This window comes from Actinomadura sp. DC4, assembly GCF_030406325.1.
In the GTDB taxonomy this organism is placed as follows: Bacteria; Actinomycetota; Actinomycetes; order Streptosporangiales; family Streptosporangiaceae; genus Actinoallomurus.
Window position 1 is genome coordinate 57672 of sequence record NZ_JAUEQY010000015.1, and the last position, 56992, is coordinate 114663.

General features: G+C 72.8%; 53 protein-coding genes and 1 pseudogene (2 of these 54 only partly in view). 33 read left to right on the plus strand and 21 right to left on the minus strand.

The window, feature by feature from the left end:
• Positions 1 to 2740: the end of a type I polyketide synthase gene (locus tag QWU11_RS24175; RefSeq protein WP_290116673.1), read on the plus strand. 8486 nt of this gene lie to the left of the window's left edge; the window shows 2740 of its 11226 coding nt (coding positions 8487-11226); its start codon lies off the left edge, out of view; its stop codon occupies positions 2738 to 2740.
• A gap of 73 nt (positions 2741 to 2813) precedes the next feature.
• Here the strand turns inward: QWU11_RS24175 and QWU11_RS24180 are convergent, their stop codons facing one another.
• The 3 genes and pseudogenes from QWU11_RS24180 to QWU11_RS24190 all read right to left on the minus strand — a co-directional run.
• Complete coding sequence (locus QWU11_RS24180; protein ID WP_290116674.1) at positions 2814 to 4241, minus strand: FAD-dependent monooxygenase; 1428 nt, start codon at positions 4239 to 4241, stop codon at positions 2814 to 2816.
• A gap of 123 nt (positions 4242 to 4364) precedes the next feature.
• Positions 4365 to 4943 (minus strand): SAM-dependent methyltransferase, encoded by a 579-nt coding sequence (locus tag QWU11_RS24185; RefSeq protein ID WP_290116837.1) that lies wholly within the window; start codon positions 4941 to 4943, stop codon positions 4365 to 4367.
• Positions 4944 to 4956: 13 nt separating this feature from the next.
• Positions 4957 to 5298: pseudogene (locus tag QWU11_RS24190) on the minus strand (SAM-dependent methyltransferase); the annotation flags it as partial.
• Positions 5299 to 5305: 7 nt separating this feature from the next.
• Here QWU11_RS24190 and QWU11_RS24195 point away from each other — a divergent pair.
• Positions 5306 to 5779, plus strand: coding sequence for a hypothetical protein (locus tag QWU11_RS24195; RefSeq protein WP_290116675.1), 474 nt, complete (start codon positions 5306 to 5308; stop codon positions 5777 to 5779).
• On the opposite strand, the gene QWU11_RS24200 is transcribed toward QWU11_RS24195, so the two are convergent.
• From QWU11_RS24200 to QWU11_RS24230, 7 genes are all read right to left on the minus strand, one after another.
• Complete coding sequence (locus QWU11_RS24200; protein WP_290116676.1) at positions 5764 to 6660, minus strand: MerR family transcriptional regulator; 897 nt, start codon at positions 6658 to 6660, stop codon at positions 5764 to 5766. The two genes, QWU11_RS24195 and QWU11_RS24200, sit on opposite strands and share 16 nt — an antisense overlap.
• A 90-nt stretch (positions 6661 to 6750) precedes the next feature.
• Complete coding sequence (locus QWU11_RS24205) at positions 6751 to 8304, minus strand: D-aminoacylase (RefSeq protein WP_290116677.1); 1554 nt, start codon at positions 8302 to 8304, stop codon at positions 6751 to 6753.
• A 25-nt stretch (positions 8305 to 8329) separates the two neighbouring features.
• Entirely contained in the window at positions 8330 to 9205 is an 876-nt protein-coding gene (locus QWU11_RS24210; RefSeq protein ID WP_290116678.1) for a LysR family transcriptional regulator, read from the minus strand.
• A 307-nt stretch (positions 9206 to 9512) separates the two neighbouring features.
• Positions 9513 to 12020 (minus strand): aminopeptidase N, encoded by a 2508-nt coding sequence (gene pepN / locus QWU11_RS24215; protein WP_290116679.1) that lies wholly within the window; start codon positions 12018 to 12020, stop codon positions 9513 to 9515.
• A gap of 50 nt (positions 12021 to 12070) precedes the next feature.
• Complete coding sequence (locus QWU11_RS24220; protein ID WP_290116680.1) at positions 12071 to 13504, minus strand: aldehyde dehydrogenase family protein; 1434 nt, start codon at positions 13502 to 13504, stop codon at positions 12071 to 12073.
• A 28-nt stretch (positions 13505 to 13532) separates the two neighbouring features.
• Positions 13533 to 14879 carry a 4-aminobutyrate--2-oxoglutarate transaminase gene (gene gabT, locus QWU11_RS24225; RefSeq protein ID WP_290116681.1) on the minus strand — a complete coding sequence of 449 codons (1347 nt, stop codon included), beginning with the start codon at positions 14877 to 14879 and terminating at the stop codon, positions 13533 to 13535.
• 113 nt (positions 14880 to 14992) lie between these two features.
• Positions 14993 to 15673 (minus strand): cyclase family protein, encoded by a 681-nt coding sequence (locus tag QWU11_RS24230; protein WP_290116682.1) that lies wholly within the window; start codon positions 15671 to 15673, stop codon positions 14993 to 14995.
• 543 nt (positions 15674 to 16216) lie between these two features.
• On the opposite strand from QWU11_RS24230, the gene QWU11_RS24235 reads away from it, so the two are divergent.
• Positions 16217 to 18166 carry a S9 family peptidase gene (locus tag QWU11_RS24235; protein ID WP_290116683.1) on the plus strand — a complete coding sequence of 650 codons (1950 nt, stop codon included), beginning with the start codon at positions 16217 to 16219 and terminating at the stop codon, positions 18164 to 18166.
• Between the two features lies 1 nt (position 18167).
• On the opposite strand, the gene QWU11_RS24240 is transcribed toward QWU11_RS24235, so the two are convergent.
• The gene (locus tag QWU11_RS24240) at positions 18168 to 18620 is read right to left on the minus strand and encodes a MarR family winged helix-turn-helix transcriptional regulator (protein WP_290116684.1); all 453 of its coding nucleotides are present in this window, start codon (positions 18618 to 18620) and stop codon (positions 18168 to 18170) included.
• Between the two features lie 67 nt (positions 18621 to 18687).
• Here QWU11_RS24240 and QWU11_RS24245 point away from each other — a divergent pair, with 67 nt between their 5' ends.
• Both QWU11_RS24245 and QWU11_RS24250 read left to right on the plus strand, forming a co-directional pair.
• A complete protein-coding gene (locus tag QWU11_RS24245) occupies positions 18688 to 19491 on the plus strand; it encodes a nitroreductase/quinone reductase family protein (RefSeq protein ID WP_290116685.1) in 804 nt (267 codons plus the stop codon).
• A 103-nt stretch (positions 19492 to 19594) separates the two neighbouring features.
• Positions 19595 to 21181 carry a phosphodiester glycosidase family protein gene (locus QWU11_RS24250; RefSeq protein ID WP_290116686.1) on the plus strand — a complete coding sequence of 529 codons (1587 nt, stop codon included), beginning with the start codon at positions 19595 to 19597 and terminating at the stop codon, positions 21179 to 21181.
• Between the two features lie 75 nt (positions 21182 to 21256).
• On the opposite strand, the gene QWU11_RS24255 is transcribed toward QWU11_RS24250, so the two are convergent.
• Positions 21257 to 21616 (minus strand): hypothetical protein, encoded by a 360-nt coding sequence (locus tag QWU11_RS24255; protein ID WP_290116687.1) that lies wholly within the window; start codon positions 21614 to 21616, stop codon positions 21257 to 21259.
• Between the two features lie 508 nt (positions 21617 to 22124).
• On the opposite strand from QWU11_RS24255, the gene QWU11_RS24260 reads away from it, so the two are divergent.
• Together QWU11_RS24260 and QWU11_RS24265 are read left to right on the plus strand one after the other, a co-directional pair.
• Positions 22125 to 22868, plus strand: a complete 744-nt coding sequence (locus tag QWU11_RS24260; RefSeq protein WP_290116688.1) for a hypothetical protein — start codon at positions 22125 to 22127, stop codon at positions 22866 to 22868.
• Positions 22869 to 22945: 77 nt separating this feature from the next.
• Positions 22946 to 24103, plus strand: coding sequence for a winged helix DNA-binding domain-containing protein (locus QWU11_RS24265; RefSeq protein WP_290116689.1), 1158 nt, complete (start codon positions 22946 to 22948; stop codon positions 24101 to 24103).
• A 211-nt stretch (positions 24104 to 24314) separates the two neighbouring features.
• Here the strand turns inward: QWU11_RS24265 and QWU11_RS24270 are convergent, their stop codons facing one another.
• The 3 genes from QWU11_RS24270 to QWU11_RS24280 are packed head-to-tail and all read right to left on the minus strand — an operon-like array spanning position 24315 to position 27323.
• Positions 24315 to 25352, minus strand: a complete 1038-nt coding sequence (locus QWU11_RS24270; RefSeq protein ID WP_290116690.1) for a LacI family DNA-binding transcriptional regulator — start codon at positions 25350 to 25352, stop codon at positions 24315 to 24317.
• 28 nt (positions 25353 to 25380) lie between these two features.
• Positions 25381 to 25734, minus strand: a complete 354-nt coding sequence (locus tag QWU11_RS24275; RefSeq protein ID WP_290116691.1) for a hypothetical protein — start codon at positions 25732 to 25734, stop codon at positions 25381 to 25383.
• The gene (locus QWU11_RS24280; protein ID WP_290116692.1) at positions 25731 to 27323 is read right to left on the minus strand and encodes a GMC family oxidoreductase; all 1593 of its coding nucleotides are present in this window, start codon (positions 27321 to 27323) and stop codon (positions 25731 to 25733) included. Before QWU11_RS24280 ends, QWU11_RS24275 begins: the two co-directional genes overlap by 4 nt.
• Before the next feature lie 151 nt (positions 27324 to 27474).
• Here QWU11_RS24280 and QWU11_RS24285 point away from each other — a divergent pair, with 151 nt between their 5' ends.
• From QWU11_RS24285 to QWU11_RS24305, 5 genes are all read left to right on the plus strand, one after another.
• Entirely contained in the window at positions 27475 to 28182 is a 708-nt protein-coding gene (locus QWU11_RS24285; protein WP_290116693.1) for an MBL fold metallo-hydrolase, read from the plus strand.
• A 112-nt stretch (positions 28183 to 28294) separates the two neighbouring features.
• Positions 28295 to 29155 carry a metallophosphoesterase gene (locus QWU11_RS24290; protein WP_290116694.1) on the plus strand — a complete coding sequence of 287 codons (861 nt, stop codon included), beginning with the start codon at positions 28295 to 28297 and terminating at the stop codon, positions 29153 to 29155.
• Entirely contained in the window at positions 29152 to 29814 is a 663-nt protein-coding gene (locus QWU11_RS24295; RefSeq protein WP_290116695.1) for a 4'-phosphopantetheinyl transferase superfamily protein, read from the plus strand. Before QWU11_RS24290 ends, QWU11_RS24295 begins: the two co-directional genes overlap by 4 nt.
• A gap of 45 nt (positions 29815 to 29859) precedes the next feature.
• Positions 29860 to 30561: an LppX_LprAFG lipoprotein gene (locus QWU11_RS24300; RefSeq protein WP_290116696.1), complete on the plus strand. Its 702-nt coding sequence runs from the start codon at positions 29860 to 29862 to the stop codon at positions 30559 to 30561.
• Positions 30558 to 32102 (plus strand): MFS transporter, encoded by a 1545-nt coding sequence (locus tag QWU11_RS24305; protein WP_290116697.1) that lies wholly within the window; start codon positions 30558 to 30560, stop codon positions 32100 to 32102. The genes QWU11_RS24300 and QWU11_RS24305 overlap by 4 nt, the downstream gene beginning before the upstream one ends.
• Here QWU11_RS24305 and QWU11_RS24310 read toward each other — a convergent pair.
• Positions 32095 to 32712, minus strand: a complete 618-nt coding sequence (locus QWU11_RS24310; protein WP_290116698.1) for an isochorismatase family cysteine hydrolase — start codon at positions 32710 to 32712, stop codon at positions 32095 to 32097. The genes QWU11_RS24305 and QWU11_RS24310 overlap by 8 nt on opposite strands.
• Before the next feature lie 106 nt (positions 32713 to 32818).
• Here QWU11_RS24310 and QWU11_RS24315 point away from each other — a divergent pair, with 106 nt between their 5' ends.
• Positions 32819 to 33769, plus strand: coding sequence for a helix-turn-helix domain-containing protein (locus QWU11_RS24315; RefSeq protein WP_290116699.1), 951 nt, complete (start codon positions 32819 to 32821; stop codon positions 33767 to 33769).
• A gap of 109 nt (positions 33770 to 33878) precedes the next feature.
• Positions 33879 to 37412 (plus strand): FG-GAP-like repeat-containing protein, encoded by a 3534-nt coding sequence (locus tag QWU11_RS24320; protein WP_290116700.1) that lies wholly within the window; start codon positions 33879 to 33881, stop codon positions 37410 to 37412.
• 295 nt (positions 37413 to 37707) lie between these two features.
• Here QWU11_RS24320 and QWU11_RS24325 read toward each other — a convergent pair whose 3' ends face one another.
• Positions 37708 to 37929, minus strand: coding sequence for a hypothetical protein (locus QWU11_RS24325; protein WP_290116701.1), 222 nt, complete (start codon positions 37927 to 37929; stop codon positions 37708 to 37710).
• The gene (locus QWU11_RS24330) at positions 37916 to 38146 is read right to left on the minus strand and encodes a DUF6400 family protein (RefSeq protein WP_290116702.1); all 231 of its coding nucleotides are present in this window, start codon (positions 38144 to 38146) and stop codon (positions 37916 to 37918) included. Before QWU11_RS24330 ends, QWU11_RS24325 begins: the two co-directional genes overlap by 14 nt.
• Before the next feature lie 199 nt (positions 38147 to 38345).
• Here QWU11_RS24330 and QWU11_RS24335 point away from each other — a divergent pair, with 199 nt between their 5' ends.
• From QWU11_RS24335 to hypE, 17 genes are all read left to right on the plus strand, one after another.
• On the plus strand, positions 38346 to 38492 hold the full coding sequence (locus tag QWU11_RS24335) for a hypothetical protein (RefSeq protein ID WP_290116703.1): 147 nt from the start codon (positions 38346 to 38348) through the stop codon (positions 38490 to 38492).
• A gap of 124 nt (positions 38493 to 38616) precedes the next feature.
• Positions 38617 to 39216, plus strand: coding sequence for an ECF RNA polymerase sigma factor SigK (gene sigK, locus QWU11_RS24340; RefSeq protein WP_290116704.1), 600 nt, complete (start codon positions 38617 to 38619; stop codon positions 39214 to 39216).
• A gap of 37 nt (positions 39217 to 39253) precedes the next feature.
• Positions 39254 to 39967: an anti-sigma factor gene (locus QWU11_RS24345; protein WP_290116705.1), complete on the plus strand. Its 714-nt coding sequence runs from the start codon at positions 39254 to 39256 to the stop codon at positions 39965 to 39967.
• A 321-nt stretch (positions 39968 to 40288) separates the two neighbouring features.
• Positions 40289 to 40894, plus strand: coding sequence for an SIS domain-containing protein (locus QWU11_RS24350; RefSeq protein WP_290116706.1), 606 nt, complete (start codon positions 40289 to 40291; stop codon positions 40892 to 40894).
• The gene (locus QWU11_RS24355; RefSeq protein ID WP_290116707.1) at positions 40891 to 41094 is read left to right on the plus strand and encodes a HypC/HybG/HupF family hydrogenase formation chaperone; all 204 of its coding nucleotides are present in this window, start codon (positions 40891 to 40893) and stop codon (positions 41092 to 41094) included. The genes QWU11_RS24350 and QWU11_RS24355 overlap by 4 nt, the downstream gene beginning before the upstream one ends.
• 55 nt (positions 41095 to 41149) lie before the next feature.
• The gene (locus QWU11_RS24360) at positions 41150 to 41788 is read left to right on the plus strand and encodes an SIS domain-containing protein (RefSeq protein ID WP_290116708.1); all 639 of its coding nucleotides are present in this window, start codon (positions 41150 to 41152) and stop codon (positions 41786 to 41788) included.
• A gap of 80 nt (positions 41789 to 41868) precedes the next feature.
• Positions 41869 to 42927, plus strand: a complete 1059-nt coding sequence (locus QWU11_RS24365; RefSeq protein ID WP_290116709.1) for a hydrogenase expression protein HypE — start codon at positions 41869 to 41871, stop codon at positions 42925 to 42927.
• Positions 42928 to 42959: 32 nt separating this feature from the next.
• A complete protein-coding gene (locus QWU11_RS24370; RefSeq protein ID WP_290116710.1) occupies positions 42960 to 44735 on the plus strand; it encodes a nickel-dependent hydrogenase large subunit in 1776 nt (591 codons plus the stop codon).
• A gap of 81 nt (positions 44736 to 44816) precedes the next feature.
• Positions 44817 to 45356 (plus strand): NifU family protein, encoded by a 540-nt coding sequence (locus QWU11_RS24375; protein WP_290116711.1) that lies wholly within the window; start codon positions 44817 to 44819, stop codon positions 45354 to 45356.
• 16 nt (positions 45357 to 45372) lie between these two features.
• A complete protein-coding gene (locus QWU11_RS24380; RefSeq protein WP_290116712.1) occupies positions 45373 to 46050 on the plus strand; it encodes a DUF5947 family protein in 678 nt (225 codons plus the stop codon).
• Positions 46043 to 46684, plus strand: a complete 642-nt coding sequence (locus tag QWU11_RS24385; protein WP_290116713.1) for a DUF6084 family protein — start codon at positions 46043 to 46045, stop codon at positions 46682 to 46684. The genes QWU11_RS24380 and QWU11_RS24385 overlap by 8 nt, the downstream gene beginning before the upstream one ends.
• Complete coding sequence (locus QWU11_RS24390) at positions 46681 to 47925, plus strand: hypothetical protein (protein WP_290116714.1); 1245 nt, start codon at positions 46681 to 46683, stop codon at positions 47923 to 47925. The genes QWU11_RS24385 and QWU11_RS24390 overlap by 4 nt, the downstream gene beginning before the upstream one ends.
• Entirely contained in the window at positions 47922 to 48416 is a 495-nt protein-coding gene (locus QWU11_RS24395) for a hydrogenase maturation protease (protein WP_290116715.1), read from the plus strand. Before QWU11_RS24390 ends, QWU11_RS24395 begins: the two co-directional genes overlap by 4 nt.
• Positions 48417 to 48418: 2 nt before the next feature.
• Positions 48419 to 48811: a hydrogenase maturation nickel metallochaperone HypA gene (locus QWU11_RS24400; protein ID WP_290116716.1), complete on the plus strand. Its 393-nt coding sequence runs from the start codon at positions 48419 to 48421 to the stop codon at positions 48809 to 48811.
• Complete coding sequence (locus QWU11_RS24405) at positions 48786 to 49031, plus strand: HypC/HybG/HupF family hydrogenase formation chaperone (protein ID WP_290116717.1); 246 nt, start codon at positions 48786 to 48788, stop codon at positions 49029 to 49031. The genes QWU11_RS24400 and QWU11_RS24405 overlap by 26 nt, the downstream gene beginning before the upstream one ends.
• On the plus strand, positions 49031 to 50158 hold the full coding sequence (gene hypD / locus QWU11_RS24410; protein ID WP_290116718.1) for a hydrogenase formation protein HypD: 1128 nt from the start codon (positions 49031 to 49033) through the stop codon (positions 50156 to 50158). The genes QWU11_RS24405 and hypD overlap by 1 nt, the downstream gene beginning before the upstream one ends.
• A complete protein-coding gene (gene hypE, locus QWU11_RS24415) occupies positions 50151 to 51278 on the plus strand; it encodes a hydrogenase expression/formation protein HypE (RefSeq protein WP_290116719.1) in 1128 nt (375 codons plus the stop codon). Before hypD ends, hypE begins: the two co-directional genes overlap by 8 nt.
• Positions 51279 to 51342: 64 nt before the next feature.
• Here the strand turns inward: hypE and hypF are convergent, their stop codons facing one another.
• A complete protein-coding gene (gene hypF, locus QWU11_RS24420; protein ID WP_290116720.1) occupies positions 51343 to 53592 on the minus strand; it encodes a carbamoyltransferase HypF in 2250 nt (749 codons plus the stop codon).
• A gap of 135 nt (positions 53593 to 53727) precedes the next feature.
• On the opposite strand from hypF, the gene QWU11_RS24425 reads away from it, so the two are divergent.
• Positions 53728 to 55287, plus strand: a complete 1560-nt coding sequence (locus QWU11_RS24425; RefSeq protein ID WP_290116838.1) for an FAD-binding oxidoreductase — start codon at positions 53728 to 53730, stop codon at positions 55285 to 55287.
• Between the two features lie 20 nt (positions 55288 to 55307).
• Here QWU11_RS24425 and QWU11_RS24430 read toward each other — a convergent pair whose 3' ends face one another.
• Positions 55308 to 55928: a hypothetical protein gene (locus tag QWU11_RS24430; protein ID WP_290116721.1), complete on the minus strand. Its 621-nt coding sequence runs from the start codon at positions 55926 to 55928 to the stop codon at positions 55308 to 55310.
• Positions 55929 to 56159: 231 nt separating this feature from the next.
• Positions 56160 to 56471 carry a helix-turn-helix transcriptional regulator gene (locus QWU11_RS47405; protein WP_354670892.1) on the minus strand — a complete coding sequence of 104 codons (312 nt, stop codon included), beginning with the start codon at positions 56469 to 56471 and terminating at the stop codon, positions 56160 to 56162.
• Positions 56472 to 56550: 79 nt separating this feature from the next.
• Here QWU11_RS47405 and QWU11_RS47410 point away from each other — a divergent pair, with 79 nt between their 5' ends.
• A protein-coding gene (locus tag QWU11_RS47410; RefSeq protein ID WP_354670893.1) for a hypothetical protein crosses the window boundary here: on the plus strand, positions 56551 to 56992 show its 5' portion. It continues 353 nt past the right edge of the window; the window shows 442 of its 795 coding nt (coding positions 1-442); it begins with the start codon at positions 56551 to 56553; its stop codon lies beyond the right edge, outside the window.

A 56992-nucleotide genomic window follows, 5' to 3' on the forward strand; every position in this document is an offset into this window, starting at 1 on the left:
CGGCGCACCGGTGCTCACGGCGGAGTCGGTCCACATGCGCCCGGCCGATCCGAGGCGTTTCCGCGCCGGTGTGAACGGCCTGTTCGCGCTGGAGTGGACCCCGGCGCCCGAGCCGTACGACGCTCCCCAGGACGATGACGTCGTCACCGAGGTGAGCACGGCGGAGGAGGCACTGGCGCTGCTGGCCGAGGCCGGCGACCGGCGCCTGATGGTCGTCACCCGCGGGGCGGTCGGGGACGACCCCGACCCGGACGCGGCGGCGGTCTGGGGCCTGGTGCGGAGCGCCCAGGCCGAGAACCCCGGCCGGTTCGTCCTCGTCGATCTGGAGGAGGACGCGGAGCTCGCGGCGGCGTCCCGGTACGCGGTCGAACCGCAGGTCGCCGTTCGTGACGGCAGGCCGCTCGTGCCGCGTCTGGTCCGTTCCGGCACGTCGCCGGAGCTCGCCGGCCCGCCCGGGGAGCGCGCGTGGCGGGTCAGCGCCGAAGGCGCGTCGACCCTGGACGAGGTGGCGGTGCGGCCCTGCCCCGTCGAGCCGCTCGGCGACGGCGAGGTGCGGATCGAGGTACGCGCCGCTGGCGTGAACTTCCGCGACGTGATGATCTCGCTGGGCCTGGTCCCGGCCACCGGCGACATCGGCGGCGAGGGCGCCGGTGTGGTGACCGAGGTGGGCTCCGGGGTCACGGGCCTCGCGGTGGGCGATCGCGTCATGGGCGTGTTCGGCGGGGCGTTCGGCCCGGTGGCGGTGGCGGACGCGCGCATGGTGGCGCCGGTCCCCGGCGGCTGGCGGCTCGACCAGGCGGCCGGGGTGTCGGTGGCGTTCCTGACGGCCTGGTACGGGCTGGTGGAGCTGGCGGGCCTGCGGGCGGGGGAGTCGGTGCTGGTGCACGCCGCCACGGGCGGCGTGGGGATGGCGGCGGTGCAGATCGCCCGCCACCTGGGCGCGGAGGTGTACGCGACGGCGAGCCCGGCCAAGCACGCCGTGCTGGAGGAGATGGGCGTCGACGCGGCGCACCGCGCGTCCTCCCGTGACCTCGCCTTCGAAGGCCAGATCCGGGACGCGACCGGCGGCCGGGGCGTGGACGTGGTGCTCAACGCCCTCGCGGGGGAGTTCACGGACGCGTCGTTGCGGCTGCTGGCCGGGAACGGCCGGTTCGCGGAGATGGGCAAGACGGACATCCGTGACCCCGAGGACATCGCCCGGGACCACCCCGGCGTCCACTACCAGGCCTTCGACCTGATCACCGGTGCCGGCCCCGACCTGATCGGGGAGATGCTGGGGCGGCTGTGCGGACTGTTCGGGGAGGAGACGTTGCGGCCGCTGCCGGTGCGGTCGTGGCCGCTGGCCCGGGCGCGTACGGCGTTCCGGACGATGAGCCGGGCGCAGCACGTCGGAAAGGTCGTACTGGAGGTTCCGTCGCCGTTCGACCCGGAGGGCACCGTGCTGATCACCGGCGGCACGGGGACCTTGGGAGAGGCGGTCGCCGAGCACCTGGTGAAGGCGTGGGGGGTCCGGCACCTGGTGCTGGCGAGCCGCCGCGGCCCGGACGCCCCGGGCGCCGGGGAGCTGGCCGGGCGGCTGGAGGCCGAGGTGGACGTTCGGGCCCTGGACGCCGGAGACCCGGCGGCGGTGGCCGAGCTGGTGGCCGGGATCGATCCGGAACACCCGCTGACCGGCGTGATCCACGCCGCGGGCGTGACCGACGACGGGCTGGTCGCCGATCTGACGCCGGAACGGCTGGCGCGCGTGTGGGAGCCGAAGGCGGCCGGGCTGGCGAACCTGCACGCGGCGACCGCCGGGGCGCGGCTGAGCTTCTTCGTGGTGTTCTCCTCGGCGGCGGCGACTCTGGGCAGCCCGGGCCAGGCGAACTACGCGGCGGCCAACGCGTACTGCGACGCGCTGGTGGCGCGGCGGCGCGCGGCCGGGCTGCCGGGCCTGTCCATCGCCTGGGGCCTGTGGGAGCAGGCCAGCGGCATGACCGGCGACCTGACCGACGCGGACCTGGCCCGCATGCGGCGCGGCGGGCTGCGGCCGCTGACGACCGACCACGCGCTCGCGCTCCTGGACGCGGCGGTGGGCGACGGACGTTCCCGCCTGGTCGCGTTCGACCTCGACACCGCCGCGCTGTCAGAACCGGTCCCGGAGGTCCTGCGCGAACTCGCCGCCCGGTCCGCGCCCCGGCGTACGGCGGCGCAGGCCCGGCCCGCCGACCTCGCGGCGGAGCTCACCGGCCTGCCGCCGGACGAACGGCGGCACGCCATCCTCGAACTCGTCCGCACCCACGCCGCCGCGACGCTCGGCCGCGCCGACACCGACGCGGTACACCCGGAGACCAAGTTCAAGGACCTGGGCTTCGACTCACTCACCGGCGTCGAACTGCGCAACCGCCTGGCGGCGGCCACGGGCCTGCGCCTGCCACCGGCGCTGGTGTTCGACTGCCCCGACCCGGCGGGCCTGGCCGACTACCTGCACGAACGGCTGTGCCCGGATGACTCGGCCGTCCCCGGCCCGGCGGCCCTCGACTCGGCGCTCGACGAGGTGGCCAGGCTGGAGGGCGTACTCACCGCCCTCCCGGGCGACGGCCTGGACTCCGAGGCGGTCACGGCGCGGCTGGAGGCCCTGCTGGGAACCTGGAAGGCGTCCCGCGCCCGGACCAACGGCGGCGGCGCCGCCCGGCGCCTGGAAGTGGCGACCGCCGACCAGGTGCTCGACTTCATCGACAACGAGCTCGGCCTGTCGTGAACGGGTGAGCCGCCGCGCGGCACGAAGCCGCCCCCTCCATCGTGCCGGAGGGGGCGGCTTCGGGGTTCGGGGGTCAGCGGCCGGCGCGTACGGCCGAGCGTGGTTCAAGGTTGACGATCGCGAGCTCCTCGGGGCTCAGTGGCGGTTCGGTCAGGTCCGGAAGGCGCTCGGACCGCTGGATCAGGGACAGGAAGTGGCTGCCGCCGAGCTCGGACTGGGGAGCGCTCATGCTCACCACATCCGTGACGATGTCGGACACCGCCTGGGAGCCCATCGACCCGCGGGCGATGAGGTCGATGAACTGGTGCATCCCCGCCGAGTTCTGGTTCAGCCGCGGATCCGTGGCGTGGTTGCGGCAGTTGACGAACTCCAGGTCCTTGGACGCCGCCATGATCCACGGGTCGTCCACGGTCTCGCTGATCTGCCGCTGCACGTCGTGCGCCCGGCCGGGGGTGAGGTCGCCTTCGCCGAGGCGCTCGTCCAGCACGGACGCGGCGCGGGCGGCGGCACTCATCCCGTGGCCGTGGATCGGGTTGAAGGCGGCGAGCGAGTCGCCGAGGATGAGCAGGCCGTCCGGCCAGCGGTCGAGCCGTTCGGGGTACAACCGCCGGTTGGCCCCGATGTGGGAGACGAAGACCGAGGTGAGCGGCTCGGCCGAGCCGATGAGCTGGGCGACGAGCGGGTCGCGGAGCGATCGCGCGTACGGCAGGAAGTCCTCTTCGGTGGTCGGCAGCTCGCCGCCGCGCGTACAGGAGAGAGTGACCATCCAGCGGCCGCCCTCCTGCGGGAAGACCACCCCGAAGCGGCCGGGCTTGCGCTCCCGGTGGTCGGCGGCGACGTTGACGGCGGGAAAGCCCGCGGTCGCGCCGGGAGGCGCCACGAACTCCCGGGTGGAGTAGGCGATGCCCGCGTCGACGACGTCCACGTCGACGGGCGGGAGGCCGAGGGCCGACAGCCATCTCCGCAGGCCCGAGCCGCGCCCGGTGGCGTCGATCACCAGGTCCGCCTCGAGCACCTCCGGGGCGCCGCCGTCGAGGCTGCGCACCTGCACGCCGGAGACCCGGGTGCCGTCGCCGGTCAGGGTGACGGCCTCCGTACGCTCCCGCAGGTGGATCCGGTCGTTGGCCAGGACCTGTTCGCGGACCACCCAGTCGAGCACCGGGCGGCCGCACATCATGACGTACTGCCTCGGCGCGAAGCGCGGCTGCCACCCGTGGGACGTCAGCGTCACCACGTCCTCGTGAAAGCCGATCTTGCGCGCGCCGGCGGCCAGCATCCGGTCGATCGTGCCGGGCAGCAGGCCCTCGACGATGCGGGCGCCGCCCGACCACAGCACGTGGACGTGGCGCGCCTGCGGCAGGCCCTTGCGCTGCGCGGGACGGTCGGGGAGGACGTCGCGTTCGATCACCGTGACGGACTTCATGTGACGGGCCAGGACGTGAGCGGCCAGCATCCCCGCCCAGCTGGCGCCGAGCACGACTCCATGTTCAGACCTGGTCACGTTCTCGTCCCTTCGCCGAGGTGACATGGCGCGCCCGCGAACGAGGCGACGCGGTGCCATGGCCATGCTCGCCGGGGGCGCTTAAGCGGGGCTTGCGTGGTCGTCGGCGGTGGCCGCGTCCGCTCAGATGCGGGCGACGCCGCCGTAGACGGAGACCTCGGCGTCGCTCGCCGGGGCACCGCCGATGTCGCCGGGTCGCCGCATCTCCGGCCGCCAGCGGTGCACGACCTCCACGCCGGGATCGATCAGTTCGGTGCCGTCGAAGAAGCCGGTGATCTCGGCCTTGCCGCGCACGACGAGCGTCATGCCCCGGCGCGCGTAGCTCGCCGAGACGCCGGCCATGTGCTCGGGGAGCAGATCGCCGGTGAGATGGCTGAGCGCCAGGTGACTGCCCGGCGGCATCGCGGCCACGAACTCCGCGCAGACCTCGTACGCCTCCCGCAGGTCCTCGATGAGGTGCATGGTCGCGATGAGGTGCATGGTCGCGATGAGGTGCATGGTCGCGATGAGGAGGAGCCCGACCGGTTCGTCCAGGTCGAGGATCGCGCGCAGCTCAGGGGCGTCCAGGATGGTCTTCGGCGAGCGCATGTCGCCCTCGATGTAGGCGGTCTCGCCCTCGGGGTTGCTGTTCATCAGCGCGCGGGCGTGGGAGAGAACGACCGGGTCGTTGTCGGCGTAGACGATCCGCGCCCCGGGCGCGATGCGCTGGGGCGATCTCGTGGACGTTCGGGGAGGTGGGGATGCCGGTGCCGACGTCGAGGAACTGCCGGATGCCCGCCTCGGCCACCATGTGGCGCACCGCGCGGAGCATGAAGGCGCGGTTCTCCAGCGGGCCGGTACGCCCGGCGGGGTTGACCCGCAGGCTCTCCTCGACCGCGTGCCGGCCGGCGGCGAAGTTGGACTTGCCGCCGAGAAGGTAGTCATAGACCCGGGCCGGGTGCGGCCGATCGGTGTCCAATCCGGCCGGCGTGCGGTCGCTTGAGGCGTCGCGGCTCATCCACCCCGCACTCTCCGCCACGCCCTGCTCCCTGAATCGCCCCCGTCGCCCTGGCACCATGGTGGCCGTGAAGCGGGTCGTGATCCTGGGGCGTGGCGGGTCGGGAAAGTCGACCCTCGCGGCCCGCCTCGGCGCGATCACCGGGCTTCCCGTCGTCGAGCTGGACCGGCACTTCTGGCGGCCCGGCCTCGAGGCGACGCCGCCCGGCGAGTGGGCCGCCCTCCAAGGCGACCTCGTACGGGACGAGGCCTGGATCATGGACGGCGACCTCGGGCCCTACGACGTCCCCGAGGTCCGGCTCAGGGCGGCGGACACCGTCATCCTGCTGGACTTCTCGTTCTGGCGCTGCGCCTGGCGGGCCGTGCGGCGGTCGCGGGAGCGCGCCGACTTCTGGCTCTGGCTGTGGGCCTACCGGCGCCGCAGCCGGCCGCCGCTCCTCGCGGCGATCGCGACGCACGCCGGTGACGCGGACCTGCACGTCATCCGCGGCCCGCGCGAACTGCGGCGCCTCGTGGGCCGGGCCGCTCAGACCCGCGCGTGAGGCAGCCGGACGCGTACGGCCCGGGCGGACCAGCCGAACACCGGGGCCACGGGCTCCGGGGCGAGCCAGCCGTTGATCACGGCCAGCAGCCGGAAGTACCGGTCCCGGCGCGGGTCGCCGGCGTTCTCCAGCCGGGGCAGCAGCCGGTGGAGTCCGCCGTCGCAGGCGTCCGCGAGGGCCGCGACGACCGGGTCGGCCCCGCGTGACGCCGGGTCGACGCCCGCCGCGAGGGCCGGGCCGGCCTGGTCGCGGACGACCGCGGTGAGGTCGCGGACGACCGCGGCGCCGCGCCCCCGATCGGCCGCGTGGTCCTCGGCCATCCGCCGCACGCCGGCGCGGAAGCCCGGGTCCAGGCAGAGCTCGGCCAGCTCCACCCACGCCCGGACCTGCTCCGCCTCCGGCTCGTCGGGCAGCTCGGGGGTCATCGAGCGCCTGATCCCCGCGAACTCCGCGTCGAGGCCGCCGAAGACGGCGTCGAGGAAGTCGCCGATCAGACGTCGGCGTTCGTCCTCGGACAGCAGGGCCAGCTTGTGCATGAGATCCGTCTCCTCGTGAGTGAGCCCTCGCTCGGCCACCGACGTCAGCACCGCGCGCCGCAGGCGCAGGACGCGGATCTGCACCGCCAGCGCCTCGGCGTGCGCCGCCGCGACCTCCGCGAGCGGAAGCTCCCGCTCCACGACCTTCCGGACCGTGGCGAGGTCCAGCCCGAGGTTGCGCAGGGTGCGCACGAAGTCCAGGCGCGCGACGGCGCCGGCGCCGTAGAGGCGGTACCCGGCCGGGCTGCGGCCCACCGGCGTGACGATCCCGCGGTCGGAGTAGAACCGGATGGTCTTGACCGTGAGGCCGGTCAGCCGGGCCAGCTCGCCGATCGAGTAGTTCATGCCCCCAGCCTGCCGTCTCCCCATACAGGAGACTCAAGCCGGCGGACGCCGGATCTCCGTGATCGTCGTGGTAGTCGCCGGAGCCGAGCGTCAGTGGCGCAGCACCGTTCCCGGGCGTCGTTCCCGGTGGACGCCGTCCTCGACCACGATCTGCCCGTTGACGACGACGGCGCGGATTCCGGCCGGATACCGCTGGGGATCGGCGTACGTGGCCTGGTCGGTGATGCGGCCGGGGTCGAACAGCACGACGTCGGCGGCCTTGCCGGGGACCAGTTCGCCCCGGTCGCCGATCCCGGCGCGGGCGGCGGCCGCGCCGGTGCACTTGCGGACCGTCTCCTCCAGCGGCAGGAGCCCGGTCCGTACGAACGAGCCGAACAGCCGGGGATAGCAGCCGTACGAGCGCGGATGCGGGGTGCCGAGGCCGGTCGGCCCGTCCGGGTCGAGCGCCTGGCCGTCCGAGCCGATCACCGTCGCCGGATGCCGCAGCACCGCCAGAAGGTCCTCCTCACCCCGCCCGCCCGAGACCATCAGCACCGCGTTGCCGTACGAGGCGAGCAGGTCGAGGGCGGCGTCCGCCCCGCCGAGGTCGGCCAGCGTCCGCCCGGTCACCTCCGGGCGGTCGGCCGGAACCCGGCTCACCGTGACCTCCGACCACGACGTCGGCAGGTCCCGCCACTCCTCGCGGACCCGGTCGCGTACGGCGGAGCCGGCCAGCCGCTCCCGCATGGCGGCCTCGCCGCCCGCCTGCGCCCACGCGGGCAGCAGTTGCGACAGCGGGGCGTTGCCGGCGAGATAGGGGTACATGTCGGCCGCGACGTCGGCGCCGCGCGAGCGGGCGGCGTCGATCAGCTCCAGCGCCCGCGCTACCTTGCCCCAGTTGCGCTGCCCGACCGCCGCGAGGTGGGAGATCTGGGTCCGGCAGCCGGTGGTCTCGGCGACGCGCAGGACCTGGCGTACGGAGTCGAGCAGGTTGTCGGAGTAGTCGCGGATGTGCCAGGAGAACAGCCGGTCCCGGGAGGCGACCGTACGGCCCAGGGCGACCAGTTCCTCCTCACGGGCGTACGTCAGTGGTGCGTACATCAGGCCGGTGGAGGCCCCGGCCGCTCCGGCCTCCAGTGCGTCGTCCAGGAGTCCGCACATCCGGGATAGTTCGGCGGGTTCGGCCGCGCGGTCGGCGAAGCCGACCACGCCCGCGCGGAGTGGGATGTGCGCGGCGAGGGCCGCGACGTTGACCGACGGCCGCGCCGCCGCCAGGGCGTCCAGGTAACCGGGCAGGTCATGCCAGCCCCAGCGGATCGCCGGGTCGAGGTCGAGGTAGCCGGCCGCGCCGCGCAGTTCGGCCGGGTCGCCGGCGACCGGGGTCACGCCGAGGCCGCAGTTGCCGATGACCTCGGTGGTCACGCCCTGGCGGATCTTGCTGTGCGCCAGGGGGTTGGACAGCAGGGTCAGGTCCGAGTGCGTGTGCACGTCCACGAAACCCGGGCACACGACGTGCCCCTCGGCGGACAGCACCCGGGCGGCGGAACGGCCCGCCAGATCACCGACGGCCTCGACGAGACCGCCGGAGATCGCGACATCGGCCGTACGCGAGGGCGCACCGGTGCCGTCCACGACGGTGCCCCTGGTGATCAACAGGTCGGTCACGTGCGAGAACACCCTTCGCGAGAGATCAGAGGGCGGCGTGCTCGGCGAGGATGTCGACGAACGCCAGCGCCGGGGGAGAGACGTACGGGCGGGTGAAGGCCACCAGGTCCCGCCAGATCGGCGGGTCGGGGCGTACGGTGCAGCACTCGAAGTCCGGGCCGATGACGTTGCCGGGCACGAGCGCCGGGCCCAGCCCGGCGGCGGCGAGCTCGACCGCCGTGGCGGTGTGGTGGGTACGGACGGCGGCGCGGGGCGTGAAACCGGCACGGGCGCAGGCGGCGTTCACGACCGGAGCCAGCCCGAAGTCGGGGGAGTAGAGCACCCAGGGGCGGCCGGCGAGGCTCTTGAGCTCGATCGGCCCGCCGTCGGCGGGAAGGTCCGGGTCGTCGTACGGGAGCACGATCAAGAACGCCTCGGGCCCGAGCGGCCGGTACGGCCCGGTCCAGCCCGACGGTTTGGGGCCGATCGCGACGTCCGCGGAGCCCTGCAGCATCTCCGCCGCGAGAAGATCGATGTGGATGAACTCCTGGATCTGGACGCGGACCCGCGGATGCTCGTGCCGCCAGGCCCGGATCGCGGGCGGGATGATGCCGAGCGCGATCGACTGCAGGGTCGAGACGCGCAGCTCGCCGCCGGCGAGCCGACCGACCGCGCGTGCGGCGCGGGTCGCCTCGTCGGCGCTGCGGACCGCCGCGATCGCGTGAGGAAGGAAGTCCCGGCCGAGCGCGGTGACCTCGACCGTACGGACGAGCCGGTCCAGCAGGGGACCGCCGACGGCGGACTCGAGGACCTTGATCTGATGGGACAGCGCGGGCTGGGACACAAGGAGGCGTTCGGCCGCCTTGGTGAAGGAGTGCTCTTCGGCCACCGCGATCAGGTATTCGAACTGACGCAGCGTCATGACCAGATTATATGGGCACCAGAAGAAGCCGGTCTTTGCGCCCGTGCCTGGTCAGGGCCACTATGGAGCCATGATGAACGTGGATGCCGGGGGGTTCGGCACCACGGATCGGCCAGACCACTGAGGGTGGCCCGCGCGTCCCGATGAAAACAGGGGAATTCATCCGGGCATGACGCGCAGGTCCAGATCCCGCGACCGGATCGTACCGACCGGCGCGCGCGGGAAGGCGGGCGCTCGCGGGCGTGGACTTCCAAGGGGAGGGGGTCCGGGCCCGCGAGCACCGCCCTACTCGCGCGTAAGGGGCCGCTCACCTGCCACGGACGCGGACCGCGCGGCGCAGGTCGTCGAGCTGGTCCATGAGGGCCCGGTGCAGCGCGGGGGTCAGCTCGCCCTCGTCCAGGCAGCGCTCCGCCGCCCGTACGGTCTCCGGGGTCGCGGCGTGTGACGGGAAGAGCGCCCGGCCGAGGGCCGTCGCCACCGTCGGGCCGCGTTGGCCGGCCGCCGGGATCTCGGCGAAGTAGCGCTCCACATAACCATCCGTCACGTCGGGGTCCGCCTGCTGCCAGAAGCCGTCGGCGGTCGCGATGAGCAGGTGGTTCGACAGTGCGCCGTCGGTGAACAGCTGCTGCCACGCGCGTTCCTTGGCGGCCGGGTCCGGCAGGGCGGCGCCGCATCGCGCGGCGGCCTGGCAGCCGGTCGCGCTCGGGTCGCGGGCCAGCTCCTCGGCGATCTCCGCCTCGCCCACCGCGCCCTGCGCGGAGAGCTGGAGCAGGGCCTTCCAGCGCAGCTCCTCATCCAGGTCCGGCCCGTCGGGCAGCACCCGCTCCGCCTCCAGCCAGGCCCGCAGGTCCGCCAGCTCCTCCGGGGCCGCCGAGCACTCGATCAGCCCCCGCAGCGCGGCCAGGCGTACCCCCGCGTCCTCGGCCCGGCGCAGGATCCGGCGGCAGACCTCGCCGAGCGCCGCCACGGCCGCGGGGCGCCGGGCCGGCGGCAGATAGCGGTCGGCGACCTCCCGCCGGGCGAAGCCGAGCACCGCCTCCACCACCGCCACCACGGGTTCGGCGGGCAGGTGGGTCTCGACGAGGGCGAGGAAGTCCGCGGCGGGCAGGTCGCCGTCGCGGACCATGTCACGCGCGGTGTTCCACAGCAGGGCGCGCGTCAGCTGGTCCTCGACGGTCGACAGGCCCGCGGTCACCGCCTCCCAGGAGCGCTCGTCCAGCCGGACCTTGGCATAGCTCAGGTCCCCGTCGTTGAGCACGACCAGGTCGGGGCGGGGGAGGCCGGCGAGGCCGGCGGTGCCGTTCCCCTCGGCCGGCAGGTCGAGGTCCAGCCGCGTACGCCGCGTCAGCCGGCGCCCGCCGTCGCCGGACTCGGTCAGGTCGTACAGACCGAGGAGTATCCGGTGCGGGCGCCGCCCGGGGGTGCCGCTGTGCGCGACCTCGGCCGAGACGAGCGATCCGTCCTCGTCGGCGAGCTCGGCGCGGAGGGTGTCCACGCCGCTGGTCCGCAGCCAGCGCTCGGCCCAGCCGTGCACGTCGCGGCCCTCCGCGGCACCGCCGAGGGCCCCCAGAAGGTCGGCCAGGTCGGCGCTGCCGAACCGGTGGCGGGCGAAGTACGCGTTGACGCCGGCCAGGAAGGCCTCCTCGCCCATCCAGGCCACGAGCTGGCGGAGCACCGAGGCGCCCTTGGCATAGGAGATCCCGTCGAAGCTCACCCGCGCCGTCGCGGTGTCGTCGATGCCGCGCGCCGCGACCGGGTGCGTGGAGGGCCGCTGGTCGGCGTCGTACCCCCATGCCTTCCGCTTGACCGCGAAGCCGGTCCAGGCGGTGGTGAACCGGCTGACCTCGGCGATCACCTGATGGCCCATGTACTCGGCGAAGGACTCGTTGAGCCACAGGTCGTCCCACCACCGCATGGTGACCAGGTCGCCGAACCACATATGCGCCATCTCGTGCGCGATGACGATCGCGCGGACCTCCCGCTCGGACTCGGTGACGGCCGAGCGGAACAGGAACTCGTCCCGGAAGGTCACACAACCTGGGTTCTCCATCGCGCCGAAGTTCAGCTCGGGTACGAACGCCTGGTCGTACTTGCCGAACGGGTACCGCTCCTCGAACAGCTCGTGGTATCGGTCGAAGCTGCGCCGGGTGAGGTCGAAGATCTCCTCGGCGTCCAGGTGGGCGGCGAGCGAGCGCCGGCAGTGGACGCCGAGAGGGATGCCGTCGTGCTCGGTCCGTACGGAGTGCAGCCGGCCGCCGACGACCACGGCGAGGTACGTGCTGATCGGCGGCGTCGGGGCGAACTCCCAGCGCCCGTCCTCGCCACGCGAGCCGGCGCCGTTGCTCAGCACCGTCCAGTCCGGGGGAGCGGTCACGGTGATCGAGAAGACCGCCTTGAGGTCCGGCTGGTCGAAGCACGCGAAGACCCGGCTCGCCTCGTCCGGCGCGCACTGGGTGCTGACGTAGACCTCACCGTCGGCCGGGTCGGTGAAGCGGTGCATGCCCTCGCCGGTACGGGAGTAGGCCATGTCGGCCTCGACACGCAGCTCGTTCTCGGCGGCGAGCCCGGTCAGGTCCAGCCGCCCGTCCCGCAGCGCCGCCGGGTCCAGTTCCGCGCCGTTCAGCACGGCGCGGAGCAGGGTGGCGGGCCGCAGCTCGACGAAGGTCGCCACTCCGGGCTCGGCGCAGCCGAAGCGGATCACCGTGGTCGAGCCGAACACCTCCTCGCCGCGCGTGAGGTCGAGATGCACGGCGTAGGAGCGGACGTCCAGCCGGTGAGCGCGGGTCTGCGCCTCCGTACGGGTAAGTGCGGGCATGTCGGCTATGTTGCCCTATCGCCCACGCCAGGGCGGGATCATCCCGGCCGTCACAGGTCCAGCCCTGTCAGCACCATCACGCGTTCCTCGGTGAGGTCGTTGATCGCCGACCGGACGCCCTCGCGGCCGACGCCGGACTGCTTCCACCCGCCGTACGGCATCTGGTCCGCGCGGAAGCTCGGGACGTCCCCGACGATCACGCCGCCGACCTCCAGGTCGCGGTGGGCGCGGAACGCGGCGCGTACGTCGGTGGTGAAGATGCCCGCCTGCAGGCCGTACTTGGAGGCGTTGACCAGCGCGAACGCCTCGTCCAGGTCGGAGAATCGCCTCACGGACACGACCGGCCCGAACACCTCCTCCTCGGCGAGCGTGGTGCCGGCCGGAACGTCCGCCAGGACGGTCGGGGCGACGTTGCGCCCCTCACGGGTGCCGCCGGTGAGCACGGTCGCGCCCGCCTCGGCGGCCTCCTGGACCCAGGCGGTGATCCGCTCGGCCGCCGCGTCGTTGATCACCGGGCCGACCTGCACGCCGTCGGCCGTCGGGTCGCCGGTCGGCAGCGCCTCGGCCGCCGCGACGAGCTCGGCGACGAAGCGGTCGTAGACGTCGGTGTGGATGAGCACCCGCTGCACGGAGATGCAGGACTGGCCCGCCTGGTAGTTGGCGAACAGCGCGACGCGTGAGGCGGCGGCGGACAGGTCGGGCCAGTCGTGGTTGACGATGACCGCGGCGTCGCCGCCGAGCTCGAGCGTGACGTGCTTGCCGTGGGCGTCGCGCTGGATCGACCAGCCGACCGGGCCGGAGCCGGTGAAGGAGATGACCGGTAGCCGCGGGTCGGTGACCAGCGCGGACATCTTGTCGTTAGGCACCGGCAGCACCGAGACCATCCGCGCCGGCAGGTCGGTCTCGGCGATGATCTCACCGAGCAGCAGCGCGGTCAGCGGCGTGGCCGGCGCCGGCTTGACGAGGATCGGCGCGCCCGCCGCGATCGCCGGCGCCACCTTGTGCGCGACGAGGTTGAGCGGGAAGTTGAACGGCGCGATGCCCAGCACCGGCCCGCGCGGGAACCTCCGTACGACGGCGAGCCGCCCGGTCGCGTTCGCGTCGGTGTCGAGACGCTGCAGGTCACCGGCGAAGCGCCGGGCCTCCTCCGCGGCCCACCGGAAGGTGGAGACGGCGCGGGAGACCTCACCGCGCGACCACACCAGCGGCTTGCCGTTCTCCGCGGTGATCAGGGCGGCGATCTCCTCGGCCCGCTCGGACAGCCGGGCCGAGATGTGGTCCAGCGCCCCGGCCCGTACGTGGGCGGGGGTGGCCTGCGCCTCGTACCGGCCCGCGTACAGGTCGGCGACGGCCTGCTCGACCTGCTCGTCGGTGGGTACCGCGACCTCGCCGACGACCGACCCGTCCCAGGGAGAGGTCACCTGGAGGGTGTCGGTGCCGGTGAGGGGCTCGCCGGAGAGATGGAAGGGCGTGACGTCGGACATGACGGTGCGCTCCGTTCGGTCGTGTGGGTCAGATGGCCGTGGCGAAGGCGTTCTCGAGGATGTCCAGGCCCTCGGCGAGCAGGTCGTCGGGGCAGGACAGCGGCGGCAGGAACCGCAGGACGTTGCCGTACGTGCCGGCGGTCAGCGTGACCAGGCCCTCGGTGTGGCACGCCTTGTTCACGGCCGCGGTGAGTGCGGCGTCGGGCGTCTTGGCCGCGGGGTCGGAGACGATCTCGACCGCGAGCATCGCGCCCCGGCCGCGCACGTCGCCGATCTGGGGGTACTTGGCGGCCAGCGCGCGCAGCCGGGGCACGAACAGCGCCTCGATCGCGCGGGCACGGGCCGGCAGGTCCTCGGCCTTCATGGTCTCGATCGCGCCCAGGGCCGCGGCGCAGGCGACGGGGTTGCCGCCGTACGTGCCGCCGAGGCCGCCGGCGTGCACGGCGTCCATGATCTCGGCCCGCCCGGTGACCGCGGCCAGCGGCAGGCCGCCGGCGATGCCCTTGGCGGTGGTGATCAGGTCGGGTACGACGCCCTCGTGGTCGCAGGCGAACCAGTCGCCCGTACGGCAGAAGCCGGTCTGGATCTCATCGGCGATCAGCAGCACCTCGTGCTCGCGGCACCAGTCCGCCACGCGCGTGAGGTAGCCGTCCGGCGGCACGACGAACCCGCCCTCGCCCTGGATCGGCTCGATGATCACCGCCGCGGTGTTCTCCTCGCCGACCTGCGTGTGCACCTGCGAGGCGAACAGCTCGAACGCCTCCTCCGCGCAGCGCTCCGGCCCGGTCGGCCAGCGGTACGGGTAGGCCATCGGCACGCGGTAGACCTCGCCCGCGAACGGCCCGAAGCGGTGCTTGTAGGGCATGTTCTTCGCGGTCAGGCTCATGGTCAGGTTCGTACGGCCGTGGTAGGCGTGGTCGAACGCCACGACGCCCTGCCGCCCGGTCGCCGAACGCGCGATCTTGACGGCGTTCTCCACCGCCTCCGCGCCGGAGTTGAACAGCGCCGAGCGCTTGTCGTGGTCGCCGGGCGTCAGCTCGGCCAGCGCCTCGGCGACCTCGACGTACTCCTCGTACGGCGTGATCATGAAACACGTGTGGGTGAAGTCCTCGGCCTGCGCCCGTACCCGCTCCACGACGCGGGGCGCGGCGTTGCCGACCGTCGTCACGGCGATGCCGGAGCCGAAGTCGATCAGCTGGTTGCCGTCGACGTCGACCAGGATGCCGCCGCCGGCGCGTTCGACGTAGACCGGCAGGCCGGTCGAGACACCGGCGGAGACGGCGGCGTTCTTGCGCGCCTGCAGCGCTGCCGAGCGCGGACCGGGGATGGGGGTGGTGAGGACGCGTCGCTGTTCGATGCCGGGGGTCGCTGTCATGGCAGGTGCTCCGTTGCCCAGAGGTCGGATGTTGCCGAGGTTACGCCGACGCGCCGCAGGTCCGGTCGCCGGGAGGGGGGACTCTGTGCTCCTCGTCCGCGGGGGCGAGCCGGTCAGGCACGGGGTTCCTCCGGGGTCAGGTCCATCGCCACCGCGCGTACGGGGGCGCCGTCGGCACCGGCCAGGCGCAGGGGCAGGCAGGAGACGAACGGCGTGAAGTCGATCAGCTCGAAGCCGCGGAGGTTCTCGCCGATCACCCCGCCCGCCTCGGCGATCAGGCGGTGCGCGGGGAAGCCCTCGCCGGCGTGCTCCGCGTCGGGCGTCTCGTCGATGCTGGGGAAGTCGAGGAGGAAGGTCCGCACGCCGAGGCCGAGCATGCGGCGGCAGGCGTCCGCGTCGAGGAAGGGATGGTCGAAGTAGGCGGCGGTCCCGTACGTTCTCGGCCATCCGGTGTGCAGGAGCGCGATGCGGCCGGGCCGCAGGAGCTCCGCCGCGGGCGCGACCTTCTCCCAGCTGATGCGGGCGCGGGGCGCGAGGCCGGTGAGGTCGACGACGACGCCCTCACCGGCGAACAGGGTGAGGTCCAGCTCGTCGACGCGGGGCCCGTCGGGGCGGAAGTGGTACGGGGCGTCGACATGCGTGCCGGTCTGCGAACCGAGACGCAGGCTGAGCAGGTTGAACCCGTCCGCCTCGATCGTGGCGGCGGGCTCGATCCGGGGTACCGGGTCGCCGGGGTAGACCTGAGTCGACTCCGAAAGCGGCACGGACAGATCGACGATCCGGCGAACACGCACGCCTGCTCCCTTCCCGCCACCCGGCCGTCCTCACCGATGTGATCGGACCACGTCCATTCTGTCGCCGCGCGTGAGTGGCGGTGGTCGCGAGCGTCATCGTGGCCGTGACGAAGGATCCGGGCAAGGTACGTGCCGAGGTGGTGAGCACTCTCGGCCCGGCCGGCACCCTCCCTGTCCACTGCGCGATGCCGGACCGCCAGGGGTTCGGGGGCGTACACGAACCGGTCGTCGCGGTCTCCGGCGTCGGATCGAAGACGGCGAGTCCCGTGCCGACCTGCGCCGGCGGGTGTAGGGAGGGCAGAGCCGGCCGCGAGCCCGATACCTTGGCGCCCCGGTTCGGCCGGGGCAGGCCCTGGCCGCACTGGAAAGGTGCGGCCGGAGTCGGCCGGGCGTCCGGCGGGACCCGCGCTCGTGCCCGTGGCGTTCCTGCTCCGATCCGCGTGGCCGGCCCCCGGCCGGGGTGCGAGGCCGGAATCGGCCCCGGGCGCGGGCCGGGCCGGCGGGTAGTGTCGGCCGCGCAGATGGCCGACGTGGGGAGACGATGTGACGCCGTTCCATGACCTCGGAGAGTTCCTCGCCCTCCCGCGCGTGCAGGGGCTGTGTCTCTCACCGGACGGGGAACGGCTCGTCGCGGTCGTGCAGGCGCTCGCGGCCGATCGTAAGAGCCACCGGACCTCCCTCTGGCGGGTCGACCCGCACGGGCGGGACGAGCCCCGCCGGCTGACGCGGTCCGCCGAAGGCGAGGGGAATCCCGCCTTCCGGCCCGACGGGACGCTGCTCTTCACCTCCGCCCGCCCGGACCCCGATTCGGAGAAGAACGAGCACGACACCCGCCTCTGGGCGCTCCCGGCCGACGGCGGTGAGCCCGGCCTCGTCCTCGACCGGCCCGGCGGCATCGAGGACTTCGCCGTCGCCGAAGACACCGGGACCCTGGTCTTCGCCGCCTCCGAACTCCCCGGCGCCGACCGCGAACGCGCCGGGCGGCGCAAGGAGGCGGGCGTCACGGCCACCCTCTACGAAGGCCTCCCGGTCCGCGACTGGGACCATCACGTGGGCCCGGCCGAGCGGCGCCTCTTCGTCGTCACAGGAACAGAAGAACCACGCGACCTCACCCCGGAGCCCGGCCAGGGACTGATGGGCCAGGCGTTCGCGATCTCCCCGGACGGCGCCACGGTCGTCACCGGCCGGTGGCTGCCGCAGCCGCGCGGCGAGCGCCGCTCCGAGCTCGTCGCGATCGACACCGCCACGGGCGAGCAGACCGTGCTCGCCACCGAGGACGGCGTCGACCTCCACACCCCCGCCATCTCACCGGACGGCCGCAGCGTCGTCTGCGTACGGGACCGGCACGCGACGTACGACGAGGCGCGCCAGGAGACACTCTGGCTCGTCCCCCTGGACGGCGGGGAGGGCCGCGACCTGACCGCCGCCCTCGACCGGTGGCCCTCCGACCAGGTCTGGTCGCCGGACTCGCGCACCGTCTACTTCGGCGCCTACGACGCCGGCCGGTACCCGATCTTCCGCGTCGACGCCGGCTCCGGCGAGATCGAGCGGCTGACCGGCGACGACGCCGCGTACGACGCCGTGGTGCCGGCCCCGGACGGACGGCGGGTGTACGCCCTGCGGTCCGCCATCGACGCCCCGCCGGCGCCCGTACGGCTCGACGTGACGCGACCGGAGCCACAGCCGCTGCGGCTCTTCGACGCCCCGGAAACGCCCGGCCGGGTCACCGAGGTCGAGACGGCCGAGGGGATCAGGGCCTGGCTCGTCCTCCCCGACGGGGCGGAAGAACCCGCGCCGCTGCTCCTGTGGGTGCACGGCGGCCCGCACTCCAGCTGGGCCGGCTGGCACTGGCGCTGGAACCCCTGGCTGATGGCGGCCCGCGGCTACGCCGTCCTGCTCCCGGACCCGGCGCTGTCCCTCGGGTACGGGCAGGACTTCGTGCGCCGGGGGCACGGGACGTGGGCGACCCCGGCGTACGAGGACCTCATGGCGATCACCGACGCCGTCGTCGCGCGCGACGACATCGACGGGGCGCGGACCGCCGCCATGGGCGGCTCCTACGGCGGCTACATGGCCAACTGGATCGCCGGCCACACCGACCGGTTCCAGGCGATCGTCACGCACGCGAGCCGCTGGCCGCTCGGCGCGATGGTCACCGCGGACATGGGGCACGGCCTCACCCGGGAGTTCGGCGACCCGGCCGAACGGCCCGAGCGCTGGACGGCCGGCGACCCGTCCGCGTACGCCGGCCGCATCCGTACCCCGATGCTCGTGATCCACGGCGACCGCGACTACCGCGTCCCGATCGGCCACGGTCTGTGGCTGTGGTCCGACCTCATGCGCCACGAGGTGGAGGCGAAGTTCCTCTACTTCCCGGACGAGAACCACTGGGTCCTCTCGCCCGGGAACGCGGCGGTCTGGTACGAGACCGTGTTCGCCTTCCTCGGCCGTCACCTGCTCGGCGAGAAGTGGGAGCGGCCGGACCTGCTGTAGGTCAGCCCGAGACCTCGCGCTCGTACGCGCGGAGCGTCTCGATGAACATCGCGCGCTGCTCGCCGGTCAGCGGTGCGAGGGCCGTGCGCCACGCCCGCGCGCCGGCGGCCAGCCACGCGTCGACCGAGGCCCGGCTGTCCTCGGCGATGCTCACGATCGTACGGCGGCGGTCGGCCTCGTCCTCGCGCCGCTCGACGACGCCCTTGCGGCTCAGCTCGCCGACCATGAGGCTCACCGTCGTCGGCGCCACCTCGAGCCGGGCGGCGAGCTCGTTCACGCTCTGCGGGCCGTCGAAGACCAGGTAGGACAGCAGCGACAGGTGCCGCGGCGCGAGGTCGAGGGACCGGAGCCGCTCGGGGACCGGGATGCGCTTGGCCCGGCCGACCAGGCGGGGCATCAGCAGGAGCAGCGTGCGGACCCCTTCGTCGACGCTCGGCCCACGGTCGGTTGACATACCTTGATCTCCAAAATAGCTTTGCTTTGAAAGCAAAATGTCCTTCTCGTCAGAAGGGTACCGACCCATGTCGGAGTGGAACGAGAAGATCATCGCGGAGTTCCGCGCCAATGAGGGCAGGGTCGGCGGCCCCTTCGAGGGCGCGCCGCTCCTCCTGCTGACCACCGTCGGCGCGCGTACCGGGGCACTGCGGATCAACCCCCTTGTCTATCTGCGCGACGGCGGGCGCGTCCTGGTCTTCGCCTCCAACGGGGGCGCGCCGGCGCATCCGGCGTGGTACCACAATTTGCTCGCGCGGCCGCAGGTCACGGTCGAGATCGGCACCGAGACGTACGCCGGGTTCGCCCATCCGCTGGAGGGCGAGGAGCGCGACACGCTGTACGCCCGGCAGGCCGGGATCAACCCGGGCTTCGCCGGCTACCAGGCGGGTACGGCCCGCGTGATCCCCGTCGTGGCCGTCTACCGCGACGACCCCGAGCGCACCCGTGCGCTGGGCGACGAACTGGTGCGGATCCACGCCGGCCTCCGCGCGGAGCTGGCCGCGGTCCTGGCGGGCGTCGACGGGCCGGCGCGCGGCCTGGACATCCAGCTGCGCGAACGCTGCGTGGCCTTCTGCGACGCGGTCCACGAGCACCACGAGAAGGAGGCCGGCGGTGGCTTCCGGCTCCTGGAACAGCGCTATCCCGGCCTCGCACCGGTGCTCGCCGTGCTGCGCCGCGAACACGAGGAGCTGGCCGTTCTCCGTACGCGGTTCCGCGCGACCCTGACCGAAGGCGGCGATCCGGCCGGGCTGCACCACCTGGCGAAGGAGATCGAGGCCCACTTCGACCGCGAGGAACGCCGGCTCGTACCGGCGCTGAACGCGCTCTGACGCCTTGCCGAACGCCCTTTCGCGATGATCCGGGCGAATCCTAGGATTCCGTCTGGTCCGTGCGGGTGATCACTCGCGCCGGGCCGCGATCCGGGAGGTGCGCATGATCGGTGGACGGTGGGTCAGGGGAGCGGCCGCGGCGGCGATGCTGTCAGGAGGGCTTCAGGCCCTGCCGGCCCAGGCGGAGACACCCGCCGAGACCCGTACGGTCCGCACCGTCGCCCCCGGCGTCACGCTCACGACGATCGACCGCGGCGCGCTCTCGCCGGGTGACTTCTCCACGGTCAACGTCGGCATCCCGACCTCCGAGGACGTCCCGCCCGACCCGGACCCGGACGCCGTCACCGCCGTGCTCGGCACCAAGGAGACCGCCGACCGCGTCGCCGCGCAGCTGAGCGCCGCGGGCTGGACCGGGCGGGTGGAGGCCGTACGGATGCCGAGGTTCGCCGACGCCGGGCCGGGGCTGCTCGGGTACCGCGTCCGCGTCGGTCACTACGCCACCGAGGCCGAGGCGACCGCGGAGGCGGCGCGGCTGACGGCGGCGGGGTTCAGACCGTCGGTGAGCTTCACCGGCCAGGACGGCGAGGCGACGACCGGCCCCTGGGCGATCCATGCGCTGACCGTCGACTTCCGCGCCTTCCACGGGACAGTGGCGGAGACGCACGACGCGACGCTGGCCGGACGGCGTACGACCAGCGCGATCGCCAGGGACACCGGCGCCCTCGCCGCGGTGAACGGCGGGTTCTTCGTCATCTCCGGCACGGACGGCGTGGTCGGCGACTCGGCCGGCGTCATCGTGGAGCACGGCCGCCTGCTGCACGACGCGACGAACGGCCGGGTGGCGGCGATCCTGCGCGACGGCGGGCGACGGTTGCAGCTCACGAAGCTCTGGACACGGATCGGCCTGGCCGCCTCGCGCGGGCCGGTGCACCAGGTGGCCGGGCTCAACCGCGCGCCGGGCCTGATCCGCGACTGCGGCGGCCGTACGGGCGACGTCCCGACGTCTACGCCGCTGATGGACGTCACGTGCACGAACCCGAACGAGATGGTCGCGTTCACCCCGGAGTTCGGCTCACCGCTGCCGACCGGCGCCGGCTCCGCGGCGGTGCTCGACGCGCGCGGCAGGGTGGTCTCCGAGGGACCGCGTACGGTGCTCACGGTGCCCGCGGGAGGCGAGGTCGTCGAGGCGATCGGCACTGAGGCGGCCTGGCTCGACGCGCACGCCACCGTGGGGACGCGCCTGCGGACGACCACCCGGATCACCGGGCCGGACGGCCGCCCGCTGGGGTTCGGCCCGCGTGACTCGGCGGTCAACGGCGGCCCCCGGCTCGTCACCGGCGGACGCGTCACGATCGAGCCGCGCGCCGACGGCCTCCTCCACCCCGGCGACCCGTCCTACTTCTACGGCTGGGGCATCCGGCGCAACCCGCGCACGATGATCGGCGTCGACCGGCGCGGACGGCTGCTGCTGGTGGAGGCCGACGGCCGGTACGCCGCGCACAGCCAGGGGCTGAGCATCCCGGAGGCCGGAGAGCTGATGCGCTCGCTCGGCGCCGTACAGGCGATGAACCTCGACGGCGGCGGCTCGTCGACGATGGTCGTCGGCGGGGCGGTGGTCAACACGCCGTCCGACGCGACGGGCGAGCGGCCGGTCGGCGACGCGGTGGTGGTCCTTCCCGCCGGTCACTGAGGCCCCGTTGCCCGGGGATCGGGAAAGGCCGCCTGGCACGGCACCGGTCTCTCGGTACGGCGGCCTCCCGGCTGTTCAGAACCTCGGAGGGCTCACGCGGTCGTAGGACTGCCGCTGGGCCGTACGGCCGGATCCGGCGGCGCGCGTCGCGACGGCGTCTTCGGCCGCGGGTGGTGAGAGCACACGGGAGATGACCCGTACGGCGTCCGGGATGTGGGCGGCCGGGCTGATCGGCTCACCCCAGGACCACCACCACATCAGGCTTTCGTCGCCGTGGGGCAGCGGCATGCAGCACACCGTCTCGGTCAGCCGCGCGTGCCGGCCGGGCGCGCCGACCCGTACGCGCGTGGGCGCGAGAACCTCGGCTACGAGCCCCGCTTTGGTGCAGTCGTCGGCGAGTTTCTCGGCGAGCAGATGAACGTCATCATTTGTCATTTAGGCATAACTCCATCTCCCGGCGACGTTTAGCGACCGGGATGGCGATGTCATGTAATAAGAAAGCATGCACTAGAGGATGCGATATCGGTAGCGCGCCAGTTCTTAGGGTCATACGGTTACCCGCATGGACGCGGACGTTCTCCCCAAAGCACTAAAAGCGATCATGACTAGACAGGGTTGGTCACAAACGGATCTCGCGGCTGAGTTGGGAGTATCGCAGTCATGGGTCTCGCAGACCTCACGCGGTGTAAAAGACAGCGGTATCGCCAAGGTGCAGCGTCTTCTCGACCGCATTGGCTGGGAAGTTCGCATAACCCCCAAAACGGAAGAAGACCCCGTGAAGCGAAGAGATTTCGTCACGGCGGTGGGGTCTATCGCCTTCGTGCCCTCCCCGAAAGTCGGCCCGTACCAAGATCCAGAATATGTACGGGCGCTGGCGGATCGGCTCGCCCGCGACAGATATGAACAAGGCGGCATTCCGGTCGCCTCCACCGCAATACGACACATGAAAAAAGTCGAGTTCGCCATATCCGGTAATGATCGACAACTGCAGGCGGCGGCCTCCGGCCTCGCCTGTGAGACGGCGCGGATCTTCTACGACGCGCGCCGCTACGACGCGGCCCAGCGCGCCGGCTCGTTCGCCCTGCAGCTCGCACGCCGCTCCGACGACGTCGACGGCCAGGCCAGCGCGTGCAGCGTGCTGAGCCGGATCTGCATCGACCGGCGCCACGGCGACCGCGGGATCATGTACGCCCGGCGCGGCCTGGCCCTCCCCGAGCTGGCCCCGGTACAACGGGCCTGGCTGAAGCTCCGCCTGGCCCGCTCGCTGGCCCTGGTCTCCGGCCAGGAGCGCACCGCACGCGACCGCCTGGCCGAACTCGGCGACACCGAGGGCTTCTCCCCGTACGAGAAGGCCGACATGACCGGCAACGTCGGCGTCGCGCTGGCCGGCATGCGCGCCTATCCGCACGCCCACGAGGCGATCACCGAGGCGGTGCGTCTCAGCGAACGCTGCTCCCCGCTGCTGCTCGTGGCGTACCAGGCGTGGCAGGTCGAGGTGGCGATGACGGCGGGCGAGCCCTTAGCGGCCGCCGACCATATGACCAGACTCGCCCGCATCGCCCCGATGGTCTCCTCGGCTCGGGTGAACTCCCACGTGGCCGGCCTGCTCACGCAGTCGGCCCGCTGGAAGGACGTCCCGGAGATGCGCGAGGCGCGCGAGCACCTGACGTCGGTCCAGCCGGACTGATCGGCGGCGCTCATTGTCGGAGGGTGCGGGTAGCGTGCGGGTTCATGGTGGCCGGGGGAGAGTTGCGGGCGGCGAGGATGCGATCCCAGCTGCTCGCGGGCCCTCCCGCGAGTGACGCCGTGGCGGCGGTCACCCGCGTGGTCGGGGTCCAGGCCCAGTCACCGGGCCCACCACGGCTGGCCGTCCGCGCGCGTACGTCGAGCGTCGTCGCGGGAGACGTCGACCGTTTGTGCGCCGACCGTACCCTGGTGTGCACCTGGGCGATGCGCGGCACGCTCCACCTGGTCCCGGCCGCGGACGTCCGGTGGCTGGTGGGCCTGCTCGGCCCGGTCTTCACGCGGAAGGACCGGCGCCGCCGGGAGACGCTGGGCCTGGACGAGCGCACGTGCGAACGGGGCCTCGAGGCGATCGTGACCGTCCTGAGGCCGTCGGGGCCGCTCACCCGGGCCGAGCTGATCACGTCCATCGCGAACGAGGGCGTGCACGTCGACGCCACGACGCAGGCCCCGGCGCACCTGCTGATGTACGCCGCCACGACGGGCCTCCTCTGCCGCGGCCCGGACACGGGACCGGGCCGGTCGCGCGGCGGAGGAGGAGCGCGGGCGCACGAGCCGACCTACGTGCTGCTGGACGAATGGGTACCCGGTGGGCGCCGGCTGGAACGCGACGAGGCGCTCGCCGAGCTGGCCCGGCGCTACCTCGCCGGTCACGGCCCGGCCCGCGTCGCGGACCTGCTCGCCTGGTCCGGCCTGCCGGCGGCGGACGGCCGGAGGGCCTTCGAGCTCATCGCCGACGAGACCGAGCACACCGGGCCCGGGCATGCCGGCTCCGAGTTGGTGGCGCTCCCCGCTACCGGATCTGAGCGTGCAGGTCCCGGGCGCGTGGGCCCCGAGCGTGCCGGCTCTGAGCCGGCGCCGCTCCCCGGCATGGGCTACGAAGAGGGCCGACCTCGCCTGCTCGGCCACTTCGACCCGCTCCTGCTCGGCTACCGGGGGCGCGACCTCGTCCTCGACCCCGCGTACGGGAAACGCATCCAGGCCGGCGGCGGTTTCGTCCAGCCCGCGATCGTCGTGGACGGCCGCGTGGCCGGCACCTGGCGCCTCAACCGGTCCACGCGCACCGCCGAGATCGCCCTGGAACCCTTCACCGGCCTGCCACCGGCCGTCCGCGAGGCCCTGCACGCCGAGGCCGAGGACATCGGCCGCTTCCTCGGCCACCCGGTGACCCTCGCCTGAGCCCCCGACCCGGCCGCCACCCGCCTCAGAGGCGGCACGCGTCAGATGGCGGCGGGCCGTAGACGGTGGCGGGGGTCAAACGGTGGCGGGGCTCAGAGGGTGGCGGGCCGTAGACGGCGGCGCGTCCTCAGACGGTGGTGGGGTTCGGTCGGCGGCACGCCTCAGACGATGGCACGCCTCAGACGGTGGCGGGCGTAGACGGCGGCGGGGCTCAGGGGAGGCGGCGGGTGCTTTCGCGGAGGATGACCTTGGCCGGGGCGCTCAGCGGGGCGCTGTCCGGCTCGGGGTTCGGCACGAGCGTCAGGCGGGCCGCCTCCTCGCCCATCTCCTCCAGCGGCAGCCGCACCGTCGTCAGCGCCGGTGTCGTGTCCCGCAGCGTGGCGATGTCGTCGAAGCCCGCCACCGACATGTCCTCCGGCACGTCCACGCCCTGTTCGCGTAGCGCGGCCATCGCGCCCACCGCCATCACGTCGTTCACCGCGAACACGCACGTCGCCGTGCTGCCCCGGCCGAGCAGTTCCAGGGCGGCCGAATGGCCGCCGTCGCGGGTGAAGGCGCCCTCCAGCACCACCCCGGCCGTACCTCCGGACTCTTCCAGCCCCTGGAGGAAACCCTCCAGCCGGTCGCGGGCGGTCAGCAGGAAGGACGGCCCGCCCAGCACGGCGAAGTTCCGGTGCCCCAGCTCCACCAGCGCGCACGCCAGCTTTCGCGCGCCCTCGAAGTTGTCCGGCCGGACCGTCGGCACGCCCAGCCGGGGCTGGCTGACACATGCCGCCCGGCCGCCCGTGGCGCGGAACGCCGTCAGCTCCGACGCCAGCCGCTCCGTCATCTCGTCGTCGGTGGTGCGGCTGCCGACGAGGATGACGGCGCGGGCCCGCTGCGCCCGCAGCATCGCGACGTACTCGATCTCCCGCTCGGCGTCGCGCAGCGTCGTGCCGAGCAGCACCATCGCCCCCTGCTTCTCGGCGACGCGCGTGACGCCCGCGGCGATCGAGGAGAAGTACGGGTCGGCGATGTCGTGGACGACCAGCCCGACGAGGTCGGAGCTGCTGCGCGCCAGCGCCCGCGCGTGCGGGTTCGGCGTGTAGGAGAGGCGTTCGGCCGCCGCGAGCACCCTGTCCCGGAGCTCGGGGCGGACCACACGCGGGCTCTTGCTCAGCACCCGCGAGGCCGTGGCCATCGACACGCCGGCGAGCCGCGCGACGTCGTCCAGCGTCACGTGGTCGGTCCGCGCCGTTTCCTCTGTCATCGCCGGAAATCTAGCCGACCCGCGCGCCTCACGGCGCCTCGCGGTACACGGGGCCGCGGGCGACGACCGGTCCCAGCAGGTCCTCGTAGTCCGGCGCCGAGGGGATCGGCACGGCGCGGCGTCCGTGGTAGCCGATCAGGTCCTTCACCCGAGGATGCAGGAAGTACGCCCCCGCCACCACCTCGCCGGCCAGCGCCGTCTGCGCCGCCGTCAGGTCGCCCGGGACCCGCAGCACCTCGCCCAGGGCCTCGGCGAGGTCCGGTCGCGCCGCCAGGACCTCCTCGATCAGCCCCACGCTCCCCGGCGGCATGCCGTCCTCGGCCGGGATCAGCCGGTCGGCCAGCTCGGACAGCCGCCTGCGTTCCTCCGCGGACAGGGTCATCCCGGCGCCTCCTGAGCTCGCCGCCCCGCGATCAGCCGTTCGGCGCAGCGCAGCGCCATGGCCGCGATCGTGGCCGTCGGGTTCGCCGCCGCCGACGTCGGCCAGGTGCTCCCGTCGAAGACGAACAGGTTGGGCACGTCGTGCGTACGACCCCAGGGGTCCACGACCGAGCGCGCCGGGTCGAGGCCCATCCGCGCGGTGCCGAGCTGGTGCCAGCCGGTCCCGCGGATCTGCGGCGCCGTGATCGTGTCGTACGCCCCGGCCTCCAGGAGCGACTCCCGCGCGCGGGCGACGTTGAAGTCCATGAGCCGCCGGGAGTTCTCGGCGACGCGATAGATGATCTTCGGTGCCGGCAGGCCGCCGGAGTCGGTGAGCGTCTCGTCCAGGATCACCCGGTTGGCCTCCTCGGGCAGGTCCTCCGCGACGATGCCCCACATCGCCGAGTGCCCGAGCCGCGCGCGTACGCCCCGGTGAAACCCCGGGCCCCACAGGGGATGGTCGCCCCACGGCCAGGGCCGGGTCGTGCTCAGCGGCCCGCCGGTCGGCTGCAGCCCCCACTTCGCGCCGCGTACGAAACCACGCGAGGCGTCGGTCTCGTAGAACTCCAGCGAGTGCAGGTGCTGCCCCCACACCCCCTGCGTGCTGTCCAGGTCGTCGGAGAACAGGCCGGTGACCACGCCGAACGGATGCAGCATGAGCCGCCGGCCGACCAGCCCGGAGGAGTTGGCGAGCCCGGACAGGAGCAGCAGCCGCGGGGTGCCGATCCCGTTGGCGCACAGGACGACCACGCCGGCGCGGGTCAGGTGCACGCGGCCGTCGCGGTCGGCCCACTCCACCCCGTCGGCGAGCCCGTCAGGGCCGAGGACGACGCGCCGGGCCCGTGCGAAGGTCTCCAGCCGGACGCCGCGGGCGACCGCCTGGGGCCAGTGGGTACGGTCGACGCTGGCCTTCGCGCCGTCCGCGCAGCCGTACAGGCACGCCGCGCGCTGCACGCAGGCCCGCAGCCCGTCGTACGGGCGGGTCGCGATCGCGTTCGTGCCCGGCCACCAGTGCCAGCCGAGCCGGTTGTGCGCCTGCGCGACACGGCGGCCCATGCGCCCGAGCGGGACCGGCGGCAGCGGGGGACCGGGGCCGGGCGGGTACGCCGGGTCGCCGGCCAGCCCGCTCACCGCGAAGTCGGCCTCGACCCGCTCGTAGTACGGCCGCAGGTCGTCATAGGCCAGCGGCCAGTCGTCGGCCACGCCGTCGAGCGTGCGGACCCGGAAGTCCGACGGCATGATCCGCAGCCACTGCGCGGCGTAGATGACGCTGCCGCCGCCCACCGCGTTGTAGTTGAGCACGTCGATGTCGGAGTCGGAGACCTCGACCGGATAGTCCTGCTCCAGCCGCCGCACGTTGGGGTTCCATCCCCACTCGGGGCCGCTGTCGATCTCGAAGTCGGGTTCGGCCGCACGCGCGCGTGAGTAGTCCGGCCAGCCGCCCTGCTCCAGGACGACGACGCCGAAGCCGCTCTCGGCCAGGCGTTTGGCCGTGACCGCTCCGGCGGGCCCCGCGCCCACCACACAGACGTCCACGCGGTCGGCGCCCACGCGTTTCCCCCTTCTGACCTGTGAGTACTTCTTCCCGATTGCGGCGGAGACGAACGGCACCGCCGCTGACGAGGCCCGATCCGCTCACAGCGCATCCGCCGCGGGCGTACGGCACGGACATCCCCGGCCCCGGCCTCCTACCGTCGGGCGCATGGACGTCATCGAGCTGACCCCGCGCCTGCACTTCCTCCGCTTTCCCATCGGCCACGCCTACCTCTGGCAGGACCCCGGCGGGCTGACGCTCGTCGACTCCGGCGTCCCGGGCTCGGGCCCGGCGATCGCCGGGGCGATCCGCGGGCTCGGGCACCGGCTCGGCGACCTGCGAAGGCTCGTCCTGACCCACTGTCACGGCGATCACGTCGGCGCGGCGGCCGAGGTCGCCTCGTGGGGACCGGTCGAGGTGTGCGCGCATCGGGCCGACGCGCCGTTCATCCACGGGGAGGCCGAGGTGCCGCCGCCGGTCCTGGCCGGCTGGGAGCGCGAACTGCTCGACCAGGTCACCCGCCGGATGCCGGCGGAAAGGCCCGCGCCGGTACGGGTGGACCGCCCGGTCGAGGACGGCGACGTCCTCGGCTTCGGCGGCGGCGCCCGCGTCGTGGCCGCCCCCGGCCACACCCCGGGCAGCGTCGGGATCTTCCTGCCCGAGCACGGCGTGCTGTTCGCGGGCGACTCGGTGGCGTCCTCGTCCGCCGGCGACGTCATCCTCGGGGTCTTCAACGTCGACCCGGCCCAGGCGGCGGCGTCCTTCGAGCGCCTGGCCGCGCTGGACGTGGAGATCGCCTGTTTCGGCCACGGTGAGCCGGTCACCGAGAACGCCGCGGCGCGGCTGCGCGCCGCCGCGGAGCGCGCGGCCGGCTGAGGCTCGCGTGGTTCCGGAGGGCATGATCGGCATATGGTGCGGAAGACGCCCTGGGCCGACAGGAGGAGCGCGGTGATAGTAATCGGCGAAGATCCGCCCAAGCCGGGAGCAGGTGCCCGCATTGGCTGATGGCACCGGACCACGGCTGCTGGCCATCAGCGACCTGCACGTCGCGTACGACGCGAACCGCGAGATCGTCTCGAAGCTGTGGCCGACCACCGACGAGGACTGGCTGATCGTCGCCGGCGACGTGGGCGAGATCTTCGCCGACGTCGAGTGGGTCCTGCGGCTGCTGAGCGAGCGTTTCGCCAAGGTGATCTGGGCGCCGGGCAACCACGAGCTGTGGACGCCGCAGTCCGACCCGGTGACGCTGCGGGGCGAGGCCCGTTACCGCCGCATCGTCGAGGTCTGCCGCAGCATCGGCGTCCTCACGCCGGAGGACCCCTACCCGGTCTGGCGCGGCCCGGGCGGACCGGTCACCATCGCGCCGCTGTTCGTGCTGTACGACTACTCGTGGCGGCTGCCCGGCCAGCAGACCAAGAAGGCGGCGCTCGCACGGGCGTACGAGGTCGGCGTGGTGTGCACGGATGAGTTCCACCTGCACCCGGACCCGCACCCGAGCCGCGAGGAGTGGTGCCACGTACGGATCGCCGAGACCGAGCGCCTCCTCGCCGCCCGCGACGAGTCGCTGCCGACGATCCTCGTGAGTCACTGGCCGCTGGTCCGCGACCCCACGGCGGTGCTGCGCTATCCGGAGTTCGCGCTGTGGTGCGGCACGGACCGTACCGCCGACTGGCACCGCCGCTACAACGCGGTCACGGCCGTCTACGGGCACCTGCACATCCCCCGGACCACCTCCTACGACGGGGTCCGCTTCGAGGAGGTCTCCCTCGGCTACCCGCGCGAGTGGGAGCGCCGGCAAGGGACTCCCGGGCGGCTCCGGCAGATCCTTCCCCGCGAGGACGGCCGATGATCGAGAAGATCCTTCCGCCCGAGGTGGCCTCGGAGGAGGCCTTCGATGACCTCACCGAGGTGACGCTGTTCCCCGAGGAGGAGACCGTCATCGCGCGGTCGGTGGACAAGCGGCGCCGGGAGTTCGCCACCGCACGGGGGTGCGCCCGCCGGGCGATGGCGACGCTCGACCTGCCGCCGGTGCCGATCCTGCCCGGCGAGCGCGGCGCGCCGGCCTGGCCGCCGGGCGTGGTCGGCAGCATGACCCACTGCGACGGCTACCGCGCCGCCGCCGTCGCCCTGCAGGACCGGGTCCGTACGGTCGGGGTCGACGCCGAGCCCAACGGCCCGCTGCCCGAGGGCGTGCTGGAGGCCATCGCCACCCCGCCCGAGCTGGAGTGGATGAAGAACATCGCCGGTGACGCCTCGGGCGTGTGCTGGGACCGGCTGCTGTTCAGCGCGAAGGAGACGATCTACAAGGCGTGGTTCCCGCTGACGCGTCTCTGGCTGAACTTCGAGGAGGCGGTCGTCACCCCGGACCCGGACGCCGGCACGTTCACCGCGCGTCTCCTGGTCCCCGGGCCGGTCGTCGACGGCCGTACGCTGAGCGGTTTCGCGGGCCGCTGGATGGCCGACCGCGGGCTCGTCGCGACCTCGATCACGGTCCTGGCGGAGGTGTGAGCGGATAGCGGTGATCCACACCGTGGGTCGCGCTATGTTTCCGTCATGTCATCCTCCCGGGCGAGGTTCGCCCGTCTGCTTCCGGCCGTGCTCGCGTTCGTCCTCGCCGTCGGCTGCGGTGGCGGCGGTGGTGACTCGGACAAGAATCCGCCCGGCGGTCAGCTCCTGCAGCAGGCGGCGAACGTCCTGCGCAACGTCTCGAGCCTCAGCTTCACGCTGCGTACGAGCGGCGACCCGAAGGTCAACGTCAAGAGCGTGGACGCCAAGCTGCTGAAGAGCGGCAACTCCCAGGGCTCGGTGCAGGTCACCGAGCTCGGCATGCCGATCCAGCTCGACTTCGTCGTCCTCGGCAAGACCGTCTGGTTCAAGGGCCTGACCGGCGGCTGGCAGAAGCAGCCGCTGTCGAAGGTCTCGGGCATCTACGACCCCTCGGCCGTGCTCGATCCGGACCGCGGCCTCGTCCAGCTCCTGCTCACCGCCAAGAACGCCGAGACGCGCGGCAAGGAGAAGGTCAGCGGCCAGGAGTCCTACCGCGTCCACGCGACGCTCGCCCAGGCCGCGCTGAGCCGCCTGGTGCCGGGCATGAACGCCGACGCCCCCGCCGACATCTGGATCGCCACGACCAGCAAGTACGTGCTGAAGGCCGAGGTCGAGGTCCCGTCCAAGAGCGGTGGCAGGCCCGGAAAGGTGACCATCGCGTTCGCGGACTTCGGCAAGCCGTTCCCGATCACCGCCCCCGCCCAGTGAGCGCCGTCCCGCCGGCCGGCGCGAGGCGCGTGGCGATCGGCGTCGGCGGCATCGTGGTGCTGCTCGCCGCCATCGACGCGTACGTCGTCGTCACCGTACTGGTGACCATGGTCGGCGACCTCGGCGTGCCGGTGAACCACATCGAGCGCGCCAGCCTGGTCGTGACGGCGTTCCTGCTCGGCTACGTCGCCGGGATGCCGCTGCTCGGCCTGCTCTCGGACCGGTTCGGCCGCCGGGTGATGCTGCAGGTCTGCCTCGCGGGCTTCGCCGCGGGCTCGGCGGTCACGGCGCTGGCCGGCTCGATGCCGACGCTGATCACGGGCCGCGCGCTGCAGGGCCTGGCCGGCGGCGCGCTGCTGCCGATCACGATGGCCCTGGCGGGCGATCTGTGGGAGGAGCACCGGCGCTCCACCGTGCTCGGCGGCGTCGGCGCCGTACAGGAGCTGGGCAGCGTGCTCGGCCCGCTGTACGGTGCGGCCATCGCCGCGGTCGCCGGGTGGCGCGGCATCTTCTGGATCAACATCCCGGTCGCGGTGCTCGCCATGCTCGCGGTGCAGTGGACCGTGCCCGGCGGGCGCCCGGCCGCGCGGACGCGCGTCGACGTCGTCGGGGGAGTGCTGCTGGCCGCCGGGCTCGGTCTGCTCGTCGCGGGGCTGTACAACCCCGACCCCGGCCACGCGACGCTTCCGTCCTGGGGAGTCCCGTGCATCGCGGCCGGCCTCGTCGTGATCGTGGCGTTCGCGGTCTGGGAGGCACGAGCACGCACGCGCCTGCTCGACCTGCGCGGAGCGCGGCGCGGCGGCCTGTTCGCGACCCTCGGCGTGAGCCTGCTGTCCGGGGCCGCCCTCATGACGACGCTGGTCGACGTGCAGCTCGTCGCGCAGACGCTCTTCGGCCGCGACTCCACCGGCGGCGCGTTCCTGCTCGCGCGCTTCCTGGTCCCCCTCGCCCTCGCGGCGGCGCTCGGCGGCGTGCTGGCCCGCCGCCTCGACGAGCGGTGGGTGATCGCCGGCGGCATGCTGCTCGCCGCCGTGGGCTACGCGCGGATCGCCGCCTGGCCACTGCGCGCCGAGGGCGTGGCGTACGACCTGGGCCTGTTCACGGTGCCGCGGGTGGACGCCGACCTCGTCATCGCCGGCCTCGGCCTCGGCCTGGTCATCGCGCCGCTGTCGTCGGTGGCGCTGCGCTCGGTGCCCGCGCTGCAGCACGGCATCGCCTCGGCGGCCGTCGTGGTCGCCCGCATGATGGGCATGCTGATCGGCGTGGCCGCCCTGGGCGCGTGGGGGTTCCACCGCTTCCAGACGCTGACCGCGCACCTCGCCACGCCGCTGCCGATCGGCGTGAGCCGCACGGAGTTCGCCCGGCGGCTCGCCGCCTACCTCGCCGCGGTGAAGGCCGCGCTGCACACGGAGTACTCCGACATCTTCTGGGCCACGGCCGCTCTGTGCGTCGCCGCCGCCGTACTGGCCCTGGCCATCGGCGGACGGCCCGCCCCGGCCACGGCCGCGCCCGCACCGGCCGAGGCGGACGCCGTCACCTGACCAGAGCGGCCGCCACCTCGCCCGCCGGTACGACCGCCTCGGCGTAGAGAGGGCCGTTGAGCTCGACCGCCGCTTGCATGTGCTCCTTGGAGAAGGCGGCGGTGGCGTCCTTCACGAGGATGATCGAGTAGCCGAGCTCCATGCCGTACCGGCCGGTGCTCTCGACGCAGCCGGGCGCGGTCATCCCGGCCAGGACGACGTTCTCGATCCCGTGCTGGCGGAGCTGCTGGTCGAGGTCGGTGTGGGCGAAACCGCTGATGCCCCAGTGCTCGGTGCAGACGACGTCGCCCGGCCGGGGCCCGAACTCCGGGTGCCACCCGCCGCCGAACGTCCCGTACTCGTACAACCGGCCGTCGCGTGCCACCCGGTGCGCGCGGTTCATGTGCCGCCAGCCGTCGAAGTCGCCCGGCCGCGCGCGGCGGTGCGGGGCGACGAACACCTGGACTCCGGCGGCACGGACGGCGGTCAGCAGCGTGCGCAGGTTCTCGTGGAGGCCCACCGACTCGGCGACCTCCCTCACGCGCGGCCAGATCTTGCCGCCCTCGCTGAGGAAGTCGTTGTACGGGTCGACGAGGACCAGTCCGGTGCGGTCGCGGTTCAGCGTCTTCATTGGGCTCTCCCTGGTCGGCTTGGCAAATCCAGCCTGCCGAGGACCCGCAGGGCCGGGCCAGTGGCTCGAATGCCGACGAACGCGGGTTTTGTGCCAACATGCCCAGATGGCGCCCTTCCGTCGTGTCGCCGCCTACGTCCCGCCCCACGCCGCCGCGCTGGGCCTGGGCATGGCGAGCGCGCTGTTCCGCCCCCGTCCGGGCCTGACCGAGTTCGACTTCGCGGTCTGCGCGCGGCGGCGCGGCCCGCTGAACACCGACCTCGGCGTCCCCGTGCTCGTCGAGCACGGCCTGGAGCCGCTCGCCGGCGCGGACCTGGTCCTGGTGCTCCCCGGCGACGACCTCGCCGCACCGCCCGCCGAGCCCGTCCTCGACGCCCTGCGCGCCGCACACCGGCGTGGCGCGACCGTGGCGGCGCACTGCATGGGCGTGTTCACGCTGGCCGCGACCGGGCTGCTGGACGGGGCCGAGGCGACCACGCACTGGCAGTACGCCGGCGAGCTCGCCGCCCGTCACCCCGGCGTCGCCGTACGGCCCGAGGCCCTCTACCTCGACCAGGGCGGCGTCGTCACCGGGGCGGGCGCCGCCGCCGGGATGGACATGTACCTCCACCTGCTGCGCCGTGACCACGGCGCCGCGCTGACCAACGCCCTCGCCCGGCTCCTCGTCACCCCTCCGCACCGCGACGGCGGCCAGCGGCAGTACATCACCGCCCCGGTCCCGGCCGACGGCGACGGCGAGCGGCTCTCGGAGGTCATCGCCTGGGCGCGGGCGAACCTGGACCGTTCCCCGCCGGTCGACGAACTCGCCGCCCGGGCGCTGATGAGCCGGCGCTCCTTCGTCCGCCACTTCAAGGCGGCGACCGGCGCGTCGCCGCACGCCTGGCTGCTGGCGCAGCGCCTCAGCCTCGCCGAGGAGCTGCTGGAGACGACCGACCTGACCGTCGAGCGGATCGCCGGCCGCGTCGGCTACCGGAGCGCGGCGGTCTTCCGCGAGCAGTTCGTCCTTCACCGCGGGGTCGCACCGCGGGAGTACCGCCGCACCTTCGGCCGGGACTGAGCAGAACGCGAAGAATGCTCATGTCCTCATCCGGTCAGAGGGGTACTCCTTACCGTCCCCTTGCCTCAGAGTGATCCCCGCGATCAAAGCGCGATTCGAGGTGGGTCGGATGAAGCGTCTCCTGGCCGTCATGCTCGCCGTCGTCCTCTCCGTGGCCCTGTCGGCCCGGCCGGGCGCCGCCGCCACGGCCTTTCCCGGAGGACCGCCGAACGACCCGGACTACGCGCCGGCCGAGCAGGGGTCGGTGCTGAACTGCCTGACCAAGTCGGCGCCGGGGGCCGAGCAGCACAACCTGTACTCCTTCATCCCGCGCTGCACGCCTCTCGCGAAGGACCCCGAAGGCTCCGCCGGCATGTCGGTCGACACGGCCTGGCGCGACTACACCACCGGCTCCCCGGACACGGTCCTCGCCTACGTCGAGGCCGGGATCAACTGGCACGGCTCGGACGTGGCCGACCTGGCGGACAAGGTCTACCTCAACACCGGTGAGCTGCCCAAGCCGCAGGGCTCGGGCGCCTACGACAAGGACGGCGACGGCGCGGTCACCGCCGCCGACTACAAGGACGACTCACGGGTCCACGACGCCAACGGCAACAGTGTGACCGACCCCGAGGACCTGATCGTCGCCTTCTCCGACGGCGGGGACGGCGACGGCAACGGCTTCACCGACGACATCTCCGGCTGGGACTTCTACGACGACCAGAACGACCCGGCCACCTCCGACGCCACGTACGGGCACGCGAACGACCAGCTCAGGAAGGCCGCCGCGCAGACCGACAACGCGAAGTTCGGCGCCGGGATCTGCCCGAAGTGCCGGCTCATGCCGATCCGCGCCGGGCAGGAGGCGCTCGACCGTACCGACGACCTCGCCGCCGCCTGGCTGTACGCGGGCCGCGCGGGCGCCAAGGTCATCATCAGCACCACCGCCGACCTTGGCTACTCCTCCGCGATGCGGCGGGCCGTGGACGAGCTGTGGCACGACGGCGTGGTCATGGTCGAGTCCAGCAACGACTTCGACAGCACGGACCACCAGGGCGGCATGTTCTGGCCGCACGTCGTCCCCGGGAACGGCCTGGTGCCCAACACCGACGGCGTGCCCGGCCCGCTCGCCAACCCGCTGACCTCGACGTACCGCGAACGCTCGAACCTGACCTCGTTCGGCGCCCACTCGATGTTCTCGGTGGCCACGATGGGCGGCTCGACCTCGGAGTCGACACCCACGACGGGCGGCCTGTTCGGGCTGCTGCTGTCCTACGGCGCGCAGGCGGCGCGGGAGAAGAAGATCGCCTGGCCGCTGAGCAACGGCGAGGCCGTGCAGCTGCTGCGCGCCACCGCGAGCGACGTCGCCGACTCCGGCCTCGGCTGGCCGGGCCGCCCCGGCTGGGACAGCCAGTACGGCTACGGCCGCCCGAACGCCCACGCGGCCCTGGCGGCGGTGGCCCGGGGCGACATCCCGCCGGTCTCCTCGATCGAGAGCCCGGACTGGTACTCCCTCTACGACCCGCAGACCACGCCGTCCGTACCGGTCACCGGGCACGTCGAGGCGCGCCGGGCGGCGGGCTTCCGGTACGAGCTGCAGTTCGCGCCCGGCCTCGACCCGGCCGACGGCGACTTCGCCAAGGCCGGCGAGGGCACCGGCAGCGGCACGTACGACGGCAGGGTCGGCACGCTCGACCTGGCCGGCCTGCCCAGTTCGTTCTGGGACAAGGCGTACACGATGTCGGACGACAAGGCGCTGTCGACGACCGAGCAGTACACGCTGACGCTGCGGCTGCGCGTCTGGGACGACCAGGGCCGCCTGGGCGAGGAGCGCCGTACGATCGCGGTCCACCACGACGCGACGCTGCGCTCCGGCTTCCCGATCAAGTTCGGCCTCGGCGGGGAGAGCCAGCCGGCCCTGGCCGACCTGCAGGGCACCGGCCACCAGGCGATCGTGTTCGGCGACGCCGACGGCCGCGTGCACGCCCTCGACGGGGTGAGCGGCAAGGAGCTGCCCGGCTGGCCCGCGACCACGAACGCGAGCCGTACGCGCGTCCCCGGCTTCGACCCCGGCCACGAGCCGATCATCGCGCCGGTCGCGGTCGGCGACCTGTTCCACGACGGGCGCCAGGAGGTCGTGGTCACCAGCACCACCGGGCGTACCTACGTCTTCGACTCCTCGGGCCGGGCCCTGGCCGGCTGGCCGAAGACCCTCGACACCGGCGTCACCAAGCCGGCGATCCCGCGGCCCGCGCTGTCGTACACGCGCCTGCCGCATCAGGGCGCGACCGCCTCGCCCGTGCTCACGGACCTGGACGGCACACCCGGCCTGGAGATCGTGCAGGCGGGCTGGGACGGGCACCTGCACGCCTGGCACGCCGACGGTGGCGCGGTGCCCGGCTGGCCGGTGAAGGTCGCCGACCCGCCCGCGCCCGGCTCCGGCCTCGTCGCCATCGACGACGCCAAGCTCGACGCCTCCCCGGCCGTCGCCGACCTCGACGGCGACCACAAGCCGGAGATCGTGGTCCGCTCGCAGCACTCCGAGAGCGCGGGCTCGGGCATCCAGGCGCTCGGCGCGAACTACGCGTACGCCTACCACGCCGACGGCTCGCCGGTGAGCGGCTGGCCCGTACGGCTGCCGTCGATCATCACGTACTACGGGAGCGCACAGGAGTTCATCACCGAGGCGGCCAACAGTCCCGCCGTGGCCGACGTGGACGGCGACGGCAAGGACGAGGTGGCCACCGGCCCGTCGTTCTCGGCGACGTTCCTGGTCGGCGGGGACGGCAAGGTGCGCAACGCGTACGGGCCGCTGAACAACCCGGCACTCGGCCTGCTGAACGGCGACGAGAGCGTGATCCGCGCGCTGCTGAACGGGAAGCTGCCCGCGGACGTCCCGGCCTCGTTCACCACCAGCGGGGCGTTCGGCCGGTTCGCGCCGTCCGGGCGGCTCGGGTACGCCGAGTCCGGCTCGGGCGCGGTGTCGCTGATCGCGGCGCTGCTCTACCCGGGCAGCGGCAACCCGATCGGCAACTACGAGCGCGGGTACGACGCGGCCACCGGCTTGCCCACCGCGGGCTACCCGCACCAGCGGCACGGCCTGGACTTCCTCGGCGCGCCCCTGATCATGGACGTCACCGGCGACGGGAAGGCCGAGGTCGTGGACGGCGGCGACACCTCCACCGTGCACGCCTTCACCTCTTCGGGGCAGGCGGCGGGCTTCCCGAAGTTCACCGGCGGCTGGACGCTGTTCGCGCCCTCGGCCGGCGACATGGACGGCGACGGAAGGACCGACCTGGTCACCACGACCCGCGAGGGCTACCTGTTCGCCTGGAAGACCGACGGCAGGCCGGACGCCGAGGCGTGGGCCTATCACCACGACGAGTGGCGCACCGGCCGGTACGGCACCGACACCCGCCCGCCGGGCATCCTCCGCGACGCCGCGCGCGCCGGCGCGACGGTGACCTTCACGGCCCCGGGCGACGACTGGTACGCGGGCCGGGCGACGTCCTATCGCGTCACCGCCGACGGGACGGCCACGACGGTGCCCGCCTCCGTGGACGCGGGCGGCCGGCAGACCGTGCCCGTCCCGTCCGGCGCACAGAAGATCACGATCCAGGCGGTGGACGACGCGGGCAACGTGAGCCCGCCCCTGACCCTCTAGGTGACCTGCCGGGCCCGCTCCAGGTAGAGCACGAGCTCACGCATCCGGTCGGCGGGTCAGGGCCGGCCGCGGGAGAGCTCCGCGCCGTCCCGCCGCCACAGGTCCCGCGCGGCGGTCTTGGTGCGGTCGTCGTCGTGGAAGCGGTCTCGAACATCGACATCATCTCCAGCGTCGCCATGAACCGGTCGGCGGGGGCATCGAGGCGTCCGCGCCAGCTCACCGATGCTCCAGCGCTCGTCCTCGTCCCCCACGCCGGCAACGCTAGGACCTGCCGCAGCGGCGGGTTCAGGCCCGGTTACGCGGCGCCGCGGCCGAAGTGGCTCTCGTGGTCCCACAGGTGGGCGCAGGACGGGCACTGGACGTGGAGGACGCTGCCGGAGTTGGCGAGCAGGTAGCGCCAGTGGGTGCCGCAGTTGCGCTCGGACCGGCAGTCCGCGCAGTGCCGGGCGTCGCGGCACCGGGGGCAGTCGATCCAGGCGCGGCGGCCGAGGTCGGCGTGCGGGTCAATCGGCAGCATGGCCGGTCTCTCGCGGAGGGAGCACGCCGGCGGATACGAGCATGGCGTACGTCTCCCGCTGTGCCGCGTCGAGGCCGGAGTACAGCAGGGCGTACGCGGCATCCTCCTCGCGCAGCACGGCGATCGGGTCCCAGTCCGGGCCGAGCGCCGTCACCACCTCGGCGCGGCGGCGCGCCTCCTCGTGGGTGAGGTCGATCTCGAAGACGTTAGGGTTCATGGGTGATCACAGGGGGTCGATGAAGGGGGAGCGGGCCCGGAGACCCGCCTGAGCGATGTTAGCCCTGGTCAGGCCCGTATTGGACCGTGATATTCCTCACGCTGAGTGATCACCGGTCCCTATGCGGAGGTGCCGGCCGCCCACGGCGTGCCGAGCGGCGACGACCACGTACGGCGGATCCGGCGGTCGCAGGGGTGGCGTGACCGGCTCGCGCCGATGGCCGGCCCAGGCCGTCGGCGAGGACTTCGTCGCGGTGCACATGACCTGGGGTGCGATCAACGAGTGGTCCACCCACGCGGGATACGCGCGCCTCATCGACCGCGAGGGTCACCCCGTGCTCACCTGATGTCCAACGCCGTCGCGGAGGCCCGGATCGGGGGCGCGGGAGACGCGGGCAGGCCGGACACGGCATCATCGGAGCCCGGAGCACCAATCCGCCCCCGTCGCGGTGACGAATCGAGTACGTGGACATGAGCGAGCGGCGCGCGGCGCGGCACTGGAAGGGCCAACCGGCCGACCTCGGGGACGAGGCCGACCTCGGCGACCTCCTGGCCCACGTCGCGCGAGGCGACCAGACGGCCTTCGAGCGGGTGTACGACGAGGTCGCCGGGCCGATCTACGGGCTGGCCCTGCGGATCGTGCGCGACCCGGCCCAGTCGGAGGAGGTGGCCCAGGAGGTCCTCGTCGACGTCTGGCGGACCGCCTCGCGGTACGAGGCGGGGCGGGGGAGCGCGATGTCGTGGGTGATGATGCTCGCCCACCGCCGCGCCGTCGACCGGGTCCGCTCCGCGCAGGCCGCGGCCGAACGCGAGGAACGCGTGGGGCGCGCGGCCACCCCGGCCTACGACGAGGTGGCCGAGAACGTCCAGAACCGGCTGGAGCGGGAGCAGGTACGCCGCTGCCTGTCCACGCTCACCGACACCCAGCGCGAGTCGGTCACCCTGGCCTACTACGCCGGCTACACCTACCGCGAGGTGGCGGAGCTGCTGAAAGTGCCGCTCGGCACGATCAAGACCCGCATGCGGGACGGCCTCATCCGCCTGCGCGACTGCCTGGGCGTGAACCATTGAGCGCCCGGACCGGGCACGGCGCCCCGAAGGAGGGCTCGTGAGCGAGAACCTGCACACGCTTGCCGCCGCGTACGCCCTCGACAGCCTCACCGAGGTCGAGCGCCGCCGCTTCGAGACCCACCTCACCGACTGCGACACCTGCGCCGACGAGGTGCGCGGGATGCGCGAGACGGTGACCCGCCTCGCCACCGCGGCGGCCCAGGACCCGCCCGAGGCGCTGCGGGGGCGCGTGCTCGCCCAGATCGCGCGTACGCGCCAGGTGCCGCCGCGCGTCGCCCGCCCCGGCTCGGTTCGCGCCCGCCGGCTCGGCTGGATCCTGTCCGCGGCGTGTCTCGTCCTGGCCGCCGTGCTGGGCGTCGCGACGCTGCGGGCCGTGCACACGAAGGAGCACGTCGACGCGCTGAACCGCGACATCGCCGCGGTGATGGCCGCGCCCGACGCCCACCGGGTCACCGGAAAGGTGGGCCCCGGCGGCACCGGCACCGTGGTCGCCTCCCGCTCGCTCGGCAAGGCGGTCGTCGTGATGTCCGGGCTGCCGCCGCTCTCGTCGGCCAAGACCTACGAGCTGTGGCTCATGGGGCCGCGGCCGCCGCGCCCGGCGGGCACCATGCGCCCGCCGGCCACGGGAGACCCCGGCCCGGTCCTGGCGACCGGTCTCGGCGACGCCACCCAGATCGGCCTCACCGTCGAGCCCGCCGCGGGGTCGCAGCGGCCGACGAGCCCGCCGATCTTTACGGCCACGCTTTCCTGACGAGGCGTACGGGAGATTAAGGAACGCATTAAGTCACGGAAAGCGACCTTATTTGGTCCTGTACGGGACGGAAACCGCTATTAGAGGACTTGGAACGTTCGAATAGGAAAGCGTAAGACAAGATCCTCAATAGTCTTTCCTGAGTGTGGCCGGGGACGCCCTGGATGATCACAGCCAGGGCGATGTCACCCTGGGTGACAGGGTGGGAACCTTTGGTTTCGCGCGCCTTGTACGCCCCCGGGGGCTGATGTATGTTCCGTGAGTCGCCTGTCACGTGTCGTTATCAAGCGCTTCCGATTTCACGTAGGGAAGAGGTCCGCAATGCGGCGGACAGCGGAGCACATAAGCGAGGTTTTCGCCCGTAGAGACGTTCCCGGGCGAGGACTGGCGGACAGCGCGGACACGATCGCGGAGGCCTGCCACGCGATGTCCGAGCGCTTCCACCGCGGCGGCCGGCTGTTCACCTTCGGCAACGGCGGCGCGGCCACCGACGCCCAGCACATCGCGGTCGAGTTCGTCCACCCGGTGATCGTCGGCAAGCGCGCCCTGCCGGCGCTCTCGCTGACCGGCGACGTCGCGACCCTCACCGGGGTCGGCGCCGCGACCGGCTTCGCCGAGGTCTTCGCCCACCAGCTCCGCCACTTCGCCGAGGCCGGCGACATCGCGCTCGGCGTTTCGCCCGACGGCCGCTGCGCCGACGTGCTGCGCGGCCTGCGCACCGCCAAGGACCTCGGCCTGCTGACCGTGGCGCTGCTCGGCGGCGACGGCGGCGACATCGCCGGTGTGGCCGACCACGAGCTGATCGTGCCCTCTGCCGACCCGCGGGTCGTCAAGGAGGTGCACGTCACCGCGTACCACGTGCTGTGGGAGCTGGTCCACGTCTTCCTGGAGCAGCCCGGGGTGCTCAGCCCGGAGGTGATCAGATGAACCACTGCGCGGGCGACCACTGCGTGACCTGCTCCGACGAGGCAGTCGCGGTGCGCGTCGTAGGTCTGCACGCCGGTGACCTCGCCGACGTCGACGTCGGCGACGGGCGCACCGAGGAGGTCAGCGTCGCCCTGGTGGACGCCGGGGTCGGCGACGTCGTCCTCGTACACGCCAAAGAGGCGATCGGCCTGGTGCCATGAGCGAGCGAATCGACAGGCACGGCGCTCCGGTCACTCCTCCGGCGAAGGAGGGCCCATGAGCGATCTCGAGGAACTCTATCCGTTCCTGTACTCCGGCGGCGGCGATCTCGGCGCCGTGATGGCCGAGGTGAGCGGGTCGACCGCCGAGAAGGCCGAGGAGATCGTGGCGCTCCGCCGGCGCGTCCTCGCCGAGGACGGGGAGCGGATGGAGCGGTGCGCCGAGCACCTGGCCGGGGCGTTCCGCGCCGGCGGCCGGCTGTTCGCCTTCGGCAACGGCGGCAGCTCCACCGACGCGCAGGACGTCGCCGCGCTCTTCCTCAACCCCGGCGGCGGCGCCCGCCCGCTGCCGGCCCTCGCCCTCACGACCGACGTCGCGGTGATGACCGCGCTGTCCAACGACATCGGCTTCGAGGTCGTGTTCGCCCGCCAGCTCGGCGCCTTCGGCCGCGCCGGGGACATCGCGCTGGGCCTTTCGACGAGTGGTGACTCCGCCAACCTGATCCGCGGTTTCGAGGAGGCGATGCGCCGGGGAATGCTGACGATCGGACTTGCCGGACACACGGGCGGGCGGATGGCCGAGCTCGACGGTCTGGACCACCTCTTCACGGTGCCCTCGCCCTCGGTGCACCGGGTCCAAGAGGCCCAGACCACCATCTACCACGTCCTGTGGGAGCTCACCCAGTACGCGCTCTGACGCGTACCCCGGCGGCACGCGGCCGCGCCACGCGTGCCGTCCCGACCCCTGACCGCCCACCCCAAGGTGGTGAACGCGGCATGACGACACCGACCGAGTCGGAGACCACACAGGACGAGCCTGTCGTCCACATCCTCTGGATCAACGCGGGGTTGAGCTGCGACGGCGACTCGGTCGCCCTCACCGCGGCGACGCAGCCGAGCATCGAGGAGATCGTCCTCGGTGCGTTGCCCGGACTCCCCAAGATCGCGGTGCACTGGCCCCTCATCGACTTCGAGTGCGGGCCCGACAAGGGCGCCGACACCTTCATCGAGTGGTTCTACCAGGCCGAACGCGGTGAGCTCGAACCCTTCGTGCTCGTCGTCGAGGGTTCCATCCCGAACGAGTCGATCAAGGAGGAGGGCTACTGGTCCGGGTTCGGCAACAACCCGCTGACCGGCCAGCCCCGCACCACGAGCGAGTGGCTGGACATCCTGGCCCCGAAGGCGACCGCCGTCCTCGCGGTCGGCACCTGCGCGACGTACGGCGGCATCCACGCGATGGCCGGCAACCCGACCGGCGCGATGGGCGTGGCGGACTACCTCGGCTGGAAGTGGAAGTCCAAGGCCGGGCTGCCCATCGTCAACGTCCCCGGCTGCCCGATCCACCCGGACAACCTGTCCGAGACCATCCTCTACCTGCTCTATCAGGTGGCGGGCCAGGCGCCGATGATCCCGCTCGACGAGGCGCTGCGGCCGACGTGGCTGTTCGGCGCGACCGTGCACGAGGGCTGTGACCGGGCGGGCTACTACGAGCAGGGCCAGTTCGCGAACGAGTACGGCTCGCCGAAGTGCCTGGTCAAGATCGGCTGCTGGGGCCCGGTGGTGAAGTGCAACGTGCCCAAGCGCGGCTGGATCAACGGCATCGGCGGCTGCCCGAACGTCGGCGGCATCTGCATCGGCTGCACCATGCCGGGCTTCCCGGACAAGTTCATGCCGTTCATGGACGAGCCTCCGGGCGCGCGCGTGTCCTCTATGGCCAGCGGCGCGTACGGCGGGGTGATCCGCGCCCTGCGCGGCATCACCGCCAGGAAGCTCGACAAGGAGCCCGGCTGGCGCAAGAAGGGTGATCTGGCCACCGGCTACAAGCCCTCATGGTGAGCATGGTGAGCATGGTGAGCGGAGACGCGGACATGGCAACGCAGGACGGCATCGTCGAGATGGCGTGGGACCCGATCACCCGCATCGTGGGCAGCCTCGGGATCTACGCCAAGGTCGACTTCAACAACAACACGGTCGCGGACTGCTACAGCACCTCGTCGGTGTTCCGTGGCTACAGCATCTTCATGAAGGGCAAGGACCCGCGCGACGCGCACTTCATCACCAGCCGCATCTGCGGCATCTGCGGCGACAACCACGCGACCTGCTCGGTCTACAACCAGAACATGGCCTACGGTGTACGGCCGCCGCACCTCGCCGAATGGATCATCAACCTCGGCGAGGCGGCCGAGTACATGTTCGACCACAACATCTTCCAGGAGAACCTCGTCGGGGTCGACTACTGCGAGAAGATGGTCAAGGAGACCAACCCCGGTGTTCTCGCGCTCGCCGAGACCACCCTGGCCCCGCACTCCGCGGACCACGGCTTCCGGACGATCGCCGACATCATGCGGTCGCTGAACCCCCTCGAAGGCGCGTTCTACCGCGAGGCCCTCCAGGTCAGCCGGGAGACCCGGGAGATGTTCTGCCTCATGGAGGGCCGCCACGTGCACCCCTCCACGCTCTACCCCGGCGGCGTCGGCACCGTCGCCACCGTCCAGCTCTTCACCGACTACCTCACCCGGCTCATGCGCTACGTGGAGTTCATGAAACGCGTCGTCCCCATGCACGACGACCTGTTCGACTTCTTCTACGAGGCACTGCCCGGCTACCAGAAGGTCGGGCAGCGCCGGGTCCTGCTCAACTGCTGGGGCTCCTTCAACGACCCCGACCACTGCGACTTCACGTACAAGAACATGACCGAGTGGGGCCGCAAGATGTTCGTGACCCCGGGGATCATCGTCGACGGCCGGCTCGTCACCAACGACCTGGTCGACATCAACCTCGGCATCCGCATCCTGCTCGGCAGCTCGTACTACGAGAACTGGACGGACCGCGACAAGTTCGTCACCCACGACCCGCTCGGCAACGCGGTCGACATCCACCACCCGTGGAACCAGCACACGATCCCCAAGCCGGGCAAGCGCAGCTTCGAGGACAAGTACAGCTGGGTCATGTCGCCCCGCTGGTTCGACGGAAAGGACCACCTCGCCCTCGACACCGGCGGCGGCCCGATCGCGCGGCTGTGGTCCACCGCCCTGTCCGGCCTCGTCGACACCGGATACGTCAAGGCCACCGGCGACAGCGTGCTCATCAACCTGCCCAAGACCATGGGCGCGCCGGAGAAGACGTTCGAGTGGAAGATCCCGATGTGGAACGGCGAGCCGCTGTCCAACGCGATCGAGCGCAACCGGGCCCGCACCTACTTCCAGGCGTACGCCGCCGCGCAGGCGCTCTACTTCGTGGAGAAGGCGCTCGCCGAGATCCGGGCCGGCCACACCAAGACGTGGGAGCCGTTCAAGGTGCCGGATGAGGCGATCAGCGTCGGCTTCACCGAGGCCGTACGCGGCGTCCTGTCCCACCACATGGTGATCAGGGACGGCAAGATCGCCAACTACCACCCGTACCCGCCGACGCCGTGGAACGCCAGCGTCCGCGACGAGTACGGGACGCCGGGGCCGTACGAGGACGCCGTGCAGAACACCCCGATCTTCGAGCAGAACTCCCAGGAGGACTTCAAGGGGATCGACATCATGCGCGCCGTCCGCAGCTTCGACCCGTGCCTGCCGTGCGGCGTGCACATGTACCTCGGCAAGGGCAGGTCGCTGGACCGCGTCCACTCTCCCCACGCCTTCACCGGCGAGGGCTGAGCCCCTCCGCCGCGACCCCACCGGGCCGGGGTCGCGGCGGAGTCCCCGCCGCACCACCACCGATCGGAAGGTGCCTGTCCGATGCCTGGATCCAAGGACGTAGAGGAGGCGGGCGCGCGCGTCGAGCGGCTGCTCGCCGAGATCGACGACCCGGCCGACCGCGACCGGGCCGAGCAACTGGTCGTCTCGCTCATCGAGGTGTACGGCGCGGGCCTGGCCCGGATCCTGGACATGGTCGGGGACGCTGCGGCGCGCACGCTCGCGGAGGACGATCTCGTCGGCTCGCTGCTGATCGTGCACGACCTGCACCCGCAGACCACCGCCGAGCGCGTCCGCGGGGCGCTCGAACGCGTGCGGCCCTACCTCGGATCGCACGCCGGCGGCGTCGAGCTGCTCGGTATCGATCCGCCGGGGGTTGTACGCCTCCGGTTGCAGGGTAACTGTCAAGGGTGCCCGTCTTCGCAGGTCACCGCGCAAATGGCGATCGAGAGGGCGATTCTCGAGGACGCTCCGGAGATCACCGAGGTCGCCGTCGAGGGTGTCGTGGCCGGGCCCACGCTGCTGCAGATCCACCCGTACCAGGGCAGGGAGTGCGCGGTGCCCGAAGAGGTCACCTCGTGAACGACAGGGAGGGAACGTGAGCCTGCGCCGGTTCGCCGCGGGACGCGAACAGCACGAGCAGGAGCGGGCGGCCCAGTCTCCGCCCGCGCCCGCCGGCGAGCGGTGCGAGATGTGCTCGGAGCCGATCGGCGAGCGGCACGGCCACGTCGCGAACCTGGAGGACCGGCGCATCCTGTGCACGTGCCGCCCCTGCACGCTGCTGTTCACCCATGAGGGCGCGGGCTCGGAGCGCCGCGACGACGGCGAGTCGCCCGTACGGCGGTTCCGCGCCGTGCCCGAGCGCTACCGCTACGACCCGGGCTTCGCGATGTCCGAGGGCGACTGGGACGAACTCGCCATACCCGTACGTATGGCGTTCTTCTTCCGCAACTCCGGCATGGGCCGTACGGTCGCGTTCTACCCCAGCCCGGCCGGCGCGACCGAGTCGGAGCTGCCGCTGGACGCCTGGGTGCGCGTCCTGGCCGCCAACCCCGCCGTCGCCGACGTCGAGGCGGACGTCGAGGCGCTCCTCGTCGACCGCGAGTCCGGCGCGTACCTCGTGCCGATCGACGTCTGCTACGAGCTGGTCGGCCTGGTCCGCCTGCACTGGAAGGGCTTCGACGGCGGCGAGGAGGCGTGGACCGCGATCGGGGCGTTCTTCGCCGCCCTGCGCGACCGCTCCGAGCGGGTGGCGAGAGAGGACGCCCGTGGCTGACCTTGCCTTCGCGTGCCTCGGCGTGCGCTCGGACCCGTACGCCGCCTCGCCCACGCTCGTCTTCCGGCTGCGGATCACCGAGCGCGGCGGCCTGCCGGTGAACGCCGTCGCGCTCCGCTGCCAGCTCCGCATCGAACCGCACCGCCGCACCTACTCCGAGGCCGAGACGCCGCTGCTCGCCGACCTGTTCGGCACCGTCGACCGCTGGGGCGACACGCTCAAGCCGCTGCGGTTCGCGAACGTCGCGGCGATGGTCCCCGGGTTCACCGGCGCGACCGAGATCGACCTTCCCGTCCCGTGCTCCTATGACCTGGAGGTCGCGGCCAGCAAGTACTTCGCCTCGCTGGAGGACGGCGAGATCCCGCTGTTACTGCTGTTCAGCGGCACGGTCTTCGTCCGTACCCCGACCGGTTTCACCGTCGACCAGGTCCCGTGGTCCAGTGAGACGCCGCAGCGCGTGCCGGTGGCGGTGTGGCGCGAGGCGATGGACCGGTTCTTCCCCGGCGCCGGCTGGCTGCGGCTGCGCCGCGACACGCTCGCCGAGCTGCAGCGCTACAAGGCGGCCAAGGCCCTGCCGGGCTGGGACGACGTTCTCGCCGACCTGCTCGCCCGCGTCGGGGAGGTGCGGCCGTGACGGACCTGGACGCCGCCCGCAGGATCGCCGACGCCGTGCTGTACGAGGGTTACCTGCTCTACCCCTACCGCGCCGGCGCGGTGAAGAACCGCATGCGCTGGCAGTTCGGGGTGTACGTGCCGCCCGGCTTCACCGCGACCGAGGAGGCGTCCGCCGCCCAGACCGAGTGCCTGGTCGAGGGCGGAGAGACCGTGCACCTGCGCTCCCGCTTCCTGCACGTCCAGGCGCGTACGTCCGAGTGCGCCGAACCGTACGACGAGGCGGCCGAGCGCGAGATCGACGCCGTGTGGCCGCTCGCCGGGCTCCTGGAGGGCGAGCGGGTACGGGAGGTCCGGGTGCCCGGCGGGCGCACGACCGCCGACGGCATCACCCGCACCTGGCAGCCGCTGGACGTACGGCTCCGCGCCTCCGCCGAACGGCTGCCCGGCCCGTACGGCGTCATCCGGTTGCGGGTGCGCCTGGAGAACGCCGGCGCGTGGACCGGCGAGGAGCGCACGGAGGCGCTGCGGCACTCTCTCGTGGCCGCGCACACGATGATCGGCGTCACCGGGGGAGCGTTCGTGTCGCTGGCCGACCCGCCGGAGTGGGCGCGCCCGGCCGCGGAGGGCTGCGAGAACCTCTCCACCTGGCCGGTGGTGATCGAGGACGACCTGGTGCTGTCCTCGCCGATCATCCTGGAGGACCGTCCGCGCATCGCCCCCGAGAGCCCCGGTGACCTGTTCGACGCGACCGAGATCGACGAGATCCTCAGCCTGCGCACGCTGGCGCTGACCGACGAGGAGAAGCGCGCGGCCCGTGCCACCGACCCGCGTGCCGCCGAGATCATCGACCGCGTCGACGCGATGCCGCCCGAGCTGCTCGAACGCCTGCACGGCGCGATCCGCTCGCCCGGCCCGCGGCGCGGCTGGGACGCCGGTCGGGATGAGGTGCCGGTCTTCACCACGGAGAAGCCCTGGTGGGACCCCGGCGCCGACGCGTCCGTCGACCCGGAGACCGACCGGATCACCGTCGCGGGCCGCGAGGTCGGCCGGGGCAGCAAGGTGCGCCTCCGCCCGGCCGGGCGCGCCGACGCGCAGGACATGTTCGTGGCCGGCCGGATCGCCACCGTCGAGGCCGTCCTGTTCGACGTCGACGGCTCGCAGCACCTGGCCGTGACCGTCGACGACGACCCCGGCACCGACCTGCGCCGGGCGCAGGGCCGCTTCTGGTACTTCGCCCCCGACGACGTGGAGCCGCTGTGAAGATCCTGGTCGCGGGCGTCGGCAACATCTTCCTGGGCGACGACGGGTTCGGCGTCGAGGTCGCCCGGCGGCTGGCCGGGACCGAGCTCCCCGGCGGCGTCGACGTCGGCGACTTCGGCATCCGCGGCATCCACCTGGCCTACGAGCTGTCCGCCTACGACACGACCATCCTGGTGGACGCCACCCCTCGCGGCGCCGAGCCCGGCACGCTCTGCGCCCTCGAACTGGAGCAGGGCGAGCCCCAGTCCGTCGTCGACGCGCACGGGATGACACCCGACACCGTGCTCGACCTGGTCGGCGTGGTCGGCGGCGAGATGCGGCGGGTCCTGCTCGTCGGCTGCGAGCCCGGCGACGTCTCGCCGGGCATGGAACTCAGCCCGCCGGTCGCCGCGGCCATCGAACCCGCCATCCGGCTGGTTCGCGAACTCATCGAGGAGGAGCTTCGTGATCAGACAGAGCCGACGTCCGCGCGACCGCGGACGGTGAGCTGACGATGCACGAGATCGGGCTCGCCGAGGCGATCCTCGAAGCGGTGGAGAAACGCGCCGCCGGACGCCCGGTCTCCCGGGCCAAGATCCGCGCCGGCGCGCTCCTGCGCGTCGTCGAACCCTCGATGGACCAGGCGTTCCAGCTGGTCACCGAGGGCACCGTCGCCGAGGGCGCGGCCATCGACCTGGTCGTGATCCCGGCCCGCCTGACCTGCCGCGCGTGCGGCCACGACGGCAGCACCCTGGACCCGCTGGCCGTCTGCCCCTCCTGCGGAGGCGGCGACGTGGACGTGACCGGCGGCGACGAGCTCGTACTGGAATCCATCGAGACAACGGAGACGCGCGATGTGCCTGGGAATCCCGGGGGAGATCGTGGAGATCCTCCCCGATCAGCCTGACCTCGCCAAGGTCGACGTCAGCGGCGTACGGCGGAACATCAACATCGGGCTGATCACCGACGACGACCCGCGGCCGGGCGACTGGATCCTCATCCACGTCGGCTTCGCCCTGTCCAAGATCGACGAGGCCGAGGCGAAGGCGGCGATGGACTTCCTCGAAGGCATCGGCCAGGCCTACGCCGACGAGATCGAGGCACTGATGGAATCGAGGATCGAGTGATGCGCTTCGTCGACGAGTACCGCGACGCGGACAAGGCCCGCGCCCTGGCCGCCTCGATCGCGAGCCTGTGCGAGCCGGGCCGGGAGTACAAGTTCATGGAGGTCTGCGGCGGCCACACGCACACGATCTACAAGCACGGCCTGGAGGACTACCTGCCGGAGAGCGTCACGCTCGTGCACGGGCCCGGTTGCCCGGTCTGCGTGATCCCGATGGGCCGGGTGGACGACACGATCCACATCGCCGAGCAGGACGACGTCATCATGACCTCCTTCGGCGACATGATGCGCGTGCCCGGCGGGCGCGGGTCCTTCTTCGACTCCAAGGCGGCCGGCGCGGACATCCGCATGGTGTACTCACCGCTGGACGCTCTGAAGATCGCCCGGCAGAACCCGGACAAGAAGGTCGTCTTCATGGCGATCGGCTTCGAGACGACCGCGCCGTCCACCGCGATGACCGTGCTGCGGGCCAGGGCCGAGGGGCTCACCAACTTCTCGATCTTCTGCAACCACGTGACGATCATCCCGGCCGTCAAGGCGATCCTGGACTCGCCGGACCTGCGCCTCGACGGGTTCATCGGCCCCGGCCACGTCTCGACGGTGATCGGCTGCCGGCCGTACGACTTCATCGCCCGGGACTACGGCAAGCCGCTCGTCGTCGCCGGCTTCGAGCCGCTGGACATCCTGCAGTCGATCCACATGCTGCTCCGGCAGCTCGCCGAGGGCCGCGCGGTGGTGGAGAACCAGTACGGCCGCGTCGTCCCGTGGGACGGCAACCTCAAGGCGCTCAAGGTGATCAACGAGACGATGGAGCCGCGGCCCTACTTCGAGTGGCGCGGGCTGGGCTTCATCTCACACTCTGCGCTGCGGGTCCGCGAGGCGTACGCCGAGTTCGACGCCGAGCGGCTCTTCGCGATCCCCGGCGGCCGCGTGGCCGACCCGAAGGCCTGCCAGTGCGGGGAGGTGCTCAAGGGCGTGCTCAAGCCGTGGGAGTGCAAGGTGTTCGGCACCGCGTGCACCCCGGAGACGCCGATCGGCACCTGCATGGTCTCCTCCGAGGGCGCCTGCGCGGCGTACTACAACTTCGGCCGGTTCACCCGCGAGCGCGTACGGGAGGCGACCCGTGGCTGAGGGCTCCGCGGACTGGGCCGAGGCGGCCGTACGCGAGCACGCGCACGTCGAGGCCGTCTCCCGCGAGGAGCAGGTGCTCGAACGCATCGAGCGGGCCCGCCGCGCCCGGCCCCGGCTGCGCGAGGAGAACATCACCCTCGCCCACGGCGCGGGCGGCAAGGCCACCCAGACGCTGATCGAGGCGGTCTTCCTGGACGCCTTCCGCAACCCGCTGCTCGAACCCCTCGACGACGGCGCGCGGTTCACCGTCGACGGCGCACGGCTGGCCTTCACCACCGACTCCTACGTCGTGTCGCCGCTGTTCTTCCCCGGCGGCGACATCGGCGATCTGGCGGTCAACGGCACCGTCAACGACCTGGCCGTCTCCGGGGCCGAGCCGCTGTACCTGTCGGCCGGCTTCATCCTCGAGGAGGGGTTCCCCGTCGCGGACCTGCGGCGCGTCGTCGCGTCGATGAAGGCGGCGGCCGAGACCGCCGGCGTGCGCGTCGTCACCGGCGACACCAAGGTGGTCGAGCGCGGCAAGGCCGACGGCTGCTACGTCAACACCGCCGGCGTCGGAGTGGTCCGGCGCCCGCCCGGCGGCGACGTACGGCCCGGCGACGTGGTCCTGGTCTCCGGCCCGATCGGCGAGCACGGCGTCACGGTCATGCTGGCGCGCGGCGAGCTCGACATCGAGTCCGACGTGACCTCCGACACCGCGCCGCTGAACGGCCTGGTCGCGACCCTGCTGGCGGCCTGCGGCGACGGCGTGCGGCGCATGCGCGACGCCACGCGCGGCGGGGTGGCGACGGTCCTCAACGAGATGGCCGGGGACGCGGGCGTCGCCGTCGTCGCGGACGAGGACGCCTTCCCGGTACGCCCGGACGTGCGCGGCGCGTGCGAGCTGCTCGGCATCGACCCGCTGTACGTCGCCTGCGAGGGCCGGCTGGTCGCGGTCGTCTCCGGCGGCGTCGCCGGCCGGGCACTGTCCGCCCTGCGCGCGCACCCCCTGGGCGCCGGCGCGGCCGTCGTCGGCCGGATCAAGGACGACCCGCCGGGGCTCGTCCTGCTGAAGACCGCGTTCGGCGGCACCCGCATCGTCGACCTGCTGGTCGGCGACCCCCTGCCCCGCATCTGCTAGGAGAAGAGCCTGAGGACCCCGCCGTACGGGCAGGGACCCTCGGGCGTCGACCCGCAGGGGTCCGTCACCGAGGGCCCGGACCTGCCGCCCGCGTGGCCGCTCCGGCCGAGGCGATCGCCGCCTGGCCCAGGCTGATGCCGCCGTCGTTCGGCGGTACGCGGTGGTGGACGAGGACGCCGAACCCCTCGGCCTCCAGGCCCGTGACGGCGCGCTCCAGCAGCAGGAGGTTCTGGAAGACGCCGCCGGACAGGGCGACCGTCGTCAGGCCGGTCGTCGCGCGCAGGCGTACGGCGCCGGCCACGACCAGCCCGGCGACCGCGTTGTGGAACCGCGCGGCGATCACGGGGACCTCCTCGCCCGCTCGCAGGTCCGCGACGACGGCGGCGACCAGGTCCGCGCCCGCGACCGTGAACGGCGACCCGTCGTCGAGGCGCACCGGGTACGCGCCGCGCTCGGCCGGGTCGGCGCGCTGTTCGAGCTCGACCGCGGCCTGCCCCTCGTAGTTGACCCGGTCGCGTACGCCGAGCACGGCGGCGACCGCGTCGAACAGGCGGCCGGCGCTGGAGGTCGGCGGCGAGCCGAGCCCGCGTCCCGCCACCGCGACGACGTCGTCCCACCGGGCCGCGTTGCGCCGGGCCACGTCCGTCTGCGCGGGCACGCCGTACGCCGCCGCCATCCGCCACGGCTCCCGGATGGCCGTCGCACCGCCGGGCAGGGGCACCGGCCGCAGGTGCCCGGCGCGCTCGAACCCGATGAGGTCGGCGACGAGGAACTCCCCGCCCCACAGCGTGCCGTCCGTGCCGTAGCCGGTGCCGTCGAACGCGACGCCGATCACCGGGTCGTACCACGCGTTTTCCGCCAGGCATGCGGCGATGTGCGCGTGGTGGTGCTGCACGCCGACGAGGGGCAGGTCCCGTTCGAGCGCGTACTTGGTGGAGAGGTACTCGGGGTGCAGGTCGTGCGCGATCACCTTCGGCGTGATGCCGAAGAGCCGGCCGAAGTGCTCGACGCCCTCGCCGAACGCGCGCAGCGTCTCGTAGTTCTCCAGGTCGCCGACGTGGTGGGACACGAACGCGCGCCCGTCCTCGGCCAGGCAGAAGGTGTTCTTCTGCTCCGCGCCGCAGGCCAGCACGGGCGGGCCGCCGGGCGGCAGCGGCAGCGGCGCGGGCACGTGGCCGCGCGAGCGGCGTACGGGCATCTCCCGCCCGCGGAAGACCCGGGTGACCGAGTCGTCGGTGCGTACGTGGATGGGCCGGTCGTGGGTCAGGAACGCGTCCGCGATCGTGCGCAGGCGCGCGAAGGCGTCCTCGTCGCGGTAGGCGATGGGCTCGTCGGAGACGTTCCCGCTCGTGAGCACCAGCGGCCCGGTGGCCAGCAGGTGGTGGAGCGGGCTGTAGGGGAGCAGCACGCCGATCGAGCGGTTGCCGGGCGCGACCGCGGCGGCGAGGGGGGCGTCCTGATGGCGTCGCAGCAGGACGATGGGCCGGGCGCGGCTCGTCAGCAACGCCTCCTCGCCGGTGTTCACCGCGCCGAGTCCGCGTGCGGTGGGCAGGTCCGGAGCCAGTACGGCGAAGGGCTTGTCCTCGCGGTGCTTGCGGGACCGCAGGGCCGCGACCGCGTCCTCGTCGGCGGCCGTCGCGGCGAGGTGGTAGCCGCCGAGCCCTTTGACGGCGAGGATCCGGCCGCTCTCGAGGAGGGCGCGCGCCGCCTCGATCGGCTCGCCGGGCAGCGTACGCCGGTCTCCGTCCAGCAGCGCGACGCGCGGGCCGCAGGCGGGGCAGCACACCGGCTGGGCGTGGAAGCGCCGGTCGGCCGGGTCGTGGTACTCGGCGGCGCACGCGGAGCACATCGCGAACCCGGCCATCGTGGTGTTCGGCCGGTCGTACGGCACGCCGGCGACGATCGTGAAGCGCGGCCCGCAGTCGGTGCAGTTGACGAACGGGTACCCGTAGCGGCGGTCGGCCGGGTCGCGCAGCTCGCGTAAGCAGTCGTCGCAGGTCGCGGAGTCGGCGGACACGAGCGCGCCGAGCCGCCCGGTGGCGTCGCTGCCGACGATGGCGAAACCGGTCCTTCCGCCGGGCGCGAGAACCCGCGTGCTGATGCGCTCGACCACCGCGAGGGGCGGCGGCCTCCGCAGCCCGCTCAGGAACCGCTCGACCGAGCCGGCGTCACCCTCGACCTCGATGAAGACGCCGCGCGCGTCGTTGCCGACGTGCCCGGCGAGCCCGAGCCCGGTCGCCAGCCCGTGCACGAACGGCCGGAACCCGACCCCCTGCACGGTGCCCTCGACCCTCACCTCGGTGCGGATGCGCACGGTGACGATTGTCCCACGCCTTCGTGCCGGACGCGGGGAGTCACCGTCGCCGTCTTGCCCGGGTGTTCGCTGCCTCATATCCGACGTTTCGGCATATGGGGGTGACGGCAGCGTTGGCATACTTGCGCGGTGACGATGGAAAGAAGACGATTCCTCCGCTCCGCCGGGCTGAGCATGGCGGGTCTGGCGACGGCGGCGACCGCGTGCCGCTCGACCGGCGTGAACGGTTCGTCGCGGGTGTCGCCGTCCCCGACGGCCGCCGCGTGGTCGGCGCTCGGCGGTTCGCTGGCGGGCCGGCTGGTCCGGCCGGACAGCGGTGAGTACGCCGTGGCACGGACGAACTTCAACCCGCGGTTCGACGGGATCCGCCCGGCCGGCATCGCGTACTGCGAGAACCCGTCCGACGTCGCGGAGTGCCTGAGCTTCGTCCGGCGTTACGGCCTGCCCGTGACTCCGCGGTGCGGCGGCCACAGTTACACCGGAGCCTCGCTGGTGAACGGCCTGGTGATCGACGTGAGCCCGATGTCCTCCGTCCGCGCGGACGCCTCGTCGAACACCGCGACGATCGGCGCCGGAGCGCGACTGGTCGACGTGTACGACCGGCTCGGCGGCGAGGGCGTTTCGATACCGGCGGGATCCTGCCCGACGGTCGGCATCTCCGGCCTGACCCTGGGCGGCGGCGTCGGCGTGGTGACACGAAAGCACGGGATCCTGTCCGACAACCTCCGCTCCGCAGAGGTGGTGACGGCGGACGGCCGGAAGCTCACCTGTGACGCGGAGAACAACTCCGATCTCTTCTGGGCCTGCCGAGGAGGCGGTGGCGGGACGTTCGGCGTGGTGACCTCCCTGACGTTCGACACGTTTCCCACCTCCGACATCGTCGTCTTCTTCATCGACTGGCCATGGTCGGCGGCCCGTACGGTCGTCGACTCCTGGCAGCACTGGGCACCGCCCGCGCCGGACGAACTGTGGTCCAACCTCCACGTCCTGAACGGCCAGGGAAGGTCCGCCCCCGTAGTCCAGGTCGGAGGAACCTACGTCGGCGCCCAGGCGGACGCCGAACGCCTGATCGAGACCCTGAAGGCCCGGATCGGCGCCGAGCCCTCCTCCCAGGTGATCGAGACGACCTCCTACGACCACGCCATGATGATCATGGCCGGCTGCACGACCCTGACCGCGGACCAGTGCCACCTGCCGGGCACGCTCCCCGGCCGTACGTCAGGGGGCCGGGAGAGCCGCGAACCCGAGTACGCCGCCTCGCACATCTTCACCACCCCGCTGCCCGGTACGGCCATCGACGCGATCCTGGCCGCGGTCTCCCGCCGCGGCGGCCTGGCGGGCGGAGGAAACGGCGGAATCGCCTTCGACGCGCTGGGCGGCGCCGCCAACCGGGTGGCCCCGGACGCGACCGCGTTCGTCCACCGGAACGGCCTTTTCAACGGCCAGTTCACGACGACGTGGGCGATGGACGCGCAGGACGCGGCGACCCGCGCCCAGCAGTCCTGGCTACGCGCACTACACGACACGATGAAGCCGTACGCGAGCGGCCAGGCGTACCAGAACTACGCCGACGCGGGACTTTCGACGTGGAAGCAGGCGTATTACGGCGCCAACTACGCCCGCCTCGTCCAGGTGAAGAACCGCTACGACCCCGACCGCGTGTTCCGCACCCCCCAGACGGTCGGCTCCCGGTAGGGCGTTCCCGCTGGGGAGGGTCACCTCTCGACGGTGAGGCCGGGGAGAGAGCCGGGATCGGCGAGCGTCTCTCGTACGCCGAGAGCGCTTCCGTGGGCGTGGAACCTCTCGAACGCGGGCGGGCCGAGGGCGCCGATCGCCTGGGTCCGGACCGCGTCGAGTTCGGCGGCGTCGTCCGGGTCGGGGACCTGGCCGAGCCCCCGGAAGGCGCTGTCGGTAACGCCCAGGAGGCAGGCCGCCCGGGCGTGGTCGCCGTCGGTTGCGGCCATCGCCGCGGCGGCGCCGAGCGCGTACGGCACGAAGCCGTCGTAACCGTTCTGCAGCACACGTCTTCGGCTGTCGTCGAAGAGTTCCCGTGCCCGTTCGACGTTGCCCAGGTGGAGTTCGGTGAACGCGAGGTTGTGGTGCTCGGAGTTGACGGTCTCCGGCCGGCCCAAGAGCTCGTTGAGCGCGATGCTCTCGACGTACAGCTCCCGGGCGCCGGCCAGGTCGCCGGTCATCCGCGCGACGGCGGCCAGGACGTGCCGGGGGCGTTCCTCGAGACGCCGGTCGCCCGAGCGCACCGCGACCCCGAGCGCGTCGGAGGCGAGGCGGTGGGCCTCGGGCATCCGGCCGGCGCGCACCGCGAGGCGGGACAACATGTACAGCGCCTCCACCTCACCGGACGCGTCATCGGCGGCCCGGGCGCGGGTCAGCTCGTCCCGGCTCAGGCGCGCGACGGTGTCGGTCTCGCCCCGCCGGAACGCGGCCCGTGCGCGCTAGCTGTAGGTCAAAGTCGCCCACCTTTGCATAAAACGGACAGGGGACAGGAGATTATCGAGGGGCGGGCCGATCGCGGCAAGTTTTGGCGGCCCTTGAGCGCCGGCCGCCGGTCACTTCGCGCTCTGGTCGTGGACATCGTCGGACAGCTGCGGCCGCAGGTCGTTCAGCCGGCGGCGCGAGGTGAGATCGAGCTTTTTGAAGATGCTGCGCAGATGCGCGTCGATGGTGCGGTGGCTGCGGAACAGTTGTCCGGCCACCTCCTTGGAGGTGGCACCGTCGGCGACGAGGAGAGCGATGCGGCGTTCCTGTGCGGTGAGCAGGCCGTTCAGGTTGTCCGCGCGTTTGTGGGGGCGCTCGCCGCAGGCGGCCAGCTCGTCCGCGGCCCGGGCCGCGAACCCCGCCGCACCGATGTGGCTGAGCATCGCGTGGGCGCTGCGGAGCTGGTCGATCGCGACGCTGCGGCGCCCCTCGCGCCGCAGCCACTCCCCGTACAGCAGGTGCGTGCCCGGCGGCTCGGCTCCGCGCCAGCCGGTCGATGGCCCGCTGAAACAGCTCCTCGGCCTCGCTTCCCGTGCTGAGCAGGGCGCGGCTGCGGTACTGGAGCCCCAGAGCGAGGTCGGTGCCGGCGCCGTCGGTCCGTTCGACCAGCTGACGCAGCACCGGCTCGGCGATCTGCGAGTGGCCGCTGCGGACGGCCGCCTCGATCAGCTCGGGCGGCGTGATGAGCCGGTATCCCAGGTCGTCCTGGTGACAGGCCGTACGGGCGGCACGCAGTGCGAGTTCGTAGCGGCCGGTGGCATTGAGCATCACGGCGGTGGCGTGGTCGATCATCGTCAGCACGAGGCCGAGACTTCGTTGCCGTGCGTACGCGGCGCCGGTCTCACCGAACTCCGTGACGGACTCCTCCTCACCCTGCCAGGCGGCCGGCATGATGCCGGCCCAG

Coding starts and splice junctions, on each gene's coding strand:
- QWU11_RS24285 (WP_290116693.1), top strand. CDS start 27,475: ATGGACGTCATCGAGCTGACCCCGCGCCTGCACTTCCTCCGCTTTCCC.
- QWU11_RS24320 (WP_290116700.1), top strand. CDS start 33,879: ATGAAGCGTCTCCTGGCCGTCATGCTCGCCGTCGTCCTCTCCGTGGCC.
- QWU11_RS24210 (WP_290116678.1), bottom strand. CDS start 9,205: ATGACGCTGCGTCAGTTCGAATACCTGATCGCGGTGGCCGAAGAGCAC.
- QWU11_RS24310 (WP_290116698.1), bottom strand. CDS start 32,712: ATGAAGACGCTGAACCGCGACCGCACCGGACTGGTCCTCGTCGACCCG.
- QWU11_RS24375 (WP_290116711.1), top strand. CDS start 44,817: ATGCCTGGATCCAAGGACGTAGAGGAGGCGGGCGCGCGCGTCGAGCGG.
- QWU11_RS24370 (WP_290116710.1), top strand. CDS start 42,960: ATGGCAACGCAGGACGGCATCGTCGAGATGGCGTGGGACCCGATCACC.
- QWU11_RS24245 (WP_290116685.1), top strand. CDS start 18,688: ATGTCGGAGTGGAACGAGAAGATCATCGCGGAGTTCCGCGCCAATGAG.
- QWU11_RS24400 (WP_290116716.1), top strand. CDS start 48,419: ATGCACGAGATCGGGCTCGCCGAGGCGATCCTCGAAGCGGTGGAGAAA.
- QWU11_RS24325 (WP_290116701.1), bottom strand. CDS start 37,929: ATGCTGCCGATTGACCCGCACGCCGACCTCGGCCGCCGCGCCTGGATC.
- QWU11_RS24300 (WP_290116696.1), top strand. CDS start 29,860: ATGTCATCCTCCCGGGCGAGGTTCGCCCGTCTGCTTCCGGCCGTGCTC.
- QWU11_RS24255 (WP_290116687.1), bottom strand. CDS start 21,616: ATGACAAATGATGACGTTCATCTGCTCGCCGAGAAACTCGCCGACGAC.
- QWU11_RS24330 (WP_290116702.1), bottom strand. CDS start 38,146: ATGAACCCTAACGTCTTCGAGATCGACCTCACCCACGAGGAGGCGCGC.
- QWU11_RS24240 (WP_290116684.1), bottom strand. CDS start 18,620: ATGTCAACCGACCGTGGGCCGAGCGTCGACGAAGGGGTCCGCACGCTG.
- QWU11_RS47405 (WP_354670892.1), bottom strand. CDS start 56,471: ATGCTCAGCCACATCGGTGCGGCGGGGTTCGCGGCCCGGGCCGCGGAC.
- hypD (WP_290116718.1), top strand. CDS start 49,031: ATGCGCTTCGTCGACGAGTACCGCGACGCGGACAAGGCCCGCGCCCTG.
- QWU11_RS24295 (WP_290116695.1), top strand. CDS start 29,152: ATGATCGAGAAGATCCTTCCGCCCGAGGTGGCCTCGGAGGAGGCCTTC.
- QWU11_RS24265 (WP_290116689.1), top strand. CDS start 22,946: ATGCGATCCCAGCTGCTCGCGGGCCCTCCCGCGAGTGACGCCGTGGCG.
- QWU11_RS24275 (WP_290116691.1), bottom strand. CDS start 25,734: ATGACCCTGTCCGCGGAGGAACGCAGGCGGCTGTCCGAGCTGGCCGAC.
- QWU11_RS24430 (WP_290116721.1), bottom strand. CDS start 55,928: ATGTTGTCCCGCCTCGCGGTGCGCGCCGGCCGGATGCCCGAGGCCCAC.
- QWU11_RS24220 (WP_290116680.1), bottom strand. CDS start 13,504: ATGTCCGACGTCACGCCCTTCCATCTCTCCGGCGAGCCCCTCACCGGC.
- pepN (WP_290116679.1), bottom strand. CDS start 12,020: ATGCCCGCACTTACCCGTACGGAGGCGCAGACCCGCGCTCACCGGCTG.
- gabT (WP_290116681.1), bottom strand. CDS start 14,879: ATGACAGCGACCCCCGGCATCGAACAGCGACGCGTCCTCACCACCCCC.
- QWU11_RS24270 (WP_290116690.1), bottom strand. CDS start 25,352: ATGACAGAGGAAACGGCGCGGACCGACCACGTGACGCTGGACGACGTC.
- QWU11_RS24200 (WP_290116676.1), bottom strand. CDS start 6,660: ATGAACTACTCGATCGGCGAGCTGGCCCGGCTGACCGGCCTCACGGTC.
- QWU11_RS24350 (WP_290116706.1), top strand. CDS start 40,289: ATGCGGCGGACAGCGGAGCACATAAGCGAGGTTTTCGCCCGTAGAGAC.
- QWU11_RS24355 (WP_290116707.1), top strand. CDS start 40,891: ATGAACCACTGCGCGGGCGACCACTGCGTGACCTGCTCCGACGAGGCA.
- QWU11_RS24315 (WP_290116699.1), top strand. CDS start 32,819: ATGGCGCCCTTCCGTCGTGTCGCCGCCTACGTCCCGCCCCACGCCGCC.
- QWU11_RS24360 (WP_290116708.1), top strand. CDS start 41,150: ATGAGCGATCTCGAGGAACTCTATCCGTTCCTGTACTCCGGCGGCGGC.
- QWU11_RS24260 (WP_290116688.1), top strand. CDS start 22,125: ATGAAAAAAGTCGAGTTCGCCATATCCGGTAATGATCGACAACTGCAG.
- sigK (WP_290116704.1), top strand. CDS start 38,617: ATGAGCGAGCGGCGCGCGGCGCGGCACTGGAAGGGCCAACCGGCCGAC.
- QWU11_RS24250 (WP_290116686.1), top strand. CDS start 19,595: ATGATCGGTGGACGGTGGGTCAGGGGAGCGGCCGCGGCGGCGATGCTG.
- QWU11_RS24365 (WP_290116709.1), top strand. CDS start 41,869: ATGACGACACCGACCGAGTCGGAGACCACACAGGACGAGCCTGTCGTC.
- QWU11_RS24425 (WP_290116838.1), top strand. CDS start 53,728: ATGGAAAGAAGACGATTCCTCCGCTCCGCCGGGCTGAGCATGGCGGGT.